Origin of the sequence: Litchfieldia stipae (assembly GCF_014837155.1) — a bacterium.
In the GTDB taxonomy this organism is placed as follows: domain Bacteria; phylum Bacillota; class Bacilli; order Bacillales; family Bacillaceae_L; genus Litchfieldia.
Genome location: NZ_JACYHA010000006.1, coordinates 1 through 57,671, shown reverse-complemented (window position 1 = coordinate 57,671; position 57,671 = coordinate 1). Strand labels below are relative to the sequence as shown.

Below are 57,671 nucleotides of genomic sequence, written 5' to 3'. Positions count from 1 at the left end.
CTTTCTTAGATCGTTCAATAACTGAAGCAGAGGATAACAATGCCAGCCTGATCATTTTAGAAATCCATACACCAGGTGGAGCTGTTGATGCAGCAACTGATATTGGGAAACGAATACGTGATTCTGAAACACCGATCGTTGCATTTATCCATACAGATGCTCTTTCAGCAGGGGCATATATTGCTCTTAATGCAGATGAGATTTATATGACAAGTAATGGACGAATGGGTGCAGCAACGGTTATTACTGGAGATGGAAATGCTGCAGATGATAAGTCAACCTCTGCATGGTTAGCTGCAATGAGAACAGCAGCTGAGCATAATAATAGAAATGTAGAATATGCGTTAGCGATGGCAGATAAAGAAATTGACCTTCCTGATGTGGATGCACCAAAGGGTAAGCTGTTAACCTTAACAGCTGATCAAGCACTTAGTGTTGGATATGCAGAAGGTATTGCTGATAGCCGCGCGCAATTAATATCTCAACTAGGCTTTGAGAATGCAGCCGTTGAAGTAATGGAAGTTAGCTTTGCTGAAAAGCTTGCTAGATTTATTACTCATCCTGTCGTAGTGCCGATTTTATTATCAATTGGAAGTCTTGGACTTGTGTTAGAGCTCTATTCACCTGGCTTTGGTATTCCAGGGATTATGGGAGCATCAGCACTTGTATTATTCTTCTTTGGTCATATGGTAGCAGGTCTTGCCGGGATGGAATCACTAATTTTGTTTGTTGCTGGGATTGTGCTCATCCTATTAGAGTTTGTCGTACCAGGCGGAATACTTGGATTTATAGGTCTTGGTGCGATTATTGCAAGTATGTTTTTTGCAACAGACGATATTGGTCATATGGCTATTTCGTTATTAATAGCTCTTGGAATCACAATGGTTGTTTCCATCATTCTATTTAAAGTGTTTGGAAAACGAATGAGAATACTACGAAAAATTGTTCTAAGTGATTCAACAAACACTGAAAGTGGATATATCTCTAATGTTAGTCGTGTCGAGTTACTAGGGGCAGAAGGCTTTGCACTTACAACACTAAGACCTTCGGGAACTGCTTTAATCAACAATGAACGAATTGATGTAGTCACAGAAGGTGGGTATATTGAAAAGAACAAGAAAATTGTTGTTGTAAAAACAGAAGGTACACGTATTGTAGTTAGAGAAGCAGTAGAATCATAATAGTTTTAAGGAGGAAAAAGAAAAATGATAGGACCAGAAGCGATTATTACATTATTACTAGTAGGTTTGGCAATCATTGTCATTGCTGTCTTCTTTACATTTGTTCCGGTCATGCTGTGGATTTCAGCATTAGCAGCAGGTGTAAGAGTTAGTATCTTCACATTAATTGGGATGAGGTTACGTCGTGTAATCCCAAGTCGTGTTGTTAATCCATTAATTAAGGCAGTAAAAGCAGGTTTAAATGTTAACACAAACCAACTGGAGAGCCATTATCTTGCAGGTGGTAATGTAGATAGAGTAGTTAACGCATTAATTGCTGCACAACGTGCAAACATTGAATTAACTTTTGAAAGAGCGGCAGCTATCGATCTTGCTGGTCGTGATGTTCTTGAAGCGGTTCAAATGAGTGTAAATCCAAAGGTTATTGAAACACCATTTATTGCCGGTGTTGCGATGGACGGGATTGAAGTAAAAGCAAAAGCACGTATCACTGTTCGAGCAAACATTGACCGACTTGTCGGGGGTGCTGGGGAAGAAACAGTTATCGCACGTGTTGGTGAAGGGATTGTAAGTACGATTGGTTCACAGATTGACCATAAGAAGGTATTAGAAAATCCAGATATGATTTCTCAAACTGTATTAGCAAAGGGATTAGATGCAGGTACTGCATTTGAAATTCTCTCAATTGATATTGCGGATATTGACATCGGTAAAAATATTGGTGCTGTGCTTCAAACAGACCAAGCTGAAGCTGATAAGAAGATCGCACAAGCTAAGGCGGAAGAGCGTCGTGCTATGGCTGTTGCACAAGAACAAGAAATGCGCGCTCGTGTAGAAGAAATGAGAGCGAAGGTTGTTGAAGCAGAAGCTGAAGTACCATTAGCGATGGCTCAAGCCCTTAAATCTGGTAATATTGGTGTCATGGATTACTTGAATCTAAAGAATATCGAAGCTGACACAGATATGAGGGATTCTATTAGTAACATTTCTGACGATAAAGAAGATAAAGAATAATAATAGATGGGGGGTGTGATTCCCCTCATCATTTAAACCTCGACCTTGAAAGGAGGTTTATCGTTCTCGTGGATATTATTGGAGATTTAATTGAATTTATAATGGGTAATCTCTTTTTTGTTGTCCTGATTCTTGGAGCTATTTTTAACTTCCTTAGACGCAAGCCTGATACTGAACAGGCTCCAAATAAAGAAAGTAGACGTACTGGACCTGAATCAAATCAAGGTGAAGGAAGAACTCAGTTGAAGGATATCTTTCAACAAATTGAAGAAGCCTTCAAAGAAGAACAAGAGGCACAACAGCCAAAGCCTACTCCGAAAGAACAACCAGCACCAATTGTTGAACATCGAGTAGAAAGTCAAGAAATGATGGACCGATATGAACGTCTAAAAGAAACTAGCAGACATGAGGCCGTATCAGATCGTTTGAAACCAAAGGCATCAACTCAAGTACAACGAAAGAGTACCCAAACAAGCCGATTGTCTTTATCGAAGAAACAAGCCTTACAGGGTGTTGTTTGGGCTGAAATTTTAGGTCCACCAAGGGCTAAAAGATCACTTTCAAGTAGTCGTCAATTAAATAGACGATAGCTAACTATAGGTCCTTGATAAAAACTAAGGCAAATATATAAACATTGTTCTATGAACCTCCTTTTTCTCATAAATATGAGTTGAAAGGGGGTTCTTTTTTATGGCAAAAAAATGGAGACATCAAATGAAAAGTTGGATCACGTCCAAGATGGAACTACCCGCTGATGTGATGATGGATCTACCAAGGATTACAATGATAGGTCAATTGCATATATACATTGAAAACCACAGAGGACTACTGACCTTCACAGATAAAGAAGTGCGTCTGTTATTAAAACAAGGACAACTTCTGATTAAAGGAGAAGCATTTGTCATTAAGACTATCCTGCCTGAAGAAATCATGCTAGAAGGAAAGATAAATAACGTTATATATATCGATAATTAGCTTGTAGGAGGATTTACATGAAAAACGAATGGATTAACTTTTTTTCAGGTAGTGTTCAAGTGAAGGTAACAGGAAGAGGACTTGAACGCTTTCTCAACGAATGTGTTCGTGAGAAGATTGATATTTGGAATGTAAGGAAACTTGGAACAGAATCACTTACTTTTTACATTCATTTAAAGGATATTCGCAAAGTCAGACCAATCATAAGAAGAAGTGAATGTAAACTCAGCTTCCTAGATAAAAAAGGGTTACCTTTTTTAATGAGAAAATCCATCTTAAACAGTGGATTTGCGATAGGAGCTGTGCTCTTTTTTGCTCTTATCATCATTCTCTCAAACATGGTTTGGGGGATTGAGATAAAAGGGGCCAAGCCTGATACAGAGCATTTGGTTAAGAAGGAATTGGAGAAGATGGGGATTGAAAAAGGGAAAATGCAGTTCACATTAGAAAATGTTGAGGATATTCAACGTCATTTAACAGATAATATTGATCAAATTACGTGGGTGGGTGTGGAGTTAAGAGGGACGACCTATCATTTTCAAGTGGTCGAGAAAAATCAACCTGAAGCTCCTGAGTCATTTAGTCCACGTCACATTGTTTCAACAAAAAAAGCTGTTATTACAGATATCTTTGTTGAACAAGGAACACCACTTGTTAAAGTAAATGATTACGTTAATAAAGGACAGATTCTTGTATCTGGGGAGATTGGAACAGATGGAGAAAAGCCACAGTATGTTCCGGCTAGAGCCAAAATTTTTGGTGAAACTTGGTACAAGTCTGATGTAGTGGTAGAACTTTCAACGAAATTAAATGTGTTTACCGGCAATAATAAAACCAAACACTACCTTCAAATAGGTTCTTTATCTATACCAATTTGGGGATTTGGAAAACATGAGTATAAAGATTTTGTAACAGAAACAAATGATCATTCAATTAAGTTTATGAAATGGAGTTTACCAATAGGGTATAAGCATGTAACAATACGTGAAAAAGAAGAAAAGATTCGAGAATATACTGAGAAAGAAGCAATAGCAGCTGGAAAAGAATATGGGAAAACAAAATTAGAAAAAGGTTTGGACGATGATGCGGAAATAATTGGTGAAAAAGTTTTGCGCCAAACTACTAACAATGGTAAAGTAAAAATGGAAATATATTATAATGTTATCGAAAATATCGTAACAACGATACCATTAGTTCAAGGAGACTAAAGGATGTCAGAAGAGTTAATTATGATGAAGCAACAAATTGATAACCCAAATGAGGCAATCGCTCTCTTTGGTAATAATGATGTACACTTAAAAAGAATTGAAGAAGAATTAAAAGTTTCGATTGTCACAAGAGGCGAAAATTTAAATGTCTCAGGCGATCAACAGGATGTTAAGGTCGTTGAGGATGTTCTTAATTACCTCCTGATCGTTATTCGTAAAGGCGTAGCAATAAGTGAGCGAGATGTTATTTACGCGATTGAAATGGCGAAAGTTGGCAAGTTGGATTCGTTTGAGCACCTTTACGATGAAGAAATTGCAAAAACTGCAAAAGGGAAATCAATTAGAGCAAAAACATTAGGACAGCGTCAATATGTGAGCTCAATTAAATCGAAGGATTTAGTGTTTGGGATTGGACCTGCAGGAACTGGAAAAACATATATAGCCGTTGTCATGGCTGTAACAGCACTGAAAAATGGCCAAGTTAAGAAAATTATTCTTACTAGACCGGCAGTAGAAGCTGGTGAAAGCTTAGGTTTTTTACCTGGAGATTTAAAAGAGAAAGTTGACCCATATCTTCGCCCTTTATATGATGCACTACATGATGTATTAGGGACGGAGCACACTGAAAGAATGATCGAACGTGGCACGATTGAAATTGCTCCTCTTGCTTATATGAGAGGACGGACATTGGATGATGCTTTTGTCATTTTGGATGAAGCCCAAAACACAACTCCTGCTCAAATGAAGATGTTCTTAACCCGATTAGGATTCGGCTCAAAAATGGTGATAACAGGTGATATTTCTCAGGTTGATTTACCAAAAGGAATTAAATCTGGACTAAGTGCTGCTACTGAAATCTTAAAAAACATCAAAGGAATATCATTTAATTTCTTAGATCAATCTGATGTAGTACGACATCCGTTAGTAGCAAGTATCATACAAGCATATGAAAAGGGAACCAATCAATAAGACCCACACGTATGGGTCTTTTTGGTTTATGATATATAAAAACTTTACAAGAAAACGATAACTTTTTGGTAAAGATAGCCTATAATGAAGTTATAGGCAGGTTTAGTTGCTTTATGTAAAGGAAGGTGAAGTCATGTCGTTTAAAAAATCGTTTACTACTTTCTTATCAAATGCTAAAGGGTTTAAGTTTCTTCCTTTAATTGTATATATTCTTATTGGTGCAATCATGTTTAGTTCGATGTTTAGCAGTGTAAAACCAGAAAAATTAAATCTCGAGCTATTTAAAATCTCAGAACAGACGATACGCTCACCATATACAATTGAAGATAGAGCTAGTACAGAAAAGAAACAAAAAGAAGCAGAAGATCAAGTTGAGGATGTGTACACTCTAAATACTGATTATGCTGCTAACCGTGTCGATCTAGTCACGTCGATTTTTGAATCAGTTTCAGAAGTGAATGAAGAGTCTAGTGAAGATTATACGAAGAAGCTTCAGATTTGGGAAGAAACTTCAGAAGAAGAACGTGGTGAAGAGCCCAAAAGAGTATCATTAGAAAAGAAACTTGAATTATTAAACACAAAACTTCCAACTGATATCATAGGAGCTCTATCAACCTCTGTATTTACTGTGCTATTAGAGGCCTCGCCAGAGCAACTTTCACGAGCAAAGGATTCGACAGTTACTGCTGTAAATAATATTATGAACACTAGAATCCCTGCAAATGAAATTGAAAATGCAAAAAACAATGTTGATAAAGAACTAATGTATGCGAATGTTGATGTAGAAGTAAAAAAAGGAATTACGGAATTAGCAAAATATGCAGTGATACAAAATGTCTTTTTTGATACTGAAGCCACAGAGGAAAAGAAACGACAAGCAAGAGATGCCGTGGAACCAGTCAGAATCCTTCAAGGTCAAATCATTGTTGAAGAAGGAGATTTAATCACTAAGGAAATATACCGTCAGTTGGACTTATTAGGATTTTTAAATAGTGGTAATGCGTTCCAACCATTTATTGGTTTAGTGTTATTAATTCTTCTGCTTATTACTGCTTTTGTCTTTTACTTCCATGATGAAGTACCCCAAAAGCGTAATCGAAATTCGTATATACTCATCTTTGGAATAATCTTTTCAGTATCTCTTGTGTTGATGAAGACAATTAGCTTATTCCAACAAATTGATTACTCTGAGATAGGCTACATTGTCCCAGTGGCAATGGGACCTTTACTAGTTAGACTTTTAATCAATGAACGTGTCGCAATTGTTTCTAGTATCACCTTTGCGATTTGTGGAAGTATTATTTTTAACGAAGGAATTACAGGTACATTTAATTTTTCAGTGGGAATGTACTATTTAGTCTCAAGTCTTGCAGGTGTATTATTTTTAAGTAAATACAATCGAAGAGGAAAAATCCTTCAAGCAGGCCTATTTATATCCTTTGTTAATATTATTGTCATTGCTTCCATTTTATTATTAAAAAATGGAAATTATACTGAATTAGAGATTGGTTTTTATCTTATTATGGCTGTAGTTGCAGGAATTATAGCAGCTGTTTTAACAATTGGATTATTACCATTTTTTGAAGCTGGGTTTGGCATCCTATCAACTATGAGACTAATCGAGCTTTCAAATCCGAACCACCCGCTTCTGCGCAAGATTTTGACTGAAACACCTGGTACGTATCATCATAGTGTAATGGTAGCAAATCTTGCTGATTCAGCTTGTGAAGCAATTGGGGCGAATGGTTTATTAGCTCGAGTTGCATCCTATTATCATGATATTGGTAAAACTAAGCGTCCACAGTTTTTTATTGAGAACCAAATGAATATTGAAAATCCTCATGATAAGATTGCACCACAGTTAAGTAAGAATATTATTATTTCACATGCAACTGATGGGGCAGAATATTTACGAAAGCATAAAATGCCAAAGGAATTTATAGATATTGCAGAACAGCATCATGGAACAACATTATTAAAGTATTTCTATTTCAAAGCGAAAGAAAATAGTGAAAAAGAAATAAGTGAGTCAGAATATCGATATCCTGGCCCTAAAGCTCAAACAAAAGAATCAGCGATTATTGGAATCGCTGATAGTGTGGAGGCAGCGGTAAGATCATTACCAAATCCGACACCTGAAAAAATTAAATCATTAGTATCGAGTATCATTTCAGATCGACTTCAGGATGGCCAATTTAATGAATGTGATATCACCTTAAAAGAGCTTGATATTGTGGCGAAATCTCTATGCGAGACGTTGCATGGCTTCTTCCATTCTAGAATTGAATATCCAGATTCGAACGGACAGAAGGTGAAAGAAGCATGAGATTAGAAATTGATTTTATTGATGAGACTGGTGAGTTGACAGAGGCTCAATTTAGATTATTAGAAGAGCTTCTCAGTGTAGCAGCAGAGATTGAACAAGTAAATTCAGGGTCAGAGCTATCGATTACATTTGTTGATAACAACAGAATACAAGAAATAAATCGTGAGTACCGTGACAAGGATCAACCGACCGATGTGATTTCATTTGCTATGGAAGAGCTTGGAGAAGGTGAAATTGAAATACAAGGAGAAGATTTGCCTAGAATCTTGGGAGATATCATTATATCTATCCCTCGAACAAAAGAGCAGTCTCTTGAATATGGACACTCTTTTGATCGAGAATTAGGCTTTTTGACTGTTCATGGTTTCTTACATTTGCTAGGGTATGATCATGAAACGCCAGAAGAAGAAACTGTGATGTTTTCAAAACAAAAGGAAATATTAGATGCGTATGGACTCACGAGATAATAACGTAAATGAATGGTCTAGATTATGGAATAGTTTTTCATATGCGATCAATGGATTAAAGAATGCTATTATAAAAGAACGGAATTTACAAATCCATCTAGTCATAGCAGTCGTCGTTATTATAGTTGGAATTTGCTTTAAGCTTTCGCTTCTTGACTGGGCGATTTTAACAATTGTAATTGGTGGAATGATTGTTCTTGAATTAATCAATACAGCGATAGAAAGACTTGTTGATCTAGTCACAATGGAATATCATCCGTTAGCAAAAATTGTGAAGGATATTTCAGCAGCAGCTGTGTTTGTTTTCGCAATCATAGCTGTTATTGTAGGCATTCTCATTTTTTATCCTTATGTTGAGAAATGGTTTTGAGTCTTAAGGGATTCCATTTGTTGTTGAAGCAATGGAATTCCTGATACATAATTTAAAGAAAATTCTTACAATTATATTACAAATGGTTTGAAAGCATGAATTCTCATTCATTTTTAGGTAAACTAATAGTAGACCTTTTAAATGGATGGGACATAAGAAAGGAAGAATTCGTAGTGAAAATCGATGAATTAATTAAAGAAGCAAAACAAGCAAGAGAAATGGCTTATGTTCCATATTCAAAATTTCAGGTAGGTGCTGCACTTTTAACAAATGATGGCAAAGTATACCATGGCTGTAATATTGAAAATGCAGCTTATAGTATGACAAATTGCGCTGAAAGAACGGCTTTTTTCAAAGCGATTTCTGAAGGAGATAAGGCTTTTACGGCTCTTGCCGTTGTTGCAGATACTGATGGTCCTGTATCGCCTTGTGGTGCTTGTCGTCAAGTAATAGCTGAGTTCTGTCCAGAAGATATGTCAGTGTATTTAACAAATCTTAAAGGCGATGTGCAGGAGATTACAGTTCGAGATCTACTACCAGGTGCTTTTTCTGCGAGGGATTTAAATGAGTAAACAAGAATATAAATCAGGTTTCGTTTCCATTATTGGAAGACCGAATGTGGGAAAATCAACATTTTTAAATAAAGTAATTGGCCAAAAAATTGCGATTATGAGTGATAAGCCGCAAACAACACGTAATAAGGTTCAAGGGGTATATACAGAGAATCACGCTCAAATCGTCTTTATTGATACACCAGGGATACACAAACCGAAGCATAAGCTTGGTGATTTCATGATGAAGGTAGCACAAAATACCTTAAAAGAAGTGGATCTCATCTTATTTATGATTAATGCAGAGGAAGGATACGGTAAAGGCGATGAATTTATCATTGAGCGATTACAAAACACTTCTACGCCTGTATTTCTAGTGATAAATAAGATTGATAAGGTTCATCCAGATCAATTGTTGCCTTTAATCGAAAAGTACAATAGTTTGTATCCGTTCAAAGAAATTGTTCCGATTTCTGCGCTTGAAGGAAATAATCTACCGACTTTAGTTGAACAGATTAAAGAGTATTTGCCTGCTGGTCCACAGTACTATCCGGCAGATCAGGTGACAGATCATCCAGAGCGTTTTATAGTGACAGAATTGATTAGAGAGAAAGCTCTGCATTTAACAAGAGAAGAAATTCCACACTCAATTGCTGTTGTGATGGATTCGATGGAAAAAAGAGGCGACGGAGATACTGTATATGTAGGTGCAACGATTATTGTAGAACGTGATTCGCAAAAAGGAATTATCATTGGTAAACAAGGAAGCATGTTAAAAGAAATAGGAAAACGTGCACGAGGTGATATTGAAGCTTTACTAGGTTCAAAGGTCTATCTCGAGCTGTGGGTAAAGGTACAGAAGGATTGGCGAAATAAAATGTCCCAATTACGAGACTATGGATTTAGGGAAGATGAGTATTAAAAAATATGGCTGATTTCTAAAAGTTAGTTGTTTTTTCAGATGAATTAATTGAGAATGAGAATTCTAGTAGCCTGAATACACGGAGACTCCCGAGGGATGTGTGAGCAAAGTGAGACCCCGCAGGAGCGCTAGCGACGAGGGGGCTCACCGGTCACCCCTCAGGACGCAGAGTGTATTCAGGTTGCGGTATTAAAAGCAACAATATATACGAAAATAGCCAAAAATATTAATGGTTTAATCACGGATTTACAAAAATTGTGTAACATGATTTTCGGATAGTTGGTCAATATAAATGGTAAGGAATTGGCTAATATTTTGCTAAGCTTAAAATACAGAAAGGTGGGGTTCATATGTTAGATTTTACCTGGAAGGTGTTTAGTCATACAGGTAACATTGATACGTATCTTCTTTTTAAGGAACTAGAATTAGACAAGGAAGAAAGACCCGATTCACATGACGAAGAGCTAGCAGAGGTGGATTTTCCAATTTCTTAACCATACCAATTTATACGGGGTTATACATTGGATGGTGACGATATGTTACAAAAATGCGAAGGCATTGTAATTCGTACCAATAATTATGGTGAAAGTAATAAAATTATTACCTTATTCACTCGAGAATGGGGTAAGGTTGGTGTAATGGCAAGAGGAGCTAAAAAACCGAGTAGTCGGTTAGCTTCCATTACCCAACTTTTTACATACGGCCAATTTTTGGTGCAAAGAACATCTGGTTTAGGTACCTTACAGCAAGGAGAAACAATTAAAACATATAGAAGTATAAGAGAGGATATTTTCCTCACTGCTTATGCCTCTTATGTGGTTGAACTAACTGATAAAAGTACTGATGATAAGAAGCCAAATCCGTTTCTATTTGAGTTATTATCACAAACCTTACATTATATGGATGAAGGGTATGACCTTGATATCCTCTTGTATATCTATGAAATGAAAATGCTGCAGGTATTAGGTCTTTCACCAAAGCTTGATGGTTGTTCGGTTTGTGGTAGTACCGAAGGAGAATTCGCCTTTTCGATTAGAGAGGGCGGTTTTCTTTGTCATCGTTGTTATCAACATGACAAATTTGTGATGAAACTTTCACAAACAACGATTAAGCTACTTCGGTTATTTTATTATTTTGATTTAAACCGACTTGGAAAAATCGATGTGAAACAAGAAACAAAGGACGAGCTAAAAAAAGTAATCACGGCTTATTATGATGAATATTCTGGGCTTTCTATTAAGTCAAAACGGTTTTTAAACCAAATTGATGGTCTCAGAGAGATGATGTCACCCAAAAAAGAATGAAATTCGCAGGGCGGGGTTGACATCACAAAAATTTTGGATTAATATGCTAATAATAATATGATACGTTGACGGAAAGTAGTACTAGATCCTCTCTATATAAAGCGAACCTAGGATAGTGAAAGCTAGGCAATAGATGAACTAGGAAGGCGTTCTTGAGTATAAACTGTAAAAGAGGCTACTGATTTGACAAATGTCATAAGTAGCAAATAGGGTGGAACCGCGGGTTAACTCTCGTCCCTATGTCTATCGCTGACATAGGGACGGGAGTTTTTTATTTTGTCTACTATTCGTCAGTTCAAATCTCAATGGAGGTGTGTTTATGAACATACAAGATATGATATTAACACTGCAAAAACACTGGTCAGAACAAGGCTGTATTCTTATGCAGGCTTATGATGTGGAAAAAGGGGCAGGAACTATGAGCCCATACACATTTTTACGAAGTATTGGACCTGAACCTTGGAATGTGGCTTATGTAGAGCCTTCAAGAAGACCAGCTGATGGAAGATATGGAGAAAATCCAAATCGACTATATCAGCATCATCAATTTCAAGTCATTATGAAGCCTTCTCCTGACAACATTCAAGAGTTGTATCTTGATTCACTTAAAGCTCTTGGAATTGATCCATTGAAGCATGATATTCGCTTCGTAGAGGATAACTGGGAAGCACCTACGCTTGGTGCTGCAGGACTTGGTTGGGAAGTATGGTTAGATGGGATGGAAGTGACTCAATTCACTTACTTCCAGCAAGTAGGTGGACTGGAGTGTAAACCAGTATCTGTTGAAATTACGTATGGAGTGGAAAGACTTGCTTCATACATTCAAGACAAAGAAAATGTCTTTGATCTAGAATGGACAAACGGCTTCACGGTTCGTGATATTTTTGGTCAACCAGAATATGAGCATTCAAAATATACGTTTGAAACCTCTGATACAGAGATGCTGTTTAACTTATTTTCGATTTATGAAAAAGAAGCACATCGTCAAATGGACGAAGGGTTAGTTCACCCTGCATATGATTATGTACTAAAGTGCTCTCATACATTTAATCAGTTAGACGCTAAAGGGGCTATTTCAGTCACTGAAAGAACGGGTTATATTGGGAGAGTTCGAAATCTTGCTCGAAAGGTTGCTAAGACCTTCTATGATGAGCGTGAAAAATTAGGCTTCCCAATTCTTCAACAAAAAGGAGGTGCTGACCATGAGTAAACGAGATTTACTGATTGAAATCGGACTCGAGGAAATGCCAGCACGATTTATAACAGATGCTAGCAATCAGTTAACAGACAAATTTACAAATTGGTTCCTTGAAAAAAACATTGCGTATGAAACAATTGAAGGCTATTCAACTCCTAGGAGATTAGCCGTTCTAGTCACAGCTGTTTCTGAAAAGCAAGAGGATGTAGAACTAGAAGCGAAAGGTCCTGCTCGAAAAATTGCCTTAGATCAAGAAGGAAATTGGACAAAAGCAGCTATTGGCTTTACTCGTGGTCAAGGAGCTAATGTTGAGGATATTTATTTCAAAGAAGTGAATGGTGTTGAGTATGTTCATGTACGGAAGTTTGTTAAAGGGTTAGAAACGAAAGAAACTTTACATGAGCTTGAGCAAATCATTACATCACTAAGCTTCCCGAAAAACATGAAATGGGGAAATGAAGACTTACGCTTCGTCCGACCAATAAAATGGTTATTAACATTATTCGGTAATGAGATTATCCCTATTTCGATTACTGGGGTAGAATCAAGTAACAAATCGCTAGGGCATCGATTCTTAGGTGAAGAAGTGATAATTGATTCACCAACTTCATATGAAACTGAATTGTTAGCTCAATATGTGATTGCAAATGCATTAGAGCGTAAAGAAGCAATTCAAAATCAAATCAAATCACTTGCTGAAGAGAATAATTGGATTGTTCCAATTGATGCTGATTTATTAGAAGAGGTAACAAACCTTGTTGAGTATCCTACTGCCCTATTTGGAAAGTTTGAGGAAGAGTTTTTAAATCTTCCAGAAGAGGTATTAATCACTTCCATGAAGGAGCACCAGCGTTATTTTCCTGTGAAAAGTCAGGATGGCCAACTTCTACCTTATTTTATTACAATAAGAAATGGAGACCACCAGCATATTGATAATGTAGCAAAAGGAAATGAAAAAGTATTAAGAGCAAGACTTTCAGATGCAGATTTCTTCTATAAAGAGGATCAAAAACAAACTATTGCTGACCTTGTGAAGAAATTAGACTCTATCGTATATCAAGAAGAGATTGGAACGCTTGGAGAGAAAGTAAGAAGAATTCAAAAGATCTCAATCGAGCTTGCAAATCTTTTAGACGTTGATGCTACTACACTAGAGAATGCAAGGAGAACTGCAGAGATTTGCAAATTTGACTTAGTAACTCATATGGTATATGAATTTCCAGAGCTTCAGGGGTTAATGGGTGAGAAATATGCAAAAATCCATGGGGAACAAGAAGCAGTAGCGGCTGGAATCAATGAGCATTATATGCCAAGACATGCAGATGATGTTGTACCAGCTTCAACTGTAGGTGCAATAGTGAGTATTGCAGATAAGCTTGATACAATCATAAGCTGTTTCTCAATTGGTATTATTCCAACAGGTTCACAAGATCCTTACGCACTTAGAAGACAGGCGGCTGGAATCGTCCAAATTCTACTTGAAAAGGATTGGAATCTTACATTAGAAGAAGTATTAGCTCTAGCTATGAACGTGTCAGTTGTTCAAGATGCAAAACATTCAACTGAAGGTAATTTACTTGAGGAACTCATTAGTTTCTTCAAATTACGTATACGTAATGAATTATCTAATCGTGCAATCAGATATGATATGATTGATGCAGTGTTAAGTTCAAATGTTGAGCGAATTAGTACATTAGTTAAAAAAGCTGTTGTACTTGACCAACAGAAAGATGATCCTGAATTTAAAGATATCATTGAAGCATTAAGTCGTATCCTTAACATTGCGAAAAAAGGTGAGGAAAAGGAAATAGATCCTTCCTTGTTTGTGTCACAAGAAGAAAAAGATTTATTTGAAGCATATGGTAAGGTACAAACTGACGTTTCAGCAGCATTAGCATCTGGAGATGTAAAAAGAGCTTATCAGTTCCTACGTGGAATGAAGGATGTTATTAATCGCTATTTCGATAATACAATGGTTATGGCTGATGATGAGAGTATACGTGCAAATCGTCTCGCGCAAATGGTACAATTATCTAAAGTAATCAGCCGTTTTGCTAATGTTAATACGATTGTAGTTAAGTAAGCAAACAAAAGGGTGACGTTACCTCATTTAGCTTTTAGATGTATTTTTCAGAGGTTTTACATCAACTAATGCTACAATGAGGTAAGCACCCTGTTTTTTTAGCTGTTTTCTCACATTCAGTCTGCTGGAAATTTCAACAAACTTTTAGGAAACAGTCTTCAATTATATTTGTATAGGCTAGGTGGTGAGTACGATCGAACTAAATAAACGACAAGAACTGATTGTTCAAATTGTGAAAGATAATGGTCCAATAACTGGTGAAGCAATAGCAGATCAATTGAACCTAACAAGGGCTACATTAAGACCAGATTTAGCGATTCTTACAATGGCTGGATATCTAGATGCCCGCCCAAGAGTAGGATATTATTTCACAGGAAAAACTAGTTCTCAAGTATTAACTGATAAAATAAAAAAGCTTCAGGTAAAAGACTTCCAATCGATACCGGTGGTTGTGGCAGAGAACGTATCTGTATATGACGCCATTGTCACGATGTTTTTGGAAGATGTAGGGACATTGTTCGTTGTTGATGAAGGTTCCATTCTTGTTGGTGTCTTATCAAGAAAGGATTTGTTGAGAGCAAGTATTGGGAAGCAAGAGCTTTCAAGTATCCCAGTTAATATCATCATGACGCGTATGCCTAATATAACCATGTGTGAGAAAGAGGACTCTTTAATTGATGTTGCTCAAAAATTAATTGAAAAACAAATTGATGCACTCCCAATAGTGAAACCAACTGAAAAAGGAATTGAAGTCATTGGGAGGATCACAAAAACCAATATGACCAAAGCATTAGTCTCTTTAGCAATAGATGGATTAGTCTAACCACTATAGATTATGGGGGGAAACATATGAGTAATCGGATGATTTTTGTCGTATCAGATTCGGTGGGTGAAACAGCAGAATTAGTTGTGAAGGCTGCGATAAGTCAATTCAAGGATTTAAACACAGAGATAAAGCGAATACCTTATGTAGAGGATATCGCAACGATTAGTGAAATTATCACATTAGCAAAAGACAAATCAGCTATCATCGTCTTTACTCTGGTTGTTCCTGATCTCAGAGAGCATTTACATAAAGAAGCAGAACGAGAGGGAGTCGAAGTCTATGATATTATTGGCCCTCTTATCGATAAAATGGGTACCTTGTATGATACATTCCCTAGTCATGAACCAGGTCTAGTTAGAAAATTAGATGAGGAATATTTTAAAAAAATCGAAGCGATTGAATTTGCTGTTAAATATGATGACGGTAGAGACCCTCGTGGTATTTTAAGAGCGGATATCGTACTTGTAGGAGTCTCTAGAACATCTAAAACGCCACTATCTCAATATTTAGCTCATAAAGGGATTAGAGTTGCAAATGTACCACTTGTTCCTGAAGTGGAGCCACCTGAAGAGTTGTTTAAGGTTTCCCCAAATAAGTGTTTTGGGTTGAAAATTAGTGCTGAAAAGCTCAATAATATTAGACGTGAGCGCTTGAAATCGTTAGGGTTAAACGATCAGGCCATTTACGCAAATATAGACAGAATTAATAATGAGTTAAGTCATTTTGAAGCTGTTGTTGATAAAATCGGCTGTCAGGTGATTGATGTCACAAATAAAGCAGTGGAAGAGACGGCAAATATCATTCTAAGTGTCAAAAACAAACGTAAAATAATATAGAGGAGCATGATGACTCTTAAACACTCTAGCCTTTTTTATTAGTAATGTTAGTGCTAGCTTGGTTGAAGAGTCATTTTTTATAGAAAAAATAGTAGAGTTTTTATCTCTAATGTATTATAATGAAAAAATTGTGATAAAAATGTATAAAATTAGGTTTAGAGTTAGGGAAGATAGAATAAACTATGTATTGTGAGTTGTCAAGGGACAGAGCTGAATTGAAAGAAAAAAAATTCGACATTTTCCATGACTTTGTGTCAGTTTATTTATTTTCTTTAAAAGAAAGAAGGATTCTATGGAGTGATGTAGAATTAAAAAATATGACGAAAAAAAGAAAAAAATAATAGTCGATGCTGATGCTTGTCCAGTAAAGAAAGAAATTGTCAGCTTGGCAAGTACATATCAAATGGAAGTTGTTTTCGTTGCATCCTATGCTCATGTTGTTTCATATGACATTGGTGGAAAATGGGTGTATGTTGATTCTCAAAAAGAGGAAGTAGATCTTTATATTATGAATCATGCAAGTAAGGGAGATATTGTAGTCACTCAGGATATTGGTCTTGCAAGTATCTTAGTGAAACGGGATGTCATTGCAATATCGCCTAGAGGAAAAAGATATCTAGAAAAAGACATGGATGCCGTCTTACATGTTAGGTATCTAGCGGCAAAAGAGAGGCGTGCAGGATCTCACTCAAAAGGACCAAAACCTTTTACAGAAAGTGACCGACAAAATTTTATTACGTCTTTAGAAGGAATTTGTCGAAACTTGCAGGGTTTTTCAATCTAAGGATAGAATACTTTAAGTAGACGGAGTTGTTCGAGTAATGGGAAATCGAATTCCCGAAGAGACAATTGAAAAAATTCGTCAGTCTGTAGACATTGTTGATGTAATAAGTGAATATGTTCAATTGAAGAAACAAGGTAGAAGCTATGTTGGTTTATGTCCTTTTCATGGCGAAAAAACACCTTCCTTTTCAGTCTCAGCCGAAAAGCAAATTTTTCACTGCTTTGGTTGTGGCGCAGGTGGAAACGTATTTTCCTTCTTAATGGACCTTAAAGGGTATTCTTTCACAGAAGCTGCAAAAACGTTAGCAGAAAATAATCATATTGAACTCCCATCTGAAATAAATCTAGTTTCTCAATCAAACAACAAACATCAAAACGAAATGTCCATTATGATCGAGGCACATGATCTTCTAAAGAAATTTTACCATCATTTATTGGTAAATACAAAAGAAGGCCAAGAAGCTCTTGATTATTTGTTAAACCGAGGTTTTACAAAAGAAATTATTGAGCAATTTGAAATTGGATATGCTCTAGATTCGTGGGATTATATTTCGAAGTTTCTTCAGAAACGAGGCTATAGTCTTGAATTGATGGAAAAAGCAGGCTTGCTTGTTAAGAAAGAAGATAATGGGTCATTCTTAGATCGATTTCGTAATCGAATCATGTTTCCAATTTGGGATTATCAAGGGAAAACAATAGCGTTTTCTGGACGGATTTTGACTTCTAACCAAGAACCAAAATACATAAATAGCCCTGAAACTCCGATTTTTAACAAAAGTAAGACTCTATATAATTTCCATCATGCTAGATTGCATATTCGAAAAAAAGAACAAGTCATTCTTTTTGAAGGATTTGCTGATGTCATTTCTGCAACTGGAGCGGGTCTTTTACATTCCATTGCTTCGATGGGGACTTCACTAACTGAAGAACAGGCGAAAATGATTCGAAGGAATGTCGAATCAGTCATTCTCTGTTATGACTCTGATCAAGCTGGTATTGATGCTGCTTTTAGAGCATCTAAGATCTTATCAGATGCCGGTTGTTACGTAAGAGTTGCTCTAATGCCTGAAGGTCTTGACCCTGATGACTACATTAAGAAATATGGTAGTGAAAAGTTCAACAATGATGTAATAGGGGCAAGTTTGACACTGATGGCGTTTAAGATGCAATACTTTCGTAGAGGAAAAAACCTTCAAGATGAAGGAGAACGGATGCGTTATATCGAAGAAGTACTTAAGGAAATTAGTACTTTAGATAGCGCCGTAGAGCGTGAGCACTACATGCGTCAGATTTCTACCGAGTTCTCTGTATCAATCGAGGCGCTTAAGGAGCAGCAATCTCAATTTAATAAAAGTGAGTTCAAGAAAAAGGATAATGGCAATCAGAATAGAAATAATATACCTAGAAGAACTACTTTACAAAAGAGATTACTGCCAGCATTTCATAATGCAGAAAGATATTTAATCGCACATATGCTTAGAAATAAGGATATTGCCTATAAAGTTCAAACTGAGCTTCAAAGTGAATTTAATATTGAAGAACATCGAGCAATTGTAACTTATCTTTATGCATTCTATGAAGAAGGAAATGAACCGAATCCAAGTGCATTTCTACAGCGGTTGAGCGATGAGAGTTTATCTAGAGTAGTCACTGATATTGCAATGCTACAGATAAATGACGAAACAGCAGACATTGAAATAAGAGACTACATTAAACAGGTGTTGAAACATCAAAAGTTGTCAATGCTAAGTGAAAAGGAATTAGAGAAGCAACAAGCAGAGCGAGAGAAGGATTTTCTAAAAGCAGCGACAATTGCTAACGAAATCATCCAAATAAAAAAAGTACTTAATAACTAAGTGTAATTAACCTCTAAAGCTCACTAGTTTTGAAAGGAGGGGAACTTATGGCTGAAAAGTCAGCACGTTCTAAAGAAATGGAAACAGAAATTACAATTGATCAAGTAAAAGACCAATTAACTGAACTTGGTAAAAAACGAGGTGTTCTGACATACGAGGAAATTGCAGAGAAAATGTCTGGATTTGAAGTAGAGTCAGATCAATTAGATGAGTATTATGAGTTCCTTGGAGAGCAAGGTGTTGAATTACTAGGTGAAAGTGATGAAGAAGCTGATCCTAATGTTCAACAATTGGCTAAGGAAGAGGAATTTGATTTAAACGATTTAAGTGTTCCTCCTGGAGTAAAGATTAACGACCCTGTAAGAATGTATCTAAAAGAAATTGGCCGAGTTGATTTACTATCTGCTGATGATGAAATTTCGTTAGCTAAACGTATTGAAGATGGCGATGAGGAAGCAAAACGACGCTTAGCAGAAGCAAATTTACGTCTTGTTGTAAGTATTGCAAAACGTTATGTTGGTCGTGGAATGTTATTCCTTGACTTGATTCAAGAAGGAAATATGGGTCTTATTAAAGCTGTTGAAAAATTTGATTACCGTAAAGGATATAAATTCAGTACGTATGCGACATGGTGGATTCGTCAAGCGATTACTCGTGCGATTGCCGACCAAGCAAGAACAATCCGTATTCCTGTTCATATGGTTGAAACTATTAACAAATTAATTAGAGTACAGCGTCAATTACTTCAAGATCTTGGACGTGAGCCTTCACCTGAAGAAATTGGTGAGGATATGGATTTAACACCAGAAAAAGTCCGTGAAATTCTAAAAATTGCTCAAGAGCCTGTTTCATTAGAGACACCGATTGGTGAAGAGGATGATTCACACTTAGGTGACTTTATCGAAGATCAGGATGCTACTTCTCCTTCAGAGCACGCTGCATATGAGCTTCTTAAAGAGCAGCTTGAAGATGTACTAGATACATTAACAGATCGTGAAGAAAATGTATTACGTCTGCGCTTTGGTCTTGATGACGGAAGAACTCGCACACTTGAAGAAGTAGGTAAAGTATTTGGTGTTACACGTGAACGTATCCGTCAAATTGAAGCAAAAGCTCTACGTAAATTACGCCATCCAAGCCGTAGTAAACGTTTAAAGGATTTCTTAGAATAAAATATGGTTTGATAATGGATGACTCATAGGACTTACTTTCTTTGAGTCATCTTTTTATTATTATAGGTTTTTAAAAGAGGTACCAAATGGATGACAAAATTAGAAAACAAATCATTATAAAAGAAATAACGGATTGGAAGCAATCAAGACTTCTACCAGAGGAATATTGTAATTTTCTACTTACTCTTTATACCGAGGGCAATCAAGAGCTCCTAAATGCAGAAAGCGGAGAAAAGAAAAAAGCAAGAAAAACAATTATTCCAAGCATCGCTATTTTTTTGTTGCTACTCATTTCATTTCTTGTCACTTATTTTACTGAAATAAATTTGGTTTTGCAAATCGTCATTTTTAGTATTTTTATAATTATCTGTGTTCTGGGGGCTGTTATTTTCCGCAAAAATCAGTTATTACAGCATTTTTCCTATATTATAGGTGCGATAATTTTTCTTTTTGCTTCAGTTCACATATGTGATCGTCTATTTATTGATAATCAATATGCAATGTTAGTTACCGTCATGCTTCATACCATTCTATGGTTATGTTTAGGGATATTTTTAAAAAAGAAGTACTTTCTAATCTCAAGTGTATTAGGCTTGCTATTGATTATTATAACATTTATAAAATGGAATTTCATTATTTAAAATTATTAGAAAATAATCATTTAAAAAAATCAATGCTTATAAATAAATAATAACATCAATTTAGTGGAAAATTGAAGATATACCATTTATCAACAGGAAATTTGAAAGATATTTGAACAACTTGTACAATTTGGACTTTCACTTCTCTACAAATTAAAGTAAAATAGAAATTGTTTGAATATAATTTATATATGAATCATGAGTATTTACATAAGGGAGGTAAAGGAATGAACCGTAATCCATTAATTCCATTTGCAGTAATTGCTGTATTAGGAATCGGACTTATGTTCCTATTTTCATTTAACGGATTAGGAAACATGAAAGAACTTGCGAGTGACGGTGAAGCAGCACCAGAGGAAACAGCAGCAGCTTCTCCTGAAGAAATTTATCAAGGGAAATGTTCTGCCTGTCATGGTGTTGATATGTCTGGTGGTGTTGGTCCCGACTTACACGGTGTTAGCGAAAGATATGATGCCGCGGAAATTGAGACTATTCTAAAAGAAGGTAAAGGCATCATGCAGGGCGGACTTGTACCTGATGAGCAGCTTGAAGACATGATCACTTGGTTAAGTGAATTATAATCATAGCTTTTGATGTAAGGGCTCTCCTAGAAGATGCCTGGCACCGATTTATGAAGGGTGTCAGGCATTTCCTATTAGGAGGCTTTTTTGATTATATGAAGATGACTCGATTTTTCTTTCATTTTTCTTTCATCTTAAGTTTTTGTATAATGTATTTGATGAAAATATAAATAAATGTGGTGTGAAAATGAACGAATTACAATTATCAAAACGACTTGAAGCAGTTGCCTCAAATATTCCCTCAGATTCGATCTTAGCTGATATAGGATCAGATCATGCATACTTACCTTGTTATGCTTATTTAAAAGGTCAGATTGTTTCAGCGATTGCAGGAGAGATAAATGAGGGGCCATTTCGCTCGGCACAGGAACAAGTGATGAAATCCAATCTTGCAGATGTCATTGAAGTAAGGAAAGGTAATGGCTTAGAGGTCATTGATCCTAATGAGGTTGATTGTATTACGATTGCAGGGATGGGTGGCACTTTGATTACTACTATCCTAGAAGAAGGCTCTAGAAAACTCGAGGGTGTCTCTAGGTTGATTCTTCAGCCTAATATAGGAGCAATTAATATAAGAAAGTGGTTGTTAGCAGAGGGCTGGGAGATCACCTCTGAAACAATCCTTGAAGAGGATGGAAAGATCTACGAAATTATCGTTGCCGATCGTGGAAATCCTGAGAAGCCATATGATGATATAGAAGCTGGGTTATTACTTGGGCCTTTTTTGTTAAAAGAAAAAAATGAAGCTTTTATTAAAAAGTGGACTCATGAGAAACAGCATTGGATGACAATCTTAACTAATCTACAGCAGGCGGAGCCAACTGCTGAAAATATGAAGAAACAAAATGAAATAGAGGGTAAATTAGCGATTTTAAAGGAGGTATTAGATGAGCAAAATTCCTAATGGCCATGAGGTAATCCAATTATTTGAAACTTTTTCACCAAAGAAATTAGCACTTGAAGGAGACAAAATTGGTTTGCAACTAGGGACATTGAATAAGAAGGTGCAACAAGTGATGATTGCCTTGGATGTGACAGAAGAGGTGGTAGAGGAAGCTATTTCAAAAAATGTTGATTTGATTATTGCCCATCACCCACTTATTTTCCGTCCACTAAAGCATATTCAAACAGACACAGCAGTGGGGAGAATCGTTGAAACATGTATCAAGCATGATATAGCTATTTATGCTGCTCATACAAACTTAGATGTGGCTGAAGGCGGAGTAAATGATTTATTGGCGAATGCGTTGCAGTTAGAGCAACTTCAGATCCTTTCTCCATCCTATACAGAACAAGGGAAGGAGTATGGATTAGGAAGAATTGGGAATTTATCGACTGAAATGACGTTAAGCGAATTTGCAGACCATGTCAAAGTAGCTTTAGGTGTGAACGGAGTAAGGGTGGTAGGAGTATTAGACAAAATGATCAAAAAGGTTGCTGTCTTAGGTGGAGATGGTAACAAATATATATCAGAAGCGAAGTTCAAAGGCGCTGATGTGTTGGTAACAGGGGATCTCTATTATCATGTAGCACACGATGCGTTGATGATGGGGTTGTCAGTCGTCGATCCAGGACATCATATTGAGCAAATAATGAAAAAAGGGGTAGCTGATAAATTATCAGTTATGATTAGCAACAAAAAGTGGGATATTCATGTCTTCGCTTCAGAACCATCTACAGACCCATTCGTATTTATGTAAGGATATATACATAAAAAAGAGGCTATTTTAGCCTCTTTTTCGAATTGGACAATGAAAGCTATTTTGTTTTCACTTTCGGCAAAATCTTATGAAGTGGTACACTACGCTCTCTTTTCCAAGTTGATTCATCAGTAGGATCGAACTGTTCTAGAAATGTAATGACTTCCTTTGTGATTGGAGTAGGAGTAGAAGCACCTGCAGTAACAGCAACATTCTTAGCGTTCATTAACCATTCCACTTGTATTTCACTTACATCAGCTACTCTGTATGCTGTTGTTCCAGCAATTTCTAATGAAACCTGTGCTAATCGGTTCGAGTTATTACTCTTAGGATCACCTACAACGATTGTTACATCAGCAGCAGATGCTTGATTTGCTACAGCTTCCTGGCGAACTTGAGTAGCCAGACAAATCTCACGGTGAATTTCAGTTTGTGGATATTTTTCTTGTACTCGGTCCATTATATGTTGAACATCCCATTGACTCATCGTCGTTTGGTTTGTCACAATTAATTTTTCATTTGATAGGTTCAACTGTTCAACGTCCTCGAGGGTTTCAACAAGATGAACTTGATTAGGAGCTACACCTACCGCCCCTTCTGGCTCAGGGTGCCCCTTCTTACCAATGTAAATAATGTGATGGCCTTCTGCTGTCTTTTCTTCGATTAAATCATGCGTTTTTGTAACATCAGGACAAGTTGCATCTATCGTGACAAGTCCTTTTTCTTTTGCTAGTTTTTTTACTTCCGGAGATACACCATGTGCGGTGAAAATAACGGTACCTTCATTGACATTTTTAAGGATATCAAGTCGGTTTTCTCCATCTAGTGTAATGATGCCTTCTTCTTCGAATGCGTCTGTTACATGTTTATTATGAACAATCATCCCTAGGATGAAAATAGGTCTAGGTAGAGATTTATCTAATGCTGCATTTTTTGCAATAACCATTGCATCAACAACACCATAGCAATAACCACGTGGTGCAATTTTGATGACTTCCATTGTTTTGACCTCCTCAGGTTAAGACGATAGAGACAATCGCTAATCTCTTAATCTCTTATATTATAGCTGAGTAAGGTGCAAATTTCAAAGCTGATATACCTATATTAGATATACAGTCTAGGAACAGATTGCCCAGTTTTTGTTGTGCTTGACTTAGTAGTCGTTTTTGGTACGTCACGGCCATCATCTTCTGCATGAGCTTCAGCTGTGTTCTCAGGTCTACTTTTTTTCTTTTCAGTTTGCTTTTCTTCAGTTGATGTATCTTCTTCTGAATTACTACTATTTAACTCTCGATACAGCTTGATCATAGATGGGATATTTTTAACTAATGGCCCATATTGCTGTACCATTGGCATGACTGATTCGGCAGTGTGGAGTGCTTTCTGAACGTTACCTAAGATGGCTCCTAGGTTAGCAGGATTTGTTAATCCTTTTAAGGTAGAAGCGGCGTTAGCGGCCCCTGAAGCAGAAGTAGCAACATTTGCTGCATTTGCAGCGTTAAAACCAGCCCCCATAAATGAGCCTGGCCCACCCATGAAATTTGTAGGGTTCATTGCACCTGGCATCATTCCAGTTGGTGCAGCACTCCCACCTTTGAAACCAGATAGTAATTTACTGAGAAAGCCTCCACCACTTCTATTCATTGCTTGAGTGGGCATAGATGGTCCCATCATAGGTCCTGGGTTCATCCCCATACCCATTCCACGAGGCATTCCTCTTCCAGGAAAAAACATAGTTGTTCCTCCTTCCTTTCATGTAAATACGAAAGATTTAAGTTAAGAGACTAGGGTGATATACCGATCATTTATTTAATCCTTCACCTTAAGGTATGCACGAACGTTAGGATGTGTTTAAGGTTTAAATAGAATAGGCGAAAGTTAAAATAATGGTTGTATTGGTTTTTTTTATCAAAATCAGATATAATGGTTTGTTGTGTTAAACTTGTACGTTTTAAGGAAGAATAAGCATATTAAATGCTATAAAATGAGGGATTTATAAAAATGGATACAAACCAATTTAAAAGATTTCAGTTCCAACCTTTTATTATTGAAGCAATTAAAGAGTTGGGATTTACTAAACCGACAGAAATTCAAGAACGATTGATTCCGACTATTCATCGTGGTGAAAGTGCAATTGGGCAATCACAAACGGGAACAGGGAAGACTCATGCATATTTGTTACCAATCATTGATAAGGTTCATTCCTTGTCACAAGAGGTTCAAGTGGTTATTACTGCGCCTACAAGGGAACTAGCAACACAGATTCACCAAGAAGTTGTAAAAGTGATTAAACATACTGAAGGTGAACAACAAATAACCTCAAAATTATTTGTTGGTGGCACGGACAAGCAACGAACGATTGAAAAGCTAAAGACTCAACCGCATATTGTCGTTGGGACTCCAGGTAGAATCAATGACCTTGTTAAAGAACAGGCCTTATTTGTTCATACAGCTAAAACTTTAGTAGTCGATGAAGCTGATTTAATGCTCGACATGGGATTTATTAATGATGTGGACCAAATTGCTGCGAAAATGGTAGAGAAGCTGCAAATTCTTGTGTTCTCTGCAACCATTCCAGAGAAATTAAAACCATTTTTAAAGAAATATATGGATAATCCGAGATATACACATGTTGCTCCGAAGCAAGCAACAGCTGCGAAAGTGGAGCATGTATTAATACCGTTAAGACATCGAAAAAAAATAGACTTATTACATGAGATGCTCACGCTGTATAATCCGTATTTAGCGATTGTATTTACTAATACGAAGAAAATGGCTGATAAGGTTGCCGATGGTCTACTTGAAAAAGGACTTCGAGTTGGTCGAATTCATGGAGGTTTAAGCCCAAGAGAACGTAAAAAAGTGATGAAGCAGGTAACAGAGCTTGAATATCAATTTGTTGTAGCAACAGACTTAGCTGCAAGAGGAATTGATATAGAGGGTGTTAGTCATGTTATTAACTATGAGCTACCTTCAGACTTAGATTTCTATGTCCATCGTGTTGGAAGAACAGCACGTGCAGGATTCTCTGGTGTCGCAGCTACAATCTATGAACCATCAGATGAGGATGCACTAGTTAAATTAGAGAAGATGGGTATTACGTTCACAAACATTGACGTTGAAAAGGACGAATTTGTAAAAGTTGGTGAACGAAATCGTCGAAAAACACGACAAAGACAAAGTGATGAAATTGATGAAAAGGCAAAAAGCTTTGTTCGAAAGCCAAGCAAAGTAAAGCCTGGATATAAGAAGAAAATGACTAGAGAAATGGATAGTATTAAACAGCGTGAAAGAAGAATCAAAAAAAGAAATAACAAATAAACGATGGTTGAAGCAATGAAAAAAAAGGGAGAAAGAATGGGAGTGAAGAAAATGTTGAAAATAGGTTCTCACGTATCAATGAGTGGCAAGAAAATGCTCTTAGCTGCAAGTGAAGAAGCAGTGGGCTATGGTTCTAACACTTTTATGATCTATACGGGTGCACCCCAAAATACAAGACGTAAGAAAATTGAAGATTTAAATATTGAAGCAGGTCTTGCACATATGTCAGAGCATGGCATCGGGGAGATCGTTGTTCATGCTCCATATATTATTAATATTGGCAATACAAGTAACCCAGATACATTTGACCTAGGAGTTCGGTTCTTAAGGTCTGAAATTGAACGTACGGATGCTCTTGGGGCAAGACAGATTGTTCTCCACCCAGGAGCTCATGTTGGTGCTGGTGTTGATAATGGAATTAATCGAATCATTGAAGGGCTAAATGAAGTGATCACAAAGGATCAGAATGTCCAAATCGCTCTTGAAACAATGGCCGGAAAGGGTTCTGAATGTGGAAGCTCCTTCGAAGAATTAGCAAGGATTATTGATGGGGTTACACATAATGAGAAAATGTCTATTTGTTTCGATACTTGCCATACACATGATGCAGGCTATAATATTGTAGAAGATTTTGACGGAGTTCTAGAACAATTTGATAAAATGATTGGATTAGATCGATTGAAGGTCCTACATATAAATGATAGTAAAAATGAGCGCGGAGCTAAGAAGGACCGTCATGAAAACATTGGTTTTGGGCATATTGGCTTTGATGCATTAAGTTATATTGTTCATCATGATGCACTTAAGGATGTTCCGAAAATCCTTGAAACACCTTATGTAGGAGAGGACAAGAACAGCAAAATGCCTCCATATAAGTTTGAAATCGACATGTTAACGAAAAAAGAGTTTGATCCTAATCTTCTTGAAAAAATCATACAGGGTTAAATAGAAATAAGCGGACTCCCACATTGTGTGGCAGCCCGCTTTGTTTCTATTTCGTGAATTCATTAAAGAGACTATTTAATTGGCGTGCTACTTCTGGACTTGTAACTACTGCAATTTCTTTAAGTATTTTTTTTCGTTCCTCATCGTTAAAAATATCAATTTTAGTGTTAGCTTTTGATTTTAAGTATTTAACAGCTTTTTGTGCTTGTGGTCTAGTAAGTGAAATGTCGTATTTCTTACTGTATGTTAGAAGCTCTTCTACAGTAAGTGTTTTAATTTTTTGATTAACAATTTTTTGGTATATATTCAATGCACTCCCACCTTTCTTATTAAACTCTATGAGGAATGTTCTTGAAATGTGCATAAAAAAGCTATAAAGGAAAGAAGCTTTACAAAATGAGTGATTTTAATGTATACTTCTTTAAGTAAATCGTAACGATTCTAATTTGATAGATAATAAGGTGATGTAATGAAAGATGAAACGCAACCTATTTTAGAACTTTCTCATGTAACTTTTAAATATGAGGATAGAAATGTTCTTGAAGATATTAACATGATAGTTCCCAAGGGAGCTTTTTTAAGTTTGGTAGGTCCAAATGGTTCTGGTAAATCCACCTTGCTTAAGTGTATTTTAGGCTTATTAAAGCCACAGCAAGGAAAGATTCAATTGTTTGGAATCGATCATTCTAAATTCAAAGAAAAGTACAAGATTGGCTTTGTATCACAGAAAGCAAATAGCTTCAATACAGGTTTTCCGGCAACTGTATTTGAGGTGGTAGCAAGCGGACTTACGTCTAAGCTTGGTCTATTTCGATTTCTATCTGCAGAAGATAAACAAAAAGTAAAAGAAGCTGTTAAATCAGTGGGAATGCTCCAATTTCTTGAACGAAATATTGGTGAGCTATCTGGCGGGCAACAGCAAAGGGTATTCATTGCACGGGCATTAGTTAGTGACCCAGAATTACTTATATTAGATGAGCCAACGGTTGGGGTTGACGCTCAGACTGTTCAAGGCTTCTATGAATTATTAGAAGAATTGAACAAACAATTAGGATTGACGCTTATACTAGTTACTCATGATGTTGGGACTGTAAGTGATAAAGTAACACATGTAGCATGTTTGAATAAACATCTACACTTTCACGGAAATGTGAAGGAATTTGATGAATTTAAGGAACATGATTTGTCAGAGCTATACGGTCATGGTGTACATCTCATCACTCATGATCATAGTCATGGGGGACAGTAAGATGATTAGTGGATTATTTCAATATGAGTTTATTCAAAATGCTTTTATCGCAGGGATTTTGATTGGTCTAATTGCTCCTTTATTAGGTGTATTTATCGTTGTAAGACGATTATCCTTGATTGCAGATGCTTTAAGCCATGTCACTTTAGCGGGAATTGCAGCAAGTTTGTTTCTTGAAAAAAAACTTGGCCTCGTTCAAGGTCTGAATCCATTATATATGGGGATGACATTTTCTGTGATAGGTTCTCTATTTATTGAGAGACTAAGGCTTGTCTATAAGCATTACCAAGAGCTTGCGATCCCAATTATATTATCAGGTGGAATAGGAATCGGAGTCATTTTCATTTCATTGGCAGAAGGGTTTAATACAGACTTATTTACTTATTTATTTGGAAGTGTTAGTGCAGTTAGTCGAAGTGATATGTGGACGGTTTTAGGGATTACTGTATTTGTTCTTCTTGTAGTCTTTTTTCTTTATAAGGAATTATTTTTGCTCTCATTTGATGAAGAACATGCAGTTGTTTCTGGAATTCGAGCTAAATGGCTACATTTTATCTTTATCATTACAGTTGCTTTAGTTATTGCAGCGTCGATGAGAATTGTAGGAATTATGTTGGTCTCTTCACTGATGACATTACCAGTTGCTGCTAGTATGAGAATTGCAAAAGGGTTTAAGCAAACGATCTTTTTATCGGTGATTTTTGGTGAAATATCAGTTATTATTGGATTAATATTATCTTATTACTTGAATTTGGCGCCTGGTGGAACAATTGTTGTTTTAGCCGTTGTGATTTTAATCGGTGCAATTTTGTGGAAAAAGTGGTGGAGAGGACGATCACAATGAATGTAACACAAGCATTAGAATTGATGAAAGAAAAAGGGTTCAAACATACAAACAAAAGGGAAGAGATGTTGGAGATTTTTTCTAAGCATGATAAGTATTTAACAGCAAAGGATGTACTTGATTCAATGAAGAGTGATTATCCTGGATTAAGCTTTGATACCATTTATCGGAACTTATCAATGTTTGCTGAATTAGGCATATTAGAAAGTACAGAGTTGTCAGGTGAGAAGCATTTTCGTTTCACCTGTGGCACCAAGCATCATCATCATCATTTTATTTGTTTGGATTGTGGGAAAACAAAGGAAATTGAGGCATGTCCAATGGAAGGGCTAGCTGACAATTTAAAGGGCTATGACATATCAGGTCACAAGTTTGAAATCTATGGTACTTGTCCACAATGTCATTAAAAAAAGGCTGCCGAGTTGGCAGCCTTCTGTTTTGTTGCTAGGATTATTTAGAATACCAGTGATTAACCCATTGTTTTGCTTCGAGCCAGTCATTAACTCTTATCACCTTTTTAGGAATAGGATCCTGATTGTAAGGTGTGTTAAAAAGAATAACAGGAATATCAAATTCTTCACTTATATCACAAGCGTTATCATGCTTGTCTTCAAAAAAGATGTCTATTTCATGTTTTTTTACAGCAGCTAATTTATTATGTGAGCCAATCAAATCAATTTCATTGTAAGAGATAAGATTTTGTTGAAACCATTTTTCAGTGACATCAAATAAATGATTTCTTCTAGCGCTGATAAAGATTAATTCATGTGTATGCTTCCATTCATCAATTACCATTTTAGCGTTCTTAGCTAATGGCGACTCTTTATAAATAATGGGTTCTTTCTCATCCATCCATTCCCAAAATTGCTCATTAGTGATCCCAATTAATGGGCATAAGTCATATTCCTTCATATCATCTAGCGTAATATTCATGTTAAATGATTCATTAATATAAGGAATAAATGTGGTTGGGCACGTTAATGTACCGTCAATATCAATCCCGAATTTTTTTGTCATCTATGTATATTCCTCCTTAACCCCGCAATAGTTAACATTCTAACATGTTTTATCATTTATTTCATTTGGAAGAAATCATTAACAATTATAATTTTCACTTCGTAGTCCATAATAATAAATGCTTCCAACCACAAAGGAAAGCGAGGGATTAGACACATGGCAGAAGACAACAAACGTGTAGGAACTGACTATGATGAAAATCATGCTGTTGACCCTAATCTAGGGGCTAACACTTATTCGGACTATACTGAGGAAACAGCTGCTGAAGTAGCACCTCCGTTTACTCCAGTTAGAGAAAGAGAACCAGTATACCGAGCAAATACTGGTACTGAGAATAGTGCAGGTACCCAATCGACAGCTGGTACTGGCTTAGGTTGGTTAGCTCTAGCACTTTCAATTATTTCTCTTTTTGTAATGCCGGTATTAATGGGAGCAGCAGGGATTATTATTGGGTTCATTGCAAGAAGAAGAGGTGCAACTGGTTTAGGAGCATGGGCAATCGGAATAGGTGTCATTTCAATTGTTCTTGGCATCTTCATTCTCCCATTTTTTTAACCACAAATAATATGTAACAAATAAAGATATTAATGGGGCAGAGTGGTCATACGCTCTGCTCCTTTTTAAGGAGAGATTTCGTTGAGTAATCAAGAACAAACGAATGAAGCAAATATTAAACTAAACCAAACATTAGAGGATAGCGCGGTACATACAAATGCAACGAGTATTGAGAGTACCAATGAAAAGCTAAATCATGCTTTTTACGAGGGAGATGACAGAGCTGAGGATATTGCTCCGACTTACATGTATAACAATACACCTGCAATTAAGATAAATGAGAAGAGCAAATAGAAAAAGAACTGCCAAATGACAGTTCTTTTCTTGTTTTATTTTGGAGTCGCTTCGACTTGCTCTTGCTCTTCTAAAGCTTTTTTCGCGAAGTATTCTTCAGCGATTTTATCGATTTCTTTTTTCAACTCTTCAACCATTGTCTTCTCTGGTACTTTTCGAACAATTTTACCATGACGGAAGAGTAGACCTTCACCACGGGCGCCAGCGATACCAATATCGGCTTCACGAGCTTCACCAGGACCATTTACCGCACAACCTAGTACTGCAACCTTAATTGGTGCCTTGATCGTAGAGATGTACTCCTCGACTTCATTTGCGATACTGATGAGGTCGATTTCAATCCGTCCACATGTTGGGCAAGAGATAAGGGTAGCTGCATTAGATGATAAACCAAATGATTTCAATAATTCACGTGCAACCTTGACTTCCTCAACAGGATCAGCACTTAAAGAAATGCGGAGTGTATTACCAATTCCTTTGCTTAGAATAGCACCAAGACCGGCTGCACTTTTCACGGTTCCTGCAAAAAGTGTTCCTGATTCAGTAATTCCGAGATGTAGCGGATAATCAAAAGCTTTAGCTGCTTTTTCATAGGCTTCAATCGCAAGGTTTACATCAGACGCCTTCATCGAAACGATAATATCGTGAAAATCTAAATCTTCAAGAATTTTAATATGGTGCAAAGCACTTTCAACCATCCCATCAGCAGTAGGGTAGCCGTACTTTTCAATAATGCGTTTTTCTAGAGAGCCAGCATTTACGCCAATTCGGATTGGAATGCCTTTAGCTTTAGCTGCATTTACAACGGCTTCAACTTTTTCTTTCCTTCCAATATTACCTGGGTTAATTCTAATTTTATCGGCTCCGCCTTCAATTGCTTTTAAGGCTAATTTATAATCAAAATGAATATCAACAACTAGTGGAATGTTTATGCGTTTTTTGATTTCAGGGATGGCATTTGCTGCTCTTTCATCAGGGCATGCAACACGAACTACCTGGCATCCAGCTTCCTCTAATCGCTTTATTTCAGCAACAGTTGCTTCTACATCATGTGTTTTTGTTGTTGTCATACTTTGTATAACTAACTCATTATTACCGCCAATTGTTAAATTACCAACTTTAACTGGACGGGTCTTCGTACGATGAATGATTTCACTCACGAATATCGCTCCTTCAATTTAACTCGTGGAAAGATAAATTTCTTAAATTTTGACGAAATTATATTAGCTTCTCCTGACATATTGTAACAGTGAAGTGAACTAATTGACAAGAACGAACACTTTAAAACCATCGTTTTACTGATAAACAGGTATTTTATAAATTTTACCGATTTGTAATGAATTTGCCTTAACACCTGGATTCATCTCTTCGAAGTCCTCGATTATAGTAGAGATGGAAAGGTCTGTTCGCTTTTGACTCAATTCTTCAACAACTGACAACAAAGTGTCACCAGCTTTAATTTCTACTGATTGGAAAGGAATTTCTTGTTCTACAGGTTCTGAACTAGCCTCAACTTCTTCTGCAACATTCTCAGTTATAGTAGGCTCTCCTTTTGCAACAGGGAGGGTACCTATACTAATGTCATAATAGATGATATATAGAATGAAAAAAAAGATCGCAAATCCTACCAATCTCTTCATAAAAAATCTCCTCCAAAAGCTAAACTTTATAACAAGATATGCTTGTCCAATAAAATTAGAACTGGATGAAGAAAATGGAGCTTCAATTAAAGTGTGATATTAATTGATTTCCTTTTTTCTAGGAATTTCTTTAAGGGCTAAATACATAAGAAAGGTTATGACAAACCAGTTTATAGAACCAGCATAAGGAACATTAATCTGCAACAAATCCATTAACATGAAAAATAGTGTTGGAATCGTCATACTATAAGCAGCGATAATCCAAGTGTGTCGATATTTTAAGTTAAGCTTTAGAATATTCCTAATTGCTAGGCCAATGATAGCTGCCACGGATACTTCGATAAATTTGATTCCACTTGTGACAATGTACATGATTATTAACATTATAGGTACAATAATAGGTAACGCAGAAATAAGCGTTTCAAGGTATGTTGAAATTTCTGCGTTAGTAATTGTCGTTCCTTCAAGAAGTGTGTAGTCAATTCGCTCAGCTTGATGCTGTGAGGAAATAATAAATCCTGTTGACAAGAAGGCTAATGCATTTCCATATTGATCTACATCATTTGCATTAAGGCTGCTAGTCCCGTCTACAATAATGGTGAATTCTCCATGCTCTACGATATAAGGTTCAGTTGCAGTGGTTGTCAGCGCACCATTGCTAATTTCAAAGGAAGGCATACTTGCATCACTTAAAGCACTGTCTAGTGATTTCACCGCAGAAGAAAAGGCTTCTGACATTGAAATGGCAGCGGGTAGTAATGATAATAATGCGAGCAAAAAAACAAAAAGAATTGTTTTTCCGATTCCTTGAAATCGATATTTAACAACATCTTTTGGTGAATAAAGACTTTTTAGAAATTGATTGAAGATCGACATCCTTGATAACACATCCTTAACATACTTCATATTTATTTTATCGGTATAGCTTCAAATTAACAAGATAAGGGATGTTCAAAAAACCTTTAAATTAAATTATTCTAAAAAGCTTTACAATAAATTTACACTGATGTATATTTTAAAGGGTTTGTAGAGTATTGTCGAATCGAAATACATATGTAGGGGTTGAAAAGATAGTGGAACTTGATGTTCAGAAAATGATATTTGAGTTTGTTGGTGGACTTGGTATTTTCCTATTTGGTATTAAATATATGGGAGATGGCTTGCAAAAGACAGCTGGCGATAAACTTCGTGATATCTTAGATCGTTTTACAACCAATCCATTAATGGGGGTTTTAGCAGGGATATTTGTTACTGTATTACTTCAGACAAGTAGTGGAACCACCGTTATCACCGTTGGATTAGTTAGTGCAGGTTTTATGAATTTAAGACAAGCAATCGGTGTTATTATGGGTGCAAATATTGGTACAACTGTTACAGCATTCATTATAGGGATTAAGATTAGTGATTATTCTTTACCAATTATTGCAGCGGGGGCCATTCTTCTATTCTTCTTCAAGAATAAGCGAGTTCATAATCTTGGACAAATGGTGTTCGGATTTGGGGCATTGTTCTTAGGTCTTGAAATGATGGGTAATGGAATGAAACCACTTCGTTCTCTTCAGGCTTTTCATGATTTAACAGTAAGTATGAGTGATAATCCTATTTTAGGTGTTGTCATTGGTACCGTCTTTACAGTGATTGTTCAGAGCTCAAGTGCAACAATTGGTATTCTTCAGGAACTATTTGGTCAAGGCTTAATTGATATCAAGGCAGCATTACCAGTATTATTTGGTGACAATATTGGTACTACGATTACAGCCATCTTAGCGTCAATTGGTGCAACAGTTGCAGCAAGACGAGCAGCATTAACACATGTTATTTTTAATTTACTCGGTACAGCCGTTTTCCTATTGATATTACCTTTCTTTACTGAGATAGTTGATATCATAAGACAAGGCTTAAACTTAAATGCAGAAATGACAATTGCATTTGCACATGGAATATTTAATACAACTAACACATTAATTCAATTGCCATTTATTGGTGTTCTGGCGTTTATTGTGACAAAGCTAATACCTGGTGAAGACTCAGCAATTGAGTATAAAGCCAAACATTTAGATCCGAATTTTATCGAACAATCTCCATCCATTGCTTTAGGACAAGCAAAGGAAGAAGTCATTCGTATGGGTCAATTTGCAGCGATAGGATTAGAAGAGTCAAATAATTATTTGAAAACAAGAGCGCAAAAGCACGCAGATATGGGATTGCAGCTTGAGGATGCGATTAATAATCTCGATCGTAAAATTACCGATTATCTAGTTCTATTATCTTCAGCACCGTTATCTGTTAGTGAATCTGAAGAACATTCAATCTTAATGGATACTGTCCGTGATATTGAACGAATTGGTGATCATTTCGAAAATGTCATTGAGTTAGTTGATCATCAAATTAATAGCAAATTGAAATTAACTGAAGGTGCAATGGCAGATCTTGAAGAAATGTTCGAACTGACTATTTCTACAGTTAAACAAGCTGTTAGTGCATTAGAGAATAATGATAAAGAAGCTGCACGTCAGGTTGTCACGAAGGAAGATCAAATTGATACGATGGAACGTACATTACGTAAGAAGCATATCCTTCGTTTAAATGAAGGTGAATGTACAGGTGCTTCAGGTATCGTTTTTGTTGATATCATTAGTAACCTTGAACGTGTTGGCGATCATGCGGTGAATATCGCTGAAGCTGTTTTAGCTGAAGGTAACTAATAATCAATTGAATTTACGTTATAATATACTACAAGGAATCTTTTTCCTTGTAGTTTTTTTATGCTATTTAGGAGGTCTATATGGACATCGTATATTGGTTGATCATTATCGCTTTATTTATCATTGCTTTTATAGGTTTGGTGTACCCCGTGATTCCAAGTGTACTGTTTTTGATAGCTGGATTTTTAGTTTATGGCTTAATTTATGGATTTGACCATTATTCTTGGGTTTTCTGGGTTGTTCAGGGGATTTTCTTTGCTTTATTAATGGTGGTAGATTATGCAGCAAATCTTTTTGGGGTGAAGAAGTTTGGAGGAAGTAAAGCCGCAATATGGGGGAGTACGATCGGTCTGTTGATTGGTCCCTTTGTGATCCCGGTTGCTGGAATCATCCTTGGGCCATTTCTAGGTGCAATTATTGCAGAGATACTTGTTCATAAGAAAGATTTTAAGACATCCTTGAAGATTGGGATCGGGTCGCTCCTAGGATTTCTAAGTGGAACGATTGCAAAAGGGCTCATTCAATTAGCTATGATTATTTATTTTCTATTTGAAGTTTTATAAAGCATAAAGGATTCTTTAGTATACACACTGCTTATTTAGGTTATCTTAATTTTGTTAAGACTGTTTTCGAATAAATTTGTGTTTACCCAAGACGCAGCCTGAATACACTCCGCGTCCTGTGGGGCCATACGCATCCCACGGGAGTCTACGTGTATTCAGTCTGCTAGGAGTCATACTTTAAATATATTTATATTTAAAATAATTTATATTAAAAATAAATAATGCTTAATAATTGAAACTTATTGGCATATTTGGTAATCTGTTTTTGACGGACTTATTAAACATAATTGTATAAAATGTTTTGATGAGTTCTAAAATTTTTTACATAATAAGAGGAGGAGATTTTTCATGGCTTACGAATTACCACAATTACCATATGCATACGATGCATTAGAACCACACATTGATAAGGAAACAATGAACATTCACCACACAAAGCACCACAATACGTATATCACTAACGTAAATGCTGCTTTAGAAGGAAGCGAGCTTCTTAACAAATCAGTTGAGGAATTAATTTCTGATTTAGATGCAGTTCCTGCAGATAAGCGTACAGCTGTACGTAACAATGCTGGTGGACATGCTAACCATAGCTTGTTCTGGACAATTCTTTCACCAAACGGTGGTGGTGAGCCAACTGGCGAACTTGCTGAGGCAATTAACAGCAAATTCGGTAGCTTCGCTGCATTCAAAGAAGAGTTCGCAAAAGCTGCTGCAACTCGCTTCGGTTCAGGTTGGGCATGGCTTGCTGTGAACAATGGTGAATTAGAAGTAACTAGCACGCCAAACCAAGACTCACCATTAATGGAAGGTAAAACTCCAATCCTTGGTGTAGACGTTTGGGAGCACGCTTACTACCTAAATTACCAAAACCGTCGTCCAGATTACGTTGCTGCTTTCTTCAATGTAGTAAACTGGGATGAAGTTGCAAAGCGTTACGCTGCTGCGAAGTAATAATAAACACACTAAACCAGGGGATATGTTCCTCTGGTTTTTTATTATAGTTTTCCACTGTTAAAAACATGTAAATGTTAATTGCCTAATATTGAATATCCAGGTTCCCTTTTTGAAAGACTACGTAGTAGATAAAAAAGGGGAGTCCGCTCATGTTTTCGTTTAAAAAAGTTATAGGAAATATTGACACAAGTAAAGATCTAATCCTGCTCCTAATCATTGGAGGATTGTATTCACTAAGTATTGCTTTATCAAATACGTTTGTGAACGTGTATCTATGGAAACAATCAGGCGAATTTTTTGATTTAGGTTTATATAATCTTGCGGTTGTCGTCATGCAGCCAATTACATTTATATTAGCAGGACGACTTGCTAAGAAAATTGATCGAGTATTAGTCTTAAGACTAGGTGTCTCTTCACTAGCTATTTTCTTTATCACGGTCTTAGTTATTGGAGAGAATGCCTCACAATTTTTAATACTACTCGGTGGAATTCTAGGAGTAGGATATGGTTTTTATTGGTTAGCTTTTAATGTGTTAACATTTGAAATTACAGAACCCGATACCCGAGATTTTTTCAATGGATTCTTAGGTATCTTATCTTCCTTTGCAGGAATGGTTGGCCCAATTTTGGCTGGTTTTATCATTCACTCAATGAAAGAGTTTACAGGGTATACGGTTATATTTGGGATTTCTTTGGCCTTATTTGCTGGTGCTGTTGTTCTAAGCTTTTTTCTGAAAAGAAGAAAGGCTGAAGGGAATTTCATGTTTCGAAGGATTATCAAGGAACGCGCCAATAATTATAATTGGAAAATGGTAACAAATGCACATTTTTTCCAAGGTTTACGAGAAGGTACCTTCATCTTTGTTATTACGGTGTTTGTCTTCATTGAAACGGGAAGTGAGCTAGCACTAGGTAAATTTGGACTCGTAAATTCAGGCGTTTCCTTTTTGGCTTACTATATAGCTACAAGAGTAATCAAAAAAGACTTTAGAAAAAAGTCAATTTTACTTGGTGGACTTTTGGTATATGCGGCAATCTTTTTGATATTATTTGATGTCAGTTATGCCAAACTAATTACTTATGCCGTAGTCATTGCAATTGGTTATCCATTTCTACTAGTGCCATATGTGTCTTTAACTTATGATGTAATAGGCAAAGGGTGGAAGGCTGCCGAAATGCGAATTGAGTATATAGTTGTTCGAGAATTGTTTTTAAATCTTGGAAGAATTGTTTCAATCCTAGGCTTTCTTTCTGCAGTGTCCTTTTTCGATGAGAAAAAAAGTATTCCGATATTACTTGCCATAGTCGGAGCCGGTCACGCCGTTATCTATTTCTTCATTCGTAAAATCAAGTTTGATCATGATAATCAAGATGCTATACGATCAAAATCATATTCAAAAACAAAGCTTATTGAAGGTGATGGAGGATCAACAGCATAATGGTGGGTTTTACTTCTGGAAATTCAATTGTTTTTCATTTAAAATAAAGAAAAGATGGCACCTGATTCATCGAGGTGTCTTTTTTCTTGAATGAAAAAAAACTAAAAGGTAGTTGGTTATATGAGAAATACAAATACAAATCTAAATAATGAAAAAGTGAAAAAAAAGAAAAAAACTCAAGTGCCTTTTCGGTTAAATATATTGTTCTTCTTGGTTTTTATCTTATTTTCTGCATTAATCCTTCGTTTAGGAGTTGTGCAAATTGTAAATGGTGAACGCTATCAGGAAGAAGTGGACAAAACAGAAAATAAAACTGTCCACACTCCTGTTCCTCGTGGGAAAATATATGATCGCTATGACCGTACAATCGTTGATAACGAACCACAAAATGCGATTACCTATACAAGAGCACAGGGAGTGTCGCAGCAGGATGTATTAGAAGTAGCTAGGAAATTAGCTCCGTTAATTGATATGACAGATGAGAAATTCACAAAAAAATTAACTGAACGAGATTTGCAGGATTATTGGCTTATTTCTAGACCTGAAGAGGCGAAGGAGAAGCTATCTGAGGCTGATCTAGAGGAATACACAGCATCTGAGCTCTATCAGCTTCAGCTTGATCGAATTACTGAGGAAGAAATAAAGGAAATCACCGATAATAAAAAGGACTTAGAGGTTGCAGCTATCTTTAGAGAAATGAATAGAGGGTATGCATTGACTCCTCAAATAGTAAAGAATCAAGATGTATCTCCTGAGGAATATGCGACTGTAAGTGAAAATTTAGAGAATCTACCAGGCATAGATACAATGGTGGATTGGGAACGAAAGTATACGTTTGATTCAACATTACGTTCTATTCTAGGTAGAATCACAACATCAGATGAAGGATTACCCGCCGAAAAACTTGATTACTATATGGCTAGAGGGTATAACCGAAATGATCGTGTAGGGAAAAGCTATCTAGAAGAGCAATATGAAGAGGTACTAAGTGGTCAGAAAGCAATTGTGGAGAATATTACGCAAGGCCACACACTTCTTGAAACAAAAGTTATTTCTGAAGGACAGCGGGGCAGTGACCTCATTTTGACAATTGATATGGATTTGCAACAGGCTGTTGAAGAAATTTTAGAATCTGAGCTAAGGCTTGCGAAACAACGACCTGGCACACAATTTTTGGATCGAGCGTTTGTAGTGATGATGGATCCTAAAACAGGTGAAATATTAACTTTAGCTGGAAAACAGTATCAAAATAAAGACGGAAAATCGGAATATCTCGATTATGCTTTAGGTACGATTAATTCAGCCTATGCAATGGGTTCAGCAGTAAAGGGTGCGACAGTTTTAACTGGTTATCAGACTGGAGCTATAAACATTGGGCAGTATCAATACGATGAACCAATCTATATAAAGCAGTTACGAAAAGCTTCTTGGACTCCTTATCCAATGGGTAACATCAATGATTTGACTGCTTTAGAACGTTCTTCTAACGTTTATATGTTTAAGACAGTAATGAAAATTGCAAATGCGAATTATATTCCAAGACAGGCTCTACCTTTTGATAGAGATGCTTTCGGAACTGTTCGGAAATATTTCAGCCAATTTGGTCTTGGTGTCAAAACAGGCATTGATTTACCTGGTGAATCCACTGGGTTTGTTGGTCAGGATACAGCTTCACCAGGTTTCTTACTCGATTTATCGATCGGTCAATATGATACCTACACACCGATACAATTAGCACAATATGTGTCTACAATTGCAAATGGTGGGTACAGAATGCAGCCTAAAATTGTAAAAGAAATTAGACAACCAACATTAGAAATGGGTGAAATTGGCCCTATTATTAAACCGTTTCAACCAACTATCTTAAATCGAATTGATATGAAAGATGAGGAAATTGCTCAGGTTCAAGAGGGATTTCGCCGTGTAATGCAAGGTTCTAGAGGAACAGCAGAAAGTACTTTTGGTAATAAATCATATAAGCCAGCAGGTAAAACTGGTACGGCTGAGGGTTACTACTTTGATCCGATTACGCAAAAAGGCTATGAGGATGTTTGGAATTTAACCTTGGTTGGTTATGCTCCATATGATAATCCAGAAGTTGCTTTTTCAGTTGTTGTTCCAAATGCCTATTATGGTAACAGAAATTCCCATTCAATTAATAACAGAATTGGAGAACAAATTCTTGACAAGTATTTTGAACTAAAAACTCAAAATAGAGAAGCAGCTGATAGTACAGATGAAGCTGAAGAAGATTCAACAAATGAATAATAACCTCAAAACCAAGTGATCAATACTAATCACTTGGTTTTTTTACTGCTTTCCCTAGAATCAACAATAATATACATTAATTTACATAAGTTAACAGAACCTTTACATTAGATTAAAGCTAGATTAACGTTCATCCTTTATTCTTTAACTCGTAGGACAAACAAACTATACAAAGTATTTAGGGGGAAACAGTAAATGAAGAATATGAAAAATCTATTTTTGTTTTTTGTAATGGCAATGTTGGTTGTGTTTGCAGCAGCTTGTGGAGGCGGAGAGGAACAGCCAAGTAATGAAGAGAATAATACTGGGTCTGAAGAAACAACGGACTCTACTAATAATGAAGAAGAAGCAGCTACTAAATTAGAAGGTAATGTAGTAATAGACGGATCTGGTACAGTTTACCCATTAATGGCTAAGCTTGCTGAAGATTACATGACAAATGAACAAGAAGGCGTTTCTGTAGAAGTAAGCCGTGCTGGAACAAGTGCTGGATTTAAGAAATTCTTAGTTGAAGAAGGCGGCACAGATTTCAATGATGCTTCTCGTGAAATCAAAGATGAAGAAAAAGCATTAGCAGAAGAGCTTGGTTTAACAGTTAAGGAATTAAAAGTTGCTTTAGACGGATTAACAATTGTTATTAACCCAGAAAATGATTGGGCTACTGAATTAACACAACAAGAAGTAATTGATATCTTCTTAGCAAGTGCTGGTAAGAAGAACTGGTCTGATGTTCGTGCTGATTTCCCAGCTGAAGAAATCAAAACTTATGGACCAAACGAAAACCATGGAACATACGAATTCTTCTTCGAAAACATTTTAGATAAGCAAGATTTAGTAGAAGGAATCAACCTTCAACAAGAATATTCTACACTTGTAGATCTTGTGTCAAAAGATAAGAATGCAATTGGATTCTTCGGTTTCGGTTACTATGTAAATAACAAAGACAAATTAACAGCAGTACATGTTGACTTTGGAAATGGTCCAGTCGAACCAACTCTTGAGACAATCAAAGAAGACGGTGACTATGCTCCATTTACTCGTCCAGTATTTACTTATTTAAATGAAGCTAATGCAAAGGCTAAGCCAGAAGTATTAGATTTCGCAATCTATGCAATGAAAAATGCGGGAGCTGCAGCTTCTGAAACTGGTTTCGCTCCGTTAACTGATGCAGAAATTCAAGAATCAGTAACATATTTGGAAGGTTTAAAATAATCCATAACTGGGACAAAAAACGTCTCACTTCAGGTGCCTGGCACCAACTGAGAACTACTAACAAAGAATAAATCAAAAGGCTAACACTTGGGAATGATAAGTGTTAGCCTTTTGTGTTTATAAGTATATATTTCGACAAAAAAAGCCAATTTTAGTCAAGTTTTCTCGTAAATTTACAAAACCTTTACAATCACTTAATTTTGATTTAATAATCAACGTTTATATTTATTCTTGTAGGACAAATTAAGGAAAAACACCTTTAGGGGGAATCATACAGATGAAGAGAATAAAGAAACTATCGTTGTTATTAATTATGGCAGCAGTTGTAGCTTTTGCAACAGCTTGTGGATCAAATGGTGATGGAGAGGGTTCAGGGCTAGAAGGAAGTGTTGTGATTGATGGATCTGGTACAGTGTATCCATTAATGGCAAAGCTAGCTGAGGACTATATGGTAAATGAAGAAGAAAACGTATCTGTTGAAGTAAGCCGAGCTGGAACTAGTGCTGGATTTAAGAAGTTTTTAGTAGAAGGCGGAACTGATTTCAATAATGCATCTCGTCATATTAAGGAAGAAGAAACAACAACTGCAAGTGAACTTGGATTGTCTGTAAAAGAACTTAAAGTAGCATTAGATGGTATTACAATGGTCATTAATAAAGAAAATGATTGGGCAACTGAATTGACTCAGCAAGAGGTTGTTGACATTTTCCTTGCAACTGAAGGGAAAAAGAACTGGTCAGATGTTCGAGCTGATTTTCCAAATGAACCAATCACAACGTATGGTCCAAATGAAAACCATGGTACTTATGAATTCTTCTTTGAAAGTATTCTAGATAAGCAGGATTTAGTAAGTGGAATCAATTTACAACAAGATTATTCAACATTAGTTGATCTTGTTTCTAAGGACAAAAATGCAATTGGATTCTTTGGATATGGATACTATGTAAATAATCAAGATAAGTTAACTGCTGTAAATATTGACTTTGGAAATGGTCCAGTAGAACCAACATTAGAAACAATCAAAGAAGATGGAGACTATGCACCATTTACACGTCCAGTGTTCACTTACTTAAATGAAGATAATGCAAAAGCAAATCCTCAAGTATTAGATTTCGCAATCTATGCTTTGTCAAATGCAGCAGCTGCAGCAGAGGAAACAGGCTTTGCTCCATTGACAGAAACTGAACTTACTGAACAAGTCGAGTATTTAGAAGGATTGAAATAACCGTAACAAAAAAGGAGATGAGAACTCCCTTTTCGAGAATCTCATCTTCTTACTTTATATAAGACAGCCTCATTATTATTAAGTTAGAGGGATGAAAGGGGTATTCCATTAATGGAAAAGACCGTTAATGTTAGAGATCTCATTAAGAAAAATAAGAATACGATGAACATTTCTAGAATGTCAGAAAAGCTAATGCCAAAAATTCTTCTTGGAATTGCAGTTATTTCTATCCTTACTACAATAGGAATTGTTATAACTCTTTTAGCAGAAACGATTGAATTTTTTAAGGTTGTATCTATTATTGAATTCTTTACGGGTACTGTTCTTAAACCTTTAGGTGAAAATGCACAGTTTGGCGTATTGCCGTTATTAACAGGTACCGTAATTTCTTCAACAATTGCAATGTTTGTAGCAATTCCTATTGGATTAATGACAGCAATCTTTTTAAGTGAGTATGCTTCTGAGAAATTAAGACGTACGTTGAAGCCGATTTTAGAGGTTTTAGCTGGGATTCCAACAATCGTATATGGATTCTTTGCATTTACTTTTGTGACACCTCTATTACAAAAAATCGTACCGGGATTAGAATCAACAAATATCTTGAGCCCAGGGATTGTTATGGGAATTATGATTATTCCGATGATCGCATCATTATCGGAGGATGCAATGAGTTCAGTACCTAATGCGATGAGAGAAGGGGCATTAGGGTTAGGTTCTACAAAGCTTGAGGTTACTTGGAAAGTTGTTATCCCAGCAGCCATGTCTGGAATTGTAGCTTCATTTGTACTTGGGATCTCCCGTGCGATTGGAGAAACTATGATTGTAACAATCGCAAGTGGAAGCTCGAAGAATTTCACTTTTGATGTGACACAATCGATGCAAACAATGACGGCTTACATTGTAGAGGTAACTGGAGGAGAAGCTCCAGCGGGATCAACTCTTTACTATAGCTTATACGCTGTAGCAATGACATTGTTTGTATTTACACTTATCATGAATTTAATTGCACAGTATATCTCTCGAAAGTACAGGGAGGAATATTAAGATGAAATATATTGATTCAGCTCAAGTTCAAAAGAAAATGACTTCACGTTTATCTACTAACCAAATCGCTAAGTTTTTATTTCTATTGGCTACATTATTTGGCCTAGTTGTACTCGTCGTCTTAATTTATCGAATATTAACGCAAAGTATGGGATGGGTAGACTTTAGCTTTATCACGAATAAATTATCAACAAATCCGGATCGAGCCGGTATAATGGGTGCTATTCTTGGTACATTCTGGCTTATGGTGGTTGTTGCTCCAGTAACCATGCTTCTTGGAATTGGAACAGCCCTCTATCTTGAAGAATATGCAAAAAAAGGTCGTTTACGTAATTTTATTCAAACAAATATTGCGAATTTAGCAGGAGTGCCATCAATTGTATTTGGAATTCTTGGTTTGACTGTATTTGTAAGAGGGATGGATTTAGGGAACATCATTTTAGCTGGTGGATTGACAATGTCATTACTTGTTCTACCAGTTGTAGTAGTAGCTAGTCAGGAAGCTATTCGTTCTGTTCCTAATTACTTAAGAGAAGCATCATTTGGTATGGGTGCAACGAAATGGCAAACAATTAAGAAAGTGGTATTACCAGCTTCATTACCAGGAATATTGACAGGATTAATTCTAGCATTATCTCGTGCAATTGGTGAAACAGCACCGCTTGTCGTAATCGGTATTCCGGCATTGTTAATTCCACTTCCAGATAGTATATTTGATAAATTTACAGTATTACCAATGCAAATTTATTATTGGACTATTGATGCTGCTCTCGTCGCTGAATATGCAAACTTAGCAGCTGCAACGATCGTGATTTTATTATTTGTTTTATTCGTCATGAATTCAATTGCAATTATTATCCGAAATAAATTTCAAAGAAGATTCTAACTCGAGGGGGTTAAGGAGTTGACAGTAACGGTGGAAAATACAAAAACAAGTGTAAAGGTCTCTTTAGATACGAAAAACACAAATTCAAATCAATCAACTAAAAAGGTTGTCTATGATACAAAGGATCTAAATTTATGGTATGGAGATGATATTGCCCTAAAAGGAATCAATCTCCCTATATATGAAAACGAAGTAACAGCAATTATTGGACCATCAGGCTGTGGTAAATCAACATATATCAAAACATTAAATCGTATGGTTGAATTAATCCCTATTGTTAAAATTTCTGGAGAGATTTTGTATCGCGGACGTAATATCTTTGATAAATCTTATCAGGTAGAGGATTTAAGAACGAGTGTAGGAATGGTTTTCCAAAAGCCTAATCCATTTCCTAAATCAATCTATGATAACATTGCATATGGACCAAGAATTCATGGTATTCGCGATAAGAAGGTTCTTGATGAAATTGTTGAAAGAAGTTTACGTGGAGCAGCGATTTGGGATGAAGTTAAGGATCGTTTAAAAGAAAATGCTTATGGTCTATCAGGTGGTCAGCAACAGCGTTTATGTATTGCCCGTTGTTTAGCTATTGAACCAGATGTTATACTTATGGATGAACCGACATCTGCACTTGATCCAATTTCTACGTTGAAGGTAGAGGAATTGATTCAAGAGATGAAGAAGGATTATAGTATCATCATCGTTACCCACAATATGCAACAAGCAGCAAGAATTTCTGATCGTACAGCGTTCTTTTTAAGTGGAGAGGTTGTCGAATACGCTGATACAAACAAAATGTTTTCAAATCCTAAGGATAAGCGAACAGAAGATTATATTACAGGTAGATTCGGTTAAGCATAGAAACGTTAAATCTACTAAGAGGTGATTAGGGTATGTCAATTCGAGCTAGCTTCGATAACGAACTAAAAGGATTAAAATCTGATTTAATGGAAATGGTATTACTTTCACAAACTGCGATTGAAAATGCCATTCAAGCATTAATTGATCAAGATGAGCAGAAAGCGAAAGAGATTATTGCAAGTGATATCAAAATTAATGAGTATGATGAGAAAATTAATCATACCATCATTCAATTAATTGCTCAGCAGCAACCTGTTGCATCTGATTTGCGAAAAATTATTGCAGCTCTGAAGATTTCTAGTGATGTTGAACGAATTGGTGATTTAGCTGTTAATATTGCAAAATCGATTCTTCATATTGGAAATGGACCGCTGATTAAACCGATAGTGGAGATCCCAAAAATGGCGACTATTTCACTTGGAATGTTAACAGATGTGATTGAAGCTTATAATAAAGAAGATGTGAATTTAGCTAAAGAAACAGCTTTAAAGGACGATGAAGTAGATCAGTTATTTGGAAAACTAATGAAGGAATTACTTGAACTTATGACGTCAAATCCTGCTTCACTTGGTCAAATCACACAATTAGCGTTTATTTGTCGTAATATTGAACGACTAGGCGATCATACTACTAATATCGCTGAGCATATTATCTTCATGGTAAAAGGAAAGAAATTTGACTTAAATGCATAAATAAAACAAGGAGCTGCCCAATTAGGCGGCTCCTTACTTTGTTATCAAAGCTGCTATCTCTTGATTAGTCATATCACTTGTTAATTGGTAAGAGCCGATTTGAATTTTTTCGGCTAGATTTTGTTCAAGGATATATTCGTTTAATTTTGTAGCATCCTCAATGATCTCGACATTTTCAAGTTGACGAGCTATTTCTAAGCTTGTCATACCTGATTGGATCTCTAATGTGTATTTTGTAATCACTAGATCCGTAGGCTCTTGTGCTTGTGTCTCTTCTTCTACCTCTTCTTGTACCTTTTCTTCCTGCGGTTGTTGTGATTCAACGGTTTCTCTTAATTGAAGGAGGGACTCGTACTCTGTTTGATCAATTAGTATGAGGTCTCCACGTTTATTTATGTATTCCTCCACATCTTGATCACTAACCTCTGATGAGACGACCTTGTCCTCTTCAAAGAAATAGAAAGCAGAGAGAATGGATGTAGCCAATATCATCCCTGATGCAAATGCTCTTAACCCATTTTTACTCATGTTGTTCCCCTTTTAAACGGATTTGTTCGAGAAAATTGGCCTCTTCATCCACTTTAGAAACGCTTTGATCAGGCGATAAGCTACCTTGAAACAGGGAGGAGATTTTTTCGCGGTCTAATGAGGAAAGGCCTGGCCCTGACGAAGAAGGACTTTTTGATGATTGAATAAACGGTGTAGATTCACTCATTAATAATTCCTCTTCGAGAACACTTATTTTCTTTTTGAGCTGGTATGTCTCCTGAATATGTGACATAGACAATTCTTCAACCTGTTCTTGTAATTCGTTTATAGAATCTCTCTTGAAAAAAGAAAGAAGCAATAATACGATTGATAAAGCTAATAAGCCTACGATTGCAAATTCCAAAATATCACCTCTTTGTATAAATCTATCATTACATTTATAGCATAAACAATTATCACTTTCTATACTCAATATCATATCAATTAAATCAGATATCTTATTTCTATTCGTGATCTCGACAAAATCCCTGATTGTCGTGATTAGTTCATGGTGATAAGATAGATTAGACAAGGACAAATATCCCTATTTTGAGGTGAAAAGCTTGACCCGAGAATCTTTAATCATTAATAGAATAGATGATAATAAGGATGTAGCAAAAAAATATCATGATGTTTTTTTTGAAAGGTTAAACGATATAGCACAAAGGTTAAATCATCATTCAAGTCGGGTCCATTATGAAACTCTAAAATTAATGATAAAGAATCCCCATTGCTTGTATGCTTACTGGGAATTGAATGAGATGACAAGACAGCTTGTCGAACAACATTTTGGATGTGACTGGGAGGCATTACCTAAGTCGGTTAAGATTTTTGATCTTACCTCATATGATCATAACTCTCGAAATGGGTTGAGTTCGTTAACAATGAATGTTCCGGAATCTCAAAGGTATATGTTTATTCCAAATGTGCAGCCAAACCATAATTATGTGGTTGAACTAGGGATAAGTATAAATGAAGATTCGTTCTTTACAATGATTCGTTCTAACGAAATCAGTACACCTCAAATCTTTTGTGATGAAAGTGACAAATTAAAAAGCACACATGAATGGATTAAACATGATTCACAGGAGCCATCTTGGCGTGATTCATTCAGTACCTATACATGGTATGAACACACAAAAAAATAACAGTTTGCATGATAGATTTGGAGGTATCATATATTGAATTATATGTACACAACATTCATTCTTCATGCCCATCTACCGTATGTAAGAAACCTAACGGGAAATAGGCTTGAAGAAAGATGGCTGTATGAAGCCATCGCTGAGTCGTATATTCCGCTTATTTGGCAATTAGAAAAAGATAATCATCAAAGAAGATGGACGATTTCTTTCTCTCCAACTCTTATGGAAATGCTGTCAGATCCTCTTTTACAACAACGTTTTATAGAATATATCCATAACACGAAATTTCTCCTACATACGGAACAAATGAACATAACAGATCCAGAAGAACTTCATCTCATTCATTTCTATAATGAACGTTATCATGCCATTGAAGAAACGTTTAGTCGTTATAATTATAATCTTCTTGAAGCGTTTATCCGATTTGAAGAGTTAGGGAAAATTGAATGTATCACAACATCAGCGTCACATGCAATTTTGCCCTATATATCGACGGAAGAAGGGCTTCACGCACAAATCTTAGAGGGTATCAGAGCTTTTAAGAAACACTTTGGAAAAAAACCAAAAGGATTTTGGTTACCTGAATGTGCTTATTCGAAAGAAGTTGATCGTGCGTTAAGTGATGCTGGAATCTCTTACACGTTTGTTGACCTTCATGCTGTCCTACAAGCTGAACCACCTTCTTCAATGGGAAGTGGGGCACCGATTATTTCTCCCAATGGAGTCGTATTATTTCCTAGAAATCAAGAGCTGGCAAATATGGTTTGGAGTGCAACCGATGGATATCCTGGGAACGAAAATTACAGGGAATTCTACCGTGATGTTGGATTTGATCGTGATTATGAGTATTTGATGCCCTTCCTCCCTGAGGGAATTCGGGTAGATACTGGATTGAAATATTATAAAATTACGGGTAGTGAACAAAAGGAATACTATCGTAGAGACTTAGCAGAAGACATTGTTAGCTGGCAGGGCGAGGATTTTCTAAGAAAACTTGAAGGTGAATTAATTGAAAAGGGGAAGCAATCTTATCCACCTTATACTGTCGTATTACCTTTTGATGCTGAACTATTTGGTCATTGGTGGTTTGAAGGTCCTGATTGGTTTCATAAGGTTGTGAGTACTCATCAAAATAATATTGAATTCATTACTGGTTCTGATTTTGTTACTCGTCACTATTCTGATTTACAAACCTGTCATGTTTCATTTTCAACTTGGGGAAGAGATGGGTATGGTGATGTTTGGTTAAATGAGAAGAATCATGAGATTTATCGATATGCTCATCTTATGGAGTTTGAAATTAACCGGTGTGTGAAGCAGTATTTAAATGGAAGTATGCTCGAAAAATTAGCAATAGAGCAAATGATTAGAGAATGGCTCTTATATACAAGTAGTGATTGGGCATTTATGATTGATCAAGGAGATTGTCGTGACTATGCTATGATTCGAATCGAGGAGCATTTATCAAGGTTTATCTCATTGAACGATCATTTAACTAGTAAAACCTTATCCAAAGAAATTCTGCTTACTTATAAGAATGAATATCCTTTCTTATCTTCTATCAATCTCTCGAATTTTTATACGTCTGAAGAGCAGGAGAAGGATGATACAGAATTGAAAGTAGCAACAGAGAAAGGTCTTAAGATTTTGATGTTATCATGGGAATTCCCGCCATTAATCATTGGTGGCTTATCAAGACATGTGTATGATCTGTCTAGGGCCCTTGTGAGAGCTGGAAATCAAGTAACGGTTATTACAACTTATGTTGAAGAGTATCCCGTACATGAAGTTGTCGAAGGTGTTGAGGTATATCGAGTTCAAGGTTTTCATCACGGTGAAACCGATTTTCTAGAATGGATTGGTGGACTCAATATGGGCTTTACAAAAAAAGCACTTGAATTAGAGGAACGATTTGATTTTGATATTATTCATGCCCACGATTGGTTAGTCGCGACGTCTGGTACTTTATTAAAAGAAATGATTGATAAAACCTTAATTACAACCATTCACGCAACTGAATATGGTAGAAATAATGGGATTAACACAGAATTACAACATAAAATCCATACAAAGGAGGGGGAATTAGCACGGATTTCAGACGCCGTGATCGTGTGTAGTGAATACATGGCAAAGGAGGTTTCAAGACTTTTTCAACTAGATCAAAATAAAGTGTATGTGTTTCCTAATGGGGTTGATCCTCATATGCTAGAGGTCAAGGATTATGTAATGAAAAAGTCAGCAGAGTATAAACGGAATTATAGCCATATTGTTTTTTCTGTAGGAAGAATTGTACCTGAAAAGGGGTTTCAAACAATTATTGAGGCGGCTCCAATGATTTTAGCAGAATACCCTAATGTATTATTTTTAATTGCAGGAAAAGGTCCAATGTTGCATGAATACCGTAATAGAGTTAAGGAGCTTGGGCTAAAACGAAGTGTTATTTTTGTCGGCTATATTAGTGACGAAGAACGGAATATGTATTTCAACGAATGTGATATTACTGTGTTTCCGAGTCTTTACGAACCGTTTGGAATTGTTGCTCTTGAAGGTATGATAGCCGGGAAGCCAACAATTGTTTCTGATACTGGTGGACTAAAGGAGATTATCATCGATGGAATAACAGGAATGAAGATGCAGCCTGGGGAAAAGGAAAGCTTGGCTAGGAATGTTCTTCATTTGTTAAGGAATGAACCTTTTGCGCAGAAGTTAGGACAAAACGGGAAGTATGCAGCCACTACAACCTATAGCTGGGATCAAATTGCAAAGGACACATGTGAGATGTTTAAGGAGAAACAATACAAACCAATTCATATAAGGGGATGATAACATGAAAGGTGTTATCATGGCTGGGGGAAAGGGTACGAGGCTGCGACCACTAACCTATCATATGCCAAAGCCGATGGTGCCATTACTTCATACGCCTGTGATGGAATACAGTATTGAACTTTTAAAGAAACATGGAATCACTGAAATCGCCGTTACGACTGGATACTTAGGAAATGATATTAAACAATATTTTGGAAATGGGAGCAGCTGGGGAGTCGAACTAACTTATTTTGATGAGATCACACCTCTTGGCACAGCGGGTAGTGTGAAAAATGCTGAAGCATTTCTAGATGAAACCTTTGTCGTCATTAGTGGTGATATATTAACAGACTTTGACTTGACAGATGGGATTCATTTTCACGAAACGAAGAATTCGACCTTAACAATCTTGATGAAACAAATGAATAACCCGTCAGAATATGGTATTCTGACCACAAATAGTGAAGGTAAGGTTAATCGTTTCCTCGAAAAGCCAACATGTAATGAAATATTTAGTGATTTTATTAATACGGGGATTTACATTGTAAACCCATCAATATTTTCTTACATTCCTCAAGGAGAATGTTTTGATTTTAGTAAGGACTTATTTCCTCTTTTATTACAAAAGGACGGTCGGGTGTATGGTTTTGTTGTAAGTGGATATTGGTCAGATATTGGGACCTTTCCACAATATAAGCAGACTCGCTTTGATTTATTAAATGATCGAGTTAAATTTTCTGTAAGTAGAAAAACAGCAGGTCATCACTATCGAATTAGCCTTAAATAATAAAAATAAGAGAAATTTCACTTCAAACTAAAAATACACTGGAATTTCTATAAATAAAATGATATGATTGTTAAGTCTGATTTATGCTTTTATGTTTGGAGGGAAATAAAGATGCGTGTTAATGTAACATTAGCTTGTACTGAAACTGGTGACCGTAATTATATTACAACTAAAAATAAACGTAACAACCCAGATCGTATTGAGTTAAAAAAATATAGCCCAAGATTAAAAAAGGTAACTTTACATCGTGAAACAAAGTAAGCAGTAGGAAGCAATTCCTACTGTTTTTTTTATGTCCAAATGGAATTTGTCGATTTACTTAGAAGGAATGGAGAATATACATAGAGAATTATTATGATATACATATTAATATAACGTTTAAGATATGAGGGGGAAACATGATTCTTAAGCAGAATTTACGTGAAATGATGAGAGAGAAGCTAAGAGACATTGATGAACATACATTTGAAAAATGGTCTAATGAAATACAGCAGAAGGTGTTTCAAACAGTGGAATGGAAAGAGGCGAAAACGATTGGTATTACGATCTCAACAACCAGAGAAGTAAGCACAATCAAAATTATTGAACAGGCTTGGCTGGAAGGGAAGACAGTGTGTGTACCCAAATGTGAGCCTACCACTAAAAAAATGGACTTCAGGCAAATTACCAGCTTTGATCAACTTGAAGTCGTCTACTTTTCCTTAAAAGAACCCATTGAAGAGAAAACTGTACTTATAGCAAAGGATGAAATTGATCTATTGTTTGTACCAGGCTTAGCATTTACGGAAAACGGGTATCGTTTAGGTCAAGGTGGGGGATATTATGACCGATATTTACTCAATTTTAACAGGCAGACAATGTCACTTGTATTTGATCTAGCCATAGTTGAAGACCTACCTATAGATCACTATGACTTACCTGTCCAACAAATAGTTACAAATAAACGAGTGATTGACTGTCATGGATAATCATTTCCTTCTCCAGGTTATTGGTATCGTAGCTGTTGCATATAGTGGGCATCGATTAAGGTCATTAACCAAGACTGGAGCAATGGCAACAGTTATCATTGGGGTAGCTGTAGCTATGGGGTTTGAATATAGAGGTTTAGGTCTCTTAGGAGTTTTTTTTGTTACTTCAAGTCTTTGGAGTAAATTTAAACGCAATCAAAAAAGTAGTGTTGAGGAAAAAGTGCAAAAAGGGGAAGAAAGAGATCATATTCAAGTATTGGCAAACGGTAGTGTCGCAGCCATGGCTAGTATACTAAATGTGTTCTTTCCTTCTGACATTTGGTTATATGTTTTTGTAGCTGCCATTTGTTCTGCTAATGCTGATACATGGGCATCTGAAATCGGTTCACTTAGCAAACAAAGGCCAATTCTAGTATCAAGCTTTCAACGAGTAGATGCGGGCACTTCTGGTGCAGTTTCCTTATTAGGAACACTTGCTGCTTTAGGTGGATCCTTATTAATAGCGATGGTGTCGTATGAGTTCTGGAACGAGATATCCTTCAAGTCAATCTTATTGTTGACGCTTGTAGGCTTTATTGGGAATCTGTTTGACACCATCTTCGGCGCAGTATTTCAGGTTAGTTACATATGCCGTGTTTGTGGAATTGAAACAGAGAAAACCGTTCATTGTCATGAGAAAACTAAATATCACAAAGGAATAGTCTTTTGTAACAATGATTTCATTAATTTTCTGTCTATATTATTAGCTTCAATCCTTGGAGCTTTACTATTTGTATATTTATGAAAATCGGAAGGTGGGAGTAAGTGTGGCGAATGATGTAAATCGAGTGGTGTTAGTTGGGACAGGTTTTGTTGGTTCAAGTTACGCGTTTGCGTTGATTAATCAAGGCGTTACTGAGGAATTGGTATTGATTGATTTAAATAAAGAGAAATCTGAAGGGGATGCCATGGATTTAAGTCATGGACTAGCCTTTGCTCCACAAGCGACTAGAATTTGGTTTGGTGATTACAGTGATTGTAAGGATGCAGACATTGTTGTATTAACTGCGGGGGCTAATCAAAAGCCTGGTGAAACAAGGTTAGATTTAGTTGAAAAGAATGCAAGAATTTTCAAAGGAATTATTGATCAAGTGATGGGTAGCGGATTTGATGGTATCTTCATTGTTGCAACAAATCCAGTCGATATTCTAGCATATGCAACATGGAAATATTCCGGTTTACCGAAGGAAAGAGTCATTGGCTCAGGAACAATTCTTGATACAGCAAGATTCCGTTTCCTTCTAGGGGATTACTTCAAAGTGGATACACGTAACGTACATGCATATATCATTGGAGAGCATGGCGATACAGAATTACCGGTTTGGAGCCATGCAGACATAGGTGGAAGGCCGATTCTTGACATCGTAAATAATAGTGATCAATATCATCTTGAGGATTTAGAATCGATTTTTGTCAATGTTCGTGATGCAGCATATCACATTATTGAACGAAAAGGAGCTACCTATTATGGGATTGCCATGGGTCTCGTTCGTTTAACAAAGGCGATTTTGCAAAATGAGAACTCAGTATTAACTGTCTCAGCCTATCTTGATGGTGAATATGGGACAAAGGATATCTATATCGGTGTACCAGCAATTGTCAACAGAGGTGGGATTCGGGAAGTTATTCAACAGGACCTTAATGAATCAGAGAGAGTAAAATTCGCTCATTCAGTTAAAGTGCTTAAACAAACATTAAATCCGATTTTTAATGAAGAAAAGTAATAGTTGGAAGAGATTCAATACGTTGAATCTCTTCCTTTTTCATTTTTACCGCTTAAGGATAAAATCAGATAAAGTATCAAAAACTACTCATAGGAGGGATGTAAAATGATCAATGGGATAAGTCGAATCGTTTTATTAATTGCCGGTTTATACGGTGTCTATCGCTATCGTTATCGAATCATGAATAGTGTGCTCGGAAATCCTGATATGAGAAAGCTGTTTATTCGAATGACGATGAGTATCCCTTATGTAAGGAATAAAATGATGAGTCAAGCATTTAGATAATCTATACTTGTTTGAGGCTGAACGTAAATAGGTTTGGCCTCTTCTTTTTGAGGCTAGCCTTTTACAATCCAACCTACTTCATAGTAAAATTAGAAAAAGTTTGCTTTTAGATAGGGGAGATGAGATGGTTTTTCGGCAAGATTATCATTATTGGAGTACTGTACACCAGTTAGTCGTGGAGTATAATTACCGAGTCATTCAACTGTCTCAGCATAAGAATGAAGTATGGTTAGAATCGAATGATAAAAAAGGTCCGTCACTAATCCGAATTATCCGTTATGATCTTGATTGGGGCTCCTGGCTGAAAAGGGATATAGAGCAAACTGGTGCGATGTTAGAAGAATTACGAAAAAGACAAAATAAACGCAAGCTAAATGCACTTAATCTTTATTTTTCAACATATCCACCAGTGGATGATTGGCTAGAACATACAGAAACTAAGTTATTTGGAAAAAAAGAACAAACGTCCATTAAAAATATGATTATACACTCAGAAAATAGTAAGCAGGGATTTAAGGAGCTTTCAACTTGTCTAGAACGAACGATTACGATTGAAGACGAGGCTGGCCTATTTGACTATTCCAAAATTGACCAACTGAAGCATGAGGTATACACATACACGAAGCAAAGAAAGAATCAGGAAAAAAAGATTTTTTCATACGGTAAACCATTTTTTACATACTTTTTTATCTTCATTCAAATTGTCATGTTTATCCTGTTAGAAGCAAATGGTGGAAGCATGAATACAGATACACTTATATCATTCGGAGCAAAGGAAAACTTTCTTATTTTACATGGGGAATGGTGGCGTTTCTTTACCCCAATCATTTTACATATTGGTTTCTTTCATTTAGTAATGAATACATTAGCCCTCTACTTTTTGGGGACAGCAGTTGAACGAATATATGGTAGAGCAAGGTTTCTCCTTTTATATGTATTTGCTGGTTTTGCTGGGACGCTAGCTAGTTTTGTTTTTAGTCCAGCGGTATCAGCTGGAGCGTCCGGAGCGATTTTTGGTTGTTTTGGTGCACTTTTGTTTTTTGGATTTGTTCATCCTTCTTTGTTTTTTCGAACAATGGGTACCAATGTCATTGCAGTTATTGGGATTAATTTAGTTATTGGATTTATCTTCCCTGTTGTCGATAATGCCGGTCACATCGGTGGTTTAGTTGGTGGTTTTCTTGCTGCAAGCTTTCTCCACTTACCTGAGCACAAAAAGTATGTTCAGCGAATGATCTCTTTCGTTATTACAATTGCACTAACAATAGCTATGTTCTATGTAGGATATACAATTCAACCAACTTCAGGTAATCCGACTTTTGTGATTCGCACTGCTCAGAGTTATATTGAAGAGAATAAGATAAATGATGCATATAAGATATTACTTGATGCCGAGCAAAAAAATAAGAATGTACCAGCAGAGCTGTATTTTTACCTTTCCTATACTGAAGTGAAACTAGGGAAATTAACTGAGGCAAGGGAACATCTTGAGATTGTCACGAATGAACTTCCCTCACTTCATGAAGCGCATTATAATTTGGCACTTGTTTACGTAGAGTTAAAGGATTTTGACAGAGCAAAGGCATCTATAGAACGTGCTATAAAAGAAGCTCCAGATCAGGAGGAGTATAAATCTATATTAGATACAATCAATGATTATTTGGAACGTTCTGAATAAACAGCACAGGAGCACCTTGATTTGTTTCAGTCAAAATTAAGATTTGAGTACCATCTTTTTTGAGGTAGATTTGTGGCTCTAAGCTCCCAATAGGATCAACAACAGTACCGTTATCAAGCTTGATCCCCAAAAAGTAATTTCGATATAGTCCTTCCCACAGCTTACCTATGGTTCGCTGTGTTTTTTCTGTATTCATATTAAAATGCATTTGGTCATTATAGACGACTAAATGAGAGAGAGGTAGTTGAAGATATTCATCTGTTTCAATATGAAAATGTTTTACTAATTTTGCTAATGCATAAGCTCGATTTTGCTCGTTAGCGTGATCTATTACAGCTTTCCACTCCTTTTGATTGGTCGTGTCGGCTTGACGAAAGGATTCTAATTTGCCAAACGAAGAATCAATGACATATAAGTGATCTCCACTCATTTTTTGAGTACTCTTTATTAGGTTATTATCATAATGAATTTCTCCGTGATGATATGAGATAGCTATATAATGACTACTATCTACTCCATGACTAGTTAAACTTTGAGCAATATTTTGACTTTGATTCTCCCACTTAGAAGCTTTCGCTTTAAGACGTCCGTTGGCAAATAGCAGTGAAATATCCTGTCTAAGATACACTTCACGTTCTAGATTTGAGGTACTCTTCAAATTGATTATATGCTCGTCCTCATCTTTTTCATCAAATAAAGAAAGTGTTGTAGTAGCAATAGTAAATCCTATAGAAGAATCCAATGGGAAGAAAATAATCGTTTCCTGTGTATCTTCTTTTGTGTAATACAGAAATCCAGCAAATATGATGGAACAAATTATCGTACTAATATAAATGATTCTCTTCATTATCATTCCCCCAAAAACTTAGGACATCTTTTAGTACAACCTATGTACTGAATAGAAGAAATATGTTTTTCCTCTAGGCTGTTTTCTCAAAGTTTGTTGTTGTTTTGAGATGAATAATTGAGAATGAGATTTCTAGCAGCCTGAATACACGGAGACTCCCGTGGGATGCGTGGGCAAAGTGAGAC

61 protein-coding genes (1 of these 61 running past the window's edge) are annotated in these 57,671 nt (G+C 36.3%); 51 read left to right on the top strand and 10 right to left on the bottom strand.

What is annotated here, in order from left to right; all coding sequences use genetic code 11:
* From F7888_RS09405 to F7888_RS09290, 24 genes are all read left to right on the top strand, one after another.
* Positions 1-1,181 carry the 3' portion of an NfeD family protein gene (locus F7888_RS09405; RefSeq protein WP_225228716.1) on the top strand. It extends 178 nt beyond the left edge of the window, so the window shows 1,181 of its 1,359 coding nt (coding positions 179-1,359); the start codon falls outside the window, past its left edge; it ends in the stop codon at positions 1,179-1,181.
* A gap of 24 nt (positions 1,182-1,205) precedes the next feature.
* A complete protein-coding gene (gene floA, locus F7888_RS09400) occupies positions 1,206-2,195 on the top strand; it encodes a flotillin-like protein FloA (RefSeq protein WP_225228700.1) in 990 nt (329 codons plus the stop codon).
* 68 nt (positions 2,196-2,263) lie between these two features.
* Complete coding sequence (locus F7888_RS09395; RefSeq protein WP_191778931.1) at positions 2,264-2,785, top strand: hypothetical protein; 522 nt, start codon at positions 2,264-2,266, stop codon at positions 2,783-2,785.
* Positions 2,786-2,885: 100 nt separating this feature from the next.
* Positions 2,886-3,170: a sporulation protein YqfC gene (gene yqfC, locus F7888_RS09390; RefSeq protein ID WP_191778930.1), complete on the top strand. Its 285-nt coding sequence runs from the start codon at positions 2,886-2,888 to the stop codon at positions 3,168-3,170.
* A 17-nt stretch (positions 3,171-3,187) separates the two neighbouring features.
* Positions 3,188-4,378 carry a sporulation protein YqfD gene (gene yqfD, locus F7888_RS09385; RefSeq protein WP_191778929.1) on the top strand — a complete coding sequence of 397 codons (1,191 nt, stop codon included), beginning with the start codon at positions 3,188-3,190 and terminating at the stop codon, positions 4,376-4,378.
* 3 nt (positions 4,379-4,381) lie between these two features.
* The gene (locus F7888_RS09380; RefSeq protein WP_191778928.1) at positions 4,382-5,347 is read left to right on the top strand and encodes a PhoH family protein; all 966 of its coding nucleotides are present in this window, start codon (positions 4,382-4,384) and stop codon (positions 5,345-5,347) included.
* 133 nt (positions 5,348-5,480) lie between these two features.
* Positions 5,481-7,673, top strand: a complete 2,193-nt coding sequence (locus F7888_RS09375) for an HD family phosphohydrolase (protein WP_191778927.1) — start codon at positions 5,481-5,483, stop codon at positions 7,671-7,673.
* Positions 7,670-8,140, top strand: a complete 471-nt coding sequence (gene ybeY, locus F7888_RS09370; RefSeq protein WP_191778926.1) for an rRNA maturation RNase YbeY — start codon at positions 7,670-7,672, stop codon at positions 8,138-8,140. Before F7888_RS09375 ends, ybeY begins: the two co-directional genes overlap by 4 nt.
* On the top strand, positions 8,118-8,510 hold the full coding sequence (locus F7888_RS09365) for a diacylglycerol kinase family protein (protein ID WP_191778925.1): 393 nt from the start codon (positions 8,118-8,120) through the stop codon (positions 8,508-8,510). Before ybeY ends, F7888_RS09365 begins: the two co-directional genes overlap by 23 nt.
* Before the next feature lie 173 nt (positions 8,511-8,683).
* Positions 8,684-9,082, top strand: coding sequence for a cytidine deaminase (locus tag F7888_RS09360; RefSeq protein ID WP_412095990.1), 399 nt, complete (start codon positions 8,684-8,686; stop codon positions 9,080-9,082).
* Positions 9,075-9,983 (top strand): GTPase Era, encoded by a 909-nt coding sequence (gene era, locus F7888_RS09355; protein WP_191778923.1) that lies wholly within the window; start codon positions 9,075-9,077, stop codon positions 9,981-9,983. Before F7888_RS09360 ends, era begins: the two co-directional genes overlap by 8 nt.
* 350 nt (positions 9,984-10,333) lie before the next feature.
* Positions 10,334-10,477 carry a YqzL family protein gene (locus F7888_RS09350; RefSeq protein ID WP_191778922.1) on the top strand — a complete coding sequence of 48 codons (144 nt, stop codon included), beginning with the start codon at positions 10,334-10,336 and terminating at the stop codon, positions 10,475-10,477.
* Between the two features lie 42 nt (positions 10,478-10,519).
* Positions 10,520-11,287 (top strand): DNA repair protein RecO, encoded by a 768-nt coding sequence (recO, locus tag F7888_RS09345; RefSeq protein WP_191778921.1) that lies wholly within the window; start codon positions 10,520-10,522, stop codon positions 11,285-11,287.
* A gap of 319 nt (positions 11,288-11,606) precedes the next feature.
* Positions 11,607-12,497 carry a glycine--tRNA ligase subunit alpha gene (glyQ, locus tag F7888_RS09340; RefSeq protein WP_191778920.1) on the top strand — a complete coding sequence of 297 codons (891 nt, stop codon included), beginning with the start codon at positions 11,607-11,609 and terminating at the stop codon, positions 12,495-12,497.
* Positions 12,490-14,568: a glycine--tRNA ligase subunit beta gene (glyS, locus tag F7888_RS09335; RefSeq protein ID WP_191778919.1), complete on the top strand. Its 2,079-nt coding sequence runs from the start codon at positions 12,490-12,492 to the stop codon at positions 14,566-14,568. The genes glyQ and glyS overlap by 8 nt, the downstream gene beginning before the upstream one ends.
* 184 nt (positions 14,569-14,752) lie before the next feature.
* Complete coding sequence (locus F7888_RS09330; protein ID WP_191778918.1) at positions 14,753-15,391, top strand: helix-turn-helix transcriptional regulator; 639 nt, start codon at positions 14,753-14,755, stop codon at positions 15,389-15,391.
* A gap of 26 nt (positions 15,392-15,417) precedes the next feature.
* Positions 15,418-16,230, top strand: a complete 813-nt coding sequence (locus F7888_RS09325) for a pyruvate, water dikinase regulatory protein (protein WP_191778917.1) — start codon at positions 15,418-15,420, stop codon at positions 16,228-16,230.
* A gap of 307 nt (positions 16,231-16,537) precedes the next feature.
* Positions 16,538-17,014, top strand: a complete 477-nt coding sequence (locus F7888_RS09320; RefSeq protein ID WP_191779077.1) for a YaiI/YqxD family protein — start codon at positions 16,538-16,540, stop codon at positions 17,012-17,014.
* A gap of 37 nt (positions 17,015-17,051) precedes the next feature.
* Positions 17,052-18,869 (top strand): DNA primase, encoded by a 1,818-nt coding sequence (gene dnaG / locus F7888_RS09315; RefSeq protein WP_191778916.1) that lies wholly within the window; start codon positions 17,052-17,054, stop codon positions 18,867-18,869.
* A gap of 47 nt (positions 18,870-18,916) precedes the next feature.
* The gene (gene rpoD, locus F7888_RS09310; protein WP_191778915.1) at positions 18,917-20,041 is read left to right on the top strand and encodes an RNA polymerase sigma factor RpoD; all 1,125 of its coding nucleotides are present in this window, start codon (positions 18,917-18,919) and stop codon (positions 20,039-20,041) included.
* Positions 20,042-20,127: 86 nt separating this feature from the next.
* Entirely contained in the window at positions 20,128-20,682 is a 555-nt protein-coding gene (locus F7888_RS09305; protein WP_191778914.1) for a hypothetical protein, read from the top strand.
* 227 nt (positions 20,683-20,909) lie between these two features.
* Positions 20,910-21,263, top strand: coding sequence for a cytochrome c550 (gene cccA / locus F7888_RS09300; protein WP_191778913.1), 354 nt, complete (start codon positions 20,910-20,912; stop codon positions 21,261-21,263).
* Positions 21,264-21,450: 187 nt separating this feature from the next.
* Positions 21,451-22,167: a tRNA (adenine(22)-N(1))-methyltransferase gene (locus F7888_RS09295; RefSeq protein ID WP_191778912.1), complete on the top strand. Its 717-nt coding sequence runs from the start codon at positions 21,451-21,453 to the stop codon at positions 22,165-22,167.
* Positions 22,151-22,963, top strand: a complete 813-nt coding sequence (locus F7888_RS09290) for a Nif3-like dinuclear metal center hexameric protein (RefSeq protein ID WP_191778911.1) — start codon at positions 22,151-22,153, stop codon at positions 22,961-22,963. The genes F7888_RS09295 and F7888_RS09290 overlap by 17 nt, the downstream gene beginning before the upstream one ends.
* A 58-nt stretch (positions 22,964-23,021) precedes the next feature.
* Here F7888_RS09290 and F7888_RS09285 read toward each other — a convergent pair whose 3' ends face one another.
* Together F7888_RS09285 and vrrA are read right to left on the bottom strand one after the other, a co-directional pair.
* Positions 23,022-23,963 carry a 4-hydroxy-3-methylbut-2-enyl diphosphate reductase gene (locus F7888_RS09285; RefSeq protein ID WP_191778910.1) on the bottom strand — a complete coding sequence of 314 codons (942 nt, stop codon included), beginning with the start codon at positions 23,961-23,963 and terminating at the stop codon, positions 23,022-23,024.
* Between the two features lie 104 nt (positions 23,964-24,067).
* Positions 24,068-24,697 carry a VrrA/YqfQ family protein gene (vrrA, locus tag F7888_RS09280; RefSeq protein WP_191778909.1) on the bottom strand — a complete coding sequence of 210 codons (630 nt, stop codon included), beginning with the start codon at positions 24,695-24,697 and terminating at the stop codon, positions 24,068-24,070.
* 267 nt (positions 24,698-24,964) lie between these two features.
* On the opposite strand from vrrA, the gene F7888_RS09275 reads away from it, so the two are divergent.
* Together F7888_RS09275 and F7888_RS09270 are read left to right on the top strand one after the other, a co-directional pair.
* Positions 24,965-26,284, top strand: a complete 1,320-nt coding sequence (locus F7888_RS09275) for a DEAD/DEAH box helicase (RefSeq protein ID WP_191778908.1) — start codon at positions 24,965-24,967, stop codon at positions 26,282-26,284.
* 51 nt (positions 26,285-26,335) lie between these two features.
* Positions 26,336-27,229: a deoxyribonuclease IV gene (locus F7888_RS09270; RefSeq protein WP_191779076.1), complete on the top strand. Its 894-nt coding sequence runs from the start codon at positions 26,336-26,338 to the stop codon at positions 27,227-27,229.
* Positions 27,230-27,275: 46 nt separating this feature from the next.
* On the opposite strand, the gene F7888_RS09265 is transcribed toward F7888_RS09270, so the two are convergent.
* The gene (locus F7888_RS09265; protein WP_191778907.1) at positions 27,276-27,539 is read right to left on the bottom strand and encodes a DUF2624 domain-containing protein; all 264 of its coding nucleotides are present in this window, start codon (positions 27,537-27,539) and stop codon (positions 27,276-27,278) included.
* A gap of 159 nt (positions 27,540-27,698) precedes the next feature.
* On the opposite strand from F7888_RS09265, the gene F7888_RS09260 reads away from it, so the two are divergent.
* From F7888_RS09260 to F7888_RS09250, 3 genes are read left to right on the top strand one after another with little or no spacing between them, the layout of a single operon-like run.
* Positions 27,699-28,478 carry a metal ABC transporter ATP-binding protein gene (locus F7888_RS09260; RefSeq protein ID WP_191778906.1) on the top strand — a complete coding sequence of 260 codons (780 nt, stop codon included), beginning with the start codon at positions 27,699-27,701 and terminating at the stop codon, positions 28,476-28,478.
* 1 nt (position 28,479) lies between these two features.
* On the top strand, positions 28,480-29,322 hold the full coding sequence (locus F7888_RS09255; protein ID WP_191778905.1) for a metal ABC transporter permease: 843 nt from the start codon (positions 28,480-28,482) through the stop codon (positions 29,320-29,322).
* A complete protein-coding gene (locus F7888_RS09250; RefSeq protein WP_191778904.1) occupies positions 29,319-29,729 on the top strand; it encodes a Fur family transcriptional regulator in 411 nt (136 codons plus the stop codon). The genes F7888_RS09255 and F7888_RS09250 overlap by 4 nt, the downstream gene beginning before the upstream one ends.
* A gap of 43 nt (positions 29,730-29,772) precedes the next feature.
* On the opposite strand, the gene F7888_RS09245 is transcribed toward F7888_RS09250, so the two are convergent.
* Positions 29,773-30,339 (bottom strand): hypothetical protein, encoded by a 567-nt coding sequence (locus F7888_RS09245; protein ID WP_191778903.1) that lies wholly within the window; start codon positions 30,337-30,339, stop codon positions 29,773-29,775.
* 156 nt (positions 30,340-30,495) lie between these two features.
* Between F7888_RS09245 and F7888_RS09240 the strand changes: the two genes are divergently transcribed.
* Together F7888_RS09240 and F7888_RS09235 are read left to right on the top strand one after the other, a co-directional pair.
* On the top strand, positions 30,496-30,894 hold the full coding sequence (locus F7888_RS09240; protein WP_191778902.1) for a DUF308 domain-containing protein: 399 nt from the start codon (positions 30,496-30,498) through the stop codon (positions 30,892-30,894).
* Between the two features lie 81 nt (positions 30,895-30,975).
* Positions 30,976-31,188, top strand: coding sequence for a hypothetical protein (locus F7888_RS09235; RefSeq protein ID WP_191778901.1), 213 nt, complete (start codon positions 30,976-30,978; stop codon positions 31,186-31,188).
* A gap of 35 nt (positions 31,189-31,223) precedes the next feature.
* Here the strand turns inward: F7888_RS09235 and ispG are convergent, their stop codons facing one another.
* The 3 genes from ispG to F7888_RS09220 form a co-directional block, all read right to left on the bottom strand.
* The gene (gene ispG, locus F7888_RS09230; protein WP_191779075.1) at positions 31,224-32,354 is read right to left on the bottom strand and encodes a flavodoxin-dependent (E)-4-hydroxy-3-methylbut-2-enyl-diphosphate synthase; all 1,131 of its coding nucleotides are present in this window, start codon (positions 32,352-32,354) and stop codon (positions 31,224-31,226) included.
* Between the two features lie 129 nt (positions 32,355-32,483).
* Positions 32,484-32,828 carry a hypothetical protein gene (locus F7888_RS09225; RefSeq protein ID WP_191778900.1) on the bottom strand — a complete coding sequence of 115 codons (345 nt, stop codon included), beginning with the start codon at positions 32,826-32,828 and terminating at the stop codon, positions 32,484-32,486.
* 99 nt (positions 32,829-32,927) lie between these two features.
* Positions 32,928-33,704 carry a DUF1189 domain-containing protein gene (locus F7888_RS09220; RefSeq protein ID WP_191778899.1) on the bottom strand — a complete coding sequence of 259 codons (777 nt, stop codon included), beginning with the start codon at positions 33,702-33,704 and terminating at the stop codon, positions 32,928-32,930.
* A gap of 218 nt (positions 33,705-33,922) precedes the next feature.
* Here F7888_RS09220 and F7888_RS09215 point away from each other — a divergent pair, with 218 nt between their 5' ends.
* The 11 genes from F7888_RS09215 to phoU all read left to right on the top strand — a co-directional run bounded on the left by F7888_RS09215 (position 33,923) and on the right by phoU (position 46,680).
* A complete protein-coding gene (locus F7888_RS09215; RefSeq protein ID WP_191779074.1) occupies positions 33,923-35,533 on the top strand; it encodes a Na/Pi cotransporter family protein in 1,611 nt (536 codons plus the stop codon).
* A gap of 80 nt (positions 35,534-35,613) precedes the next feature.
* Positions 35,614-36,096, top strand: a complete 483-nt coding sequence (locus F7888_RS09210) for a DUF456 domain-containing protein (protein ID WP_191778898.1) — start codon at positions 35,614-35,616, stop codon at positions 36,094-36,096.
* Between the two features lie 348 nt (positions 36,097-36,444).
* A complete protein-coding gene (gene sodA / locus F7888_RS09205; protein WP_191778897.1) occupies positions 36,445-37,050 on the top strand; it encodes a superoxide dismutase SodA in 606 nt (201 codons plus the stop codon).
* A gap of 152 nt (positions 37,051-37,202) precedes the next feature.
* On the top strand, positions 37,203-38,492 hold the full coding sequence (locus F7888_RS09200) for an MFS transporter (RefSeq protein ID WP_191778896.1): 1,290 nt from the start codon (positions 37,203-37,205) through the stop codon (positions 38,490-38,492).
* Between the two features lie 120 nt (positions 38,493-38,612).
* Positions 38,613-40,760, top strand: a complete 2,148-nt coding sequence (locus F7888_RS09195) for a peptidoglycan D,D-transpeptidase FtsI family protein (RefSeq protein WP_191778895.1) — start codon at positions 38,613-38,615, stop codon at positions 40,758-40,760.
* A 195-nt stretch (positions 40,761-40,955) separates the two neighbouring features.
* Complete coding sequence (locus F7888_RS09190; RefSeq protein ID WP_191778894.1) at positions 40,956-41,972, top strand: PstS family phosphate ABC transporter substrate-binding protein; 1,017 nt, start codon at positions 40,956-40,958, stop codon at positions 41,970-41,972.
* A 277-nt stretch (positions 41,973-42,249) separates the two neighbouring features.
* On the top strand, positions 42,250-43,197 hold the full coding sequence (locus F7888_RS09185) for a PstS family phosphate ABC transporter substrate-binding protein (RefSeq protein WP_191778893.1): 948 nt from the start codon (positions 42,250-42,252) through the stop codon (positions 43,195-43,197).
* 111 nt (positions 43,198-43,308) lie between these two features.
* Positions 43,309-44,241: a phosphate ABC transporter permease subunit PstC gene (gene pstC, locus F7888_RS09180; protein ID WP_191778892.1), complete on the top strand. Its 933-nt coding sequence runs from the start codon at positions 43,309-43,311 to the stop codon at positions 44,239-44,241.
* Position 44,242: 1 nt separating this feature from the next.
* Entirely contained in the window at positions 44,243-45,127 is an 885-nt protein-coding gene (gene pstA / locus F7888_RS09175) for a phosphate ABC transporter permease PstA (protein WP_191778891.1), read from the top strand.
* 18 nt (positions 45,128-45,145) lie between these two features.
* Complete coding sequence (pstB, locus tag F7888_RS09170) at positions 45,146-45,982, top strand: phosphate ABC transporter ATP-binding protein PstB (protein WP_225228698.1); 837 nt, start codon at positions 45,146-45,148, stop codon at positions 45,980-45,982.
* A gap of 38 nt (positions 45,983-46,020) precedes the next feature.
* The gene (gene phoU / locus F7888_RS09165) at positions 46,021-46,680 is read left to right on the top strand and encodes a phosphate signaling complex protein PhoU (protein ID WP_191778890.1); all 660 of its coding nucleotides are present in this window, start codon (positions 46,021-46,023) and stop codon (positions 46,678-46,680) included.
* A gap of 33 nt (positions 46,681-46,713) precedes the next feature.
* Here phoU and F7888_RS09160 read toward each other — a convergent pair whose 3' ends face one another.
* Together F7888_RS09160 and F7888_RS09155 are read right to left on the bottom strand one after the other, a co-directional pair.
* Positions 46,714-47,208 carry an MltG/YceG/YrrL family protein gene (locus F7888_RS09160; RefSeq protein WP_191778889.1) on the bottom strand — a complete coding sequence of 165 codons (495 nt, stop codon included), beginning with the start codon at positions 47,206-47,208 and terminating at the stop codon, positions 46,714-46,716.
* Positions 47,201-47,572, bottom strand: a complete 372-nt coding sequence (locus tag F7888_RS09155; protein WP_191778888.1) for a hypothetical protein — start codon at positions 47,570-47,572, stop codon at positions 47,201-47,203. Before F7888_RS09155 ends, F7888_RS09160 begins: the two co-directional genes overlap by 8 nt.
* Positions 47,573-47,771: 199 nt before the next feature.
* On the opposite strand from F7888_RS09155, the gene F7888_RS09150 reads away from it, so the two are divergent.
* The 9 genes from F7888_RS09150 (at position 47,772) to F7888_RS09110 (ending at position 56,639) form a co-directional block, all read left to right on the top strand.
* Entirely contained in the window at positions 47,772-48,356 is a 585-nt protein-coding gene (locus F7888_RS09150) for a DUF4912 domain-containing protein (protein WP_191778887.1), read from the top strand.
* A 42-nt stretch (positions 48,357-48,398) separates the two neighbouring features.
* Positions 48,399-51,176 carry a 1,4-alpha-glucan branching protein domain-containing protein gene (locus tag F7888_RS09145; protein ID WP_225228714.1) on the top strand — a complete coding sequence of 926 codons (2,778 nt, stop codon included), beginning with the start codon at positions 48,399-48,401 and terminating at the stop codon, positions 51,174-51,176.
* 4 nt (positions 51,177-51,180) lie between these two features.
* Complete coding sequence (locus F7888_RS09140) at positions 51,181-51,945, top strand: nucleotidyltransferase family protein (protein WP_191778885.1); 765 nt, start codon at positions 51,181-51,183, stop codon at positions 51,943-51,945.
* Between the two features lie 111 nt (positions 51,946-52,056).
* Positions 52,057-52,206: a 50S ribosomal protein L33 gene (gene rpmG / locus F7888_RS09135; protein ID WP_191778884.1), complete on the top strand. Its 150-nt coding sequence runs from the start codon at positions 52,057-52,059 to the stop codon at positions 52,204-52,206.
* Between the two features lie 137 nt (positions 52,207-52,343).
* Positions 52,344-52,913: a 5-formyltetrahydrofolate cyclo-ligase gene (locus tag F7888_RS09130; protein WP_191778883.1), complete on the top strand. Its 570-nt coding sequence runs from the start codon at positions 52,344-52,346 to the stop codon at positions 52,911-52,913.
* Entirely contained in the window at positions 52,906-53,697 is a 792-nt protein-coding gene (locus tag F7888_RS09125) for a DUF92 domain-containing protein (RefSeq protein WP_191778882.1), read from the top strand. Before F7888_RS09130 ends, F7888_RS09125 begins: the two co-directional genes overlap by 8 nt.
* A gap of 22 nt (positions 53,698-53,719) precedes the next feature.
* Positions 53,720-54,676 (top strand): L-lactate dehydrogenase, encoded by a 957-nt coding sequence (locus tag F7888_RS09120; RefSeq protein WP_191778881.1) that lies wholly within the window; start codon positions 53,720-53,722, stop codon positions 54,674-54,676.
* 105 nt (positions 54,677-54,781) lie between these two features.
* Complete coding sequence (locus F7888_RS09115) at positions 54,782-54,961, top strand: hypothetical protein (RefSeq protein WP_191778880.1); 180 nt, start codon at positions 54,782-54,784, stop codon at positions 54,959-54,961.
* Between the two features lie 124 nt (positions 54,962-55,085).
* Positions 55,086-56,639 carry a rhomboid family protein gene (locus F7888_RS09110; protein WP_191778879.1) on the top strand — a complete coding sequence of 518 codons (1,554 nt, stop codon included), beginning with the start codon at positions 55,086-55,088 and terminating at the stop codon, positions 56,637-56,639.
* Here the strand turns inward: F7888_RS09110 and F7888_RS09105 are convergent.
* Complete coding sequence (locus F7888_RS09105; RefSeq protein ID WP_191778878.1) at positions 56,611-57,486, bottom strand: hypothetical protein; 876 nt, start codon at positions 57,484-57,486, stop codon at positions 56,611-56,613. The two genes, F7888_RS09110 and F7888_RS09105, sit on opposite strands and share 29 nt — an antisense overlap.
* Positions 57,487-57,671 lie beyond the last annotated feature (185 nt).

Coding starts and splice junctions, on each gene's coding strand:
- F7888_RS09350 (WP_191778922.1), top strand. CDS start 10,334: ATGTTAGATTTTACCTGGAAGGTGTTTAGTCATACAGGTAACATTGAT.
- F7888_RS09125 (WP_191778882.1), top strand. CDS start 52,906: ATGGATAATCATTTCCTTCTCCAGGTTATTGGTATCGTAGCTGTTGCA.
- sodA (WP_191778897.1), top strand. CDS start 36,445: ATGGCTTACGAATTACCACAATTACCATATGCATACGATGCATTAGAA.
- F7888_RS09140 (WP_191778885.1), top strand. CDS start 51,181: ATGAAAGGTGTTATCATGGCTGGGGGAAAGGGTACGAGGCTGCGACCA.
- recO (WP_191778921.1), top strand. CDS start 10,520: ATGTTACAAAAATGCGAAGGCATTGTAATTCGTACCAATAATTATGGT.
- F7888_RS09105 (WP_191778878.1), bottom strand. CDS start 57,486: ATGAAGAGAATCATTTATATTAGTACGATAATTTGTTCCATCATATTT.
- phoU (WP_191778890.1), top strand. CDS start 46,021: ATGTCAATTCGAGCTAGCTTCGATAACGAACTAAAAGGATTAAAATCT.
- pstA (WP_191778891.1), top strand. CDS start 44,243: ATGAAATATATTGATTCAGCTCAAGTTCAAAAGAAAATGACTTCACGT.
- F7888_RS09220 (WP_191778899.1), bottom strand. CDS start 33,704: ATGTCGATCTTCAATCAATTTCTAAAAAGTCTTTATTCACCAAAAGAT.
- F7888_RS09210 (WP_191778898.1), top strand. CDS start 35,614: ATGGACATCGTATATTGGTTGATCATTATCGCTTTATTTATCATTGCT.
- F7888_RS09215 (WP_191779074.1), top strand. CDS start 33,923: ATGATATTTGAGTTTGTTGGTGGACTTGGTATTTTCCTATTTGGTATT.
- yqfD (WP_191778929.1), top strand. CDS start 3,188: ATGAAAAACGAATGGATTAACTTTTTTTCAGGTAGTGTTCAAGTGAAG.
- F7888_RS09115 (WP_191778880.1), top strand. CDS start 54,782: ATGATCAATGGGATAAGTCGAATCGTTTTATTAATTGCCGGTTTATAC.
- F7888_RS09160 (WP_191778889.1), bottom strand. CDS start 47,208: ATGAGTAAAAATGGGTTAAGAGCATTTGCATCAGGGATGATATTGGCT.
- F7888_RS09130 (WP_191778883.1), top strand. CDS start 52,344: ATGATTCTTAAGCAGAATTTACGTGAAATGATGAGAGAGAAGCTAAGA.
- F7888_RS09365 (WP_191778925.1), top strand. CDS start 8,118: ATGCGTATGGACTCACGAGATAATAACGTAAATGAATGGTCTAGATTA.
- F7888_RS09240 (WP_191778902.1), top strand. CDS start 30,496: ATGGCAGAAGACAACAAACGTGTAGGAACTGACTATGATGAAAATCAT.
- F7888_RS09195 (WP_191778895.1), top strand. CDS start 38,613: ATGAGAAATACAAATACAAATCTAAATAATGAAAAAGTGAAAAAAAAG.
- F7888_RS09375 (WP_191778927.1), top strand. CDS start 5,481: ATGTCGTTTAAAAAATCGTTTACTACTTTCTTATCAAATGCTAAAGGG.
- F7888_RS09250 (WP_191778904.1), top strand. CDS start 29,319: ATGAATGTAACACAAGCATTAGAATTGATGAAAGAAAAAGGGTTCAAA.
- F7888_RS09325 (WP_191778917.1), top strand. CDS start 15,418: ATGAGTAATCGGATGATTTTTGTCGTATCAGATTCGGTGGGTGAAACA.
- rpoD (WP_191778915.1), top strand. CDS start 18,917: ATGGCTGAAAAGTCAGCACGTTCTAAAGAAATGGAAACAGAAATTACA.
- F7888_RS09305 (WP_191778914.1), top strand. CDS start 20,128: ATGGATGACAAAATTAGAAAACAAATCATTATAAAAGAAATAACGGAT.
- cccA (WP_191778913.1), top strand. CDS start 20,910: ATGAACCGTAATCCATTAATTCCATTTGCAGTAATTGCTGTATTAGGA.
- yqfC (WP_191778930.1), top strand. CDS start 2,886: ATGGCAAAAAAATGGAGACATCAAATGAAAAGTTGGATCACGTCCAAG.
- F7888_RS09145 (WP_225228714.1), top strand. CDS start 48,399: ATGTACACAACATTCATTCTTCATGCCCATCTACCGTATGTAAGAAAC.
- ybeY (WP_191778926.1), top strand. CDS start 7,670: ATGAGATTAGAAATTGATTTTATTGATGAGACTGGTGAGTTGACAGAG.
- glyS (WP_191778919.1), top strand. CDS start 12,490: ATGAGTAAACGAGATTTACTGATTGAAATCGGACTCGAGGAAATGCCA.
- F7888_RS09110 (WP_191778879.1), top strand. CDS start 55,086: ATGGTTTTTCGGCAAGATTATCATTATTGGAGTACTGTACACCAGTTA.
- glyQ (WP_191778920.1), top strand. CDS start 11,607: ATGAACATACAAGATATGATATTAACACTGCAAAAACACTGGTCAGAA.
- F7888_RS09225 (WP_191778900.1), bottom strand. CDS start 32,828: ATGAAGAGATTGGTAGGATTTGCGATCTTTTTTTTCATTCTATATATC.
- F7888_RS09285 (WP_191778910.1), bottom strand. CDS start 23,963: ATGGAAGTCATCAAAATTGCACCACGTGGTTATTGCTATGGTGTTGTT.
- F7888_RS09275 (WP_191778908.1), top strand. CDS start 24,965: ATGGATACAAACCAATTTAAAAGATTTCAGTTCCAACCTTTTATTATT.
- dnaG (WP_191778916.1), top strand. CDS start 17,052: ATGGGAAATCGAATTCCCGAAGAGACAATTGAAAAAATTCGTCAGTCT.
- F7888_RS09290 (WP_191778911.1), top strand. CDS start 22,151: ATGAGCAAAATTCCTAATGGCCATGAGGTAATCCAATTATTTGAAACT.
- F7888_RS09380 (WP_191778928.1), top strand. CDS start 4,382: ATGTCAGAAGAGTTAATTATGATGAAGCAACAAATTGATAACCCAAAT.
- F7888_RS09200 (WP_191778896.1), top strand. CDS start 37,203: ATGTTTTCGTTTAAAAAAGTTATAGGAAATATTGACACAAGTAAAGAT.
- F7888_RS09190 (WP_191778894.1), top strand. CDS start 40,956: ATGAAGAATATGAAAAATCTATTTTTGTTTTTTGTAATGGCAATGTTG.
- F7888_RS09270 (WP_191779076.1), top strand. CDS start 26,336: ATGTTGAAAATAGGTTCTCACGTATCAATGAGTGGCAAGAAAATGCTC.
- F7888_RS09260 (WP_191778906.1), top strand. CDS start 27,699: ATGAAAGATGAAACGCAACCTATTTTAGAACTTTCTCATGTAACTTTT.
- F7888_RS09185 (WP_191778893.1), top strand. CDS start 42,250: ATGAAGAGAATAAAGAAACTATCGTTGTTATTAATTATGGCAGCAGTT.
- pstC (WP_191778892.1), top strand. CDS start 43,309: ATGGAAAAGACCGTTAATGTTAGAGATCTCATTAAGAAAAATAAGAAT.
- rpmG (WP_191778884.1), top strand. CDS start 52,057: ATGCGTGTTAATGTAACATTAGCTTGTACTGAAACTGGTGACCGTAAT.
- F7888_RS09255 (WP_191778905.1), top strand. CDS start 28,480: ATGATTAGTGGATTATTTCAATATGAGTTTATTCAAAATGCTTTTATC.
- floA (WP_225228700.1), top strand. CDS start 1,206: ATGATAGGACCAGAAGCGATTATTACATTATTACTAGTAGGTTTGGCA.
- era (WP_191778923.1), top strand. CDS start 9,075: ATGAGTAAACAAGAATATAAATCAGGTTTCGTTTCCATTATTGGAAGA.
- F7888_RS09295 (WP_191778912.1), top strand. CDS start 21,451: ATGAACGAATTACAATTATCAAAACGACTTGAAGCAGTTGCCTCAAAT.
- vrrA (WP_191778909.1), bottom strand. CDS start 24,697: ATGTTTTTTCCTGGAAGAGGAATGCCTCGTGGAATGGGTATGGGGATG.
- F7888_RS09245 (WP_191778903.1), bottom strand. CDS start 30,339: ATGACAAAAAAATTCGGGATTGATATTGACGGTACATTAACGTGCCCA.